The sequence below is a fragment of the Ruegeria sp. ANG10 genome (assembly GCF_040705255.1).
Lineage (GTDB): Bacteria > Pseudomonadota > Alphaproteobacteria > Rhodobacterales > Rhodobacteraceae > Ruegeria.
Genome location: NZ_JBFCVU010000002.1, coordinates 55,398 through 112,088, shown reverse-complemented (window position 1 = coordinate 112,088; position 56,691 = coordinate 55,398). Strand labels below are relative to the sequence as shown.

Sequence of the window (56,691 nt, the reverse complement as noted above, 5' to 3'; positions counted from 1 at the left end):
TGTCCACAAGGTCAGCAAACTGGTCAGGATGGCAAATCCCGCCACCCCCAGTGTCAGCACGTTCAGTGCGGAAGTCACCACAAAGGTCTTGTCAAAGATCGCCAGCGATTGGGCCTTCATGGCGGCCTGTTGCACGACGGCCCGCCGAGGCAGGTCAAACTGGTCTCGCAACGCCTGCGTTATTTCAGTGGCGCGCTCGGGTGCAAGGCGGATGCCGAACCTGCGCGTGTCAGCCCCAGGGGCGATCTGGTCAAGCTGCGGCATGGATACGATCGCCTGACCGGTCGGGTTGCCATAGTCCGAATAAACACCTGCCACGGTCAGCGCATGCCCTGCATTCAAGGTCAGCGTATCCCCCGGCCACAGCCCCACACGACGGGCGAGTTGTTCGTTGATCAAAACGGCCTCACCCATCAAGACGCGATCCCAGACATCATCTGACGAGGCGATCAGAGGCCAGTGATCGCGGTAAGTCTGGTGGTCCACAATTCCGTATAAGAACAACGGCCCGGTCTCGTGGGACAGCTCAATGCTGCGGATTGGCAGCACGGCGTCCACCTGTGGTTCCAGCCACTGGGCGATCTGCTGACCCTGTTGATTGTCAGTGGCGGTCACGTAAACCTCGGACGTCAGGCGTTGATCCAGCCAGCCAACAAAGGTGAGGCGAAAGCTGGAAACCATGGTTCCGACACCAATATTCGCGGCCAAAGCCAGCAGCAATGCCATCAAAGCCAAGGACAGGCCCGGCAGTTGCGCCTGCATATCGGCCCAGATCCATTGGGCGACCGGCCCCCGGGCGCGCCGTTGAAAGGCCGACAGGGCGAGGGACAGAAGATAGGGCAGAGTCAGCGCCGCTCCGGTGAGAATGCCGCCGACCATCACAAACCCGGCAACCAACCCGTCTACGGTGAACCCGATGGCGAATCCGCCCGCTATCAGGATCAGCCCGATCAAACCTGTATTACGTTGTCCCGTCGCAGCGCCGCGCCAGGCCTGCACCCCGGCGCCGGCCAGCAAGGGCATGCGCGCCAATCGATATAAGGCATGACCGCTGGCCAGCAATGTGCCCGCTAATGCCATCGCCAGCCCCGCCAGCGCCCATTGCGGTTGCAAGGACATTTGCCCGTCGACAGGTGCGCCGTAAAGCCCGCGCAAAGTGGCCGCGACGTCGGGCAGTAGCGCTCCGGCCAGAAGGAACCCAAGGATCAGGCCCAAGGTGCCGCCGATCAGGGCCAACGCGGTCAATTCAGCCATGATCACCCAGATCAAACGCCGCATTGAGACACCCAGAGCCCGTAGGGTGCGGATCATCGCCTTCCGCTGCGCAAAGGCCAGTCCGACAGTGCCGTGAACAATAAAAAGACCGACGGCAAAGGACAGTAGACCAAATGCGGTCAGGTTCAGGTGAAAACTATCCGTAAGACTGGCCGCATCCAATTGAGCCGAAGCTGAGATCCGTTCAAGTTCTGGCGCGATCTTGGATAGCGGAGGCACGCCAAGCGGCTGATCGGGCAGCACCATCAGGCGCGAAATCTGTCCGGGACTGTCCAGAAGTGTCTCAGCAACGCCGATATCGGTCAGGATCAGATCAGGCGGAACCGCGGTAGAGGTTAGAATCGGCGGTAGGCCGCTTTGTCCGCGCAGCACTTGCGCCAGATCAGGCGCGGCCAGCAAGCGGCCCGGTGCGGTCAGCATGTCAGCCGGGTCGGGGGGCGTTTCGCTTTGCTCGATCTGGGTCACGGCGGGCAGGGCCGGGTAGGCGACCATGTCAACGCCCATCACCTGCACCGTGCGTCCCGAAATACGTAGGGGACCTTCCAGAACCGCCGCAACTTGCCATCCAGCGCGGCGCAGCGCGACGTAGCGCTCAATCGGGATCGGGCCGGTCGGGTCGCGCAGCTCATCAAACAGACCCAGTGCTAGCTGATCATTGGCCCGTTGATAGCTGGCGCGCGCCTCGGCATTGATGGCCTGCACTGCGGACCACAGCCCGGTCGCCAACGCGATGCCAATCAACAGCGTTGCCAGTTGCAACCAGTGACGTCGCCAATGCGACAGCAAGGCCTGTATGACGGGCCCAGTCATGCGATGTGACCACCGGTCAGATGCGCCCGCCGATCCAGACGCGCCGCGATGTCTGGCGAGTGCGTAACTAACAGTAAGGCGGCACCTGTCTCGACAACTAGCGAGAGCATCAGATCCAGCACAGTTGCGCTGGCGGTTTCGTCCAGATTGCCGGTTGGCTCATCCGCCAGCAACAATTTTGGCCGGGGGGCCATAGCGCGACCGATGGCGACGCGCTGTTGTTGTCCGCCCGACAGGTTTTCAGGATAGCGCGTTAGCAAGTCGGACAGTCCAAGCCGTTCAGCCAGTTGCGCGGTCCAGTTGGTGTCTTCACGATTCGCCAACCGAGCGTGAAATGAGAGGTTCTGAGCAACGGTCAGCGATGGAATCAGATTGAATTGCTGAAACACCAGCGACACGCTCTGACGGCGCAAGGCGGCCCGACCACCGTCATCCAGCGAGGAAAGGGCGGTGCCGTCCAGCGTTATTTCACCGCCGTCAAAGCTGTCCAAAGCGGCAGCAAGGTTCAAAAGCGTGCTTTTGCCGCTGCCGCTTTCACCGGTCAGAGCTAGCGTCTGACCCTGATCAAGGGTCAGTGACACATCCCGCAACACCGGCCGTCCGCCGGGATAGGATTTCTGGACCTTGTCGATATTCAGCAGCATGCAAACCCCTCGGACAGTGCCTGTCACAATGTGCAACGCCACCCCACAGAGTCCAGCGTCCGGGCGCAATCTTTTGCGATTGTCACAGCCTTGTTCTTTTTTGGTTAAGTCGCCATTGTGTCAGAACTTCTCCGGGCCGGGATACGAGTTTATGACACTAGCGCAGCAGATAGTTTGGGGCAGTATCTATCTGGGGATTTGCTTCCTTATCGAAATCATCCTTTTGACGTGGTGTACGCAGGTCATCCGGCACGCGGCACCCCGGCTTGAGAACACGAAACGGTTTCTTGCCATCGCCGGGCCCATCTGTATCGCGCTTGCATTCATCGTTGCAATTCACACGTTTCAGGTCTGGTTGTGGGCGATTGTCTGGATTTTGGGGGATGTGCTGCCTGACTGGAACTCGGCCTTGTATTTCTCGTTGGTGACATTCACCACCTTGGGGTACGGCGACATTGTGTTGGGTGAACCACTGCGCATATTCGGCGCATTCGCCTCGGTCACCGGGTTACTAGCCTTTGGTCTGTCGACGGCCTTTATGGTCGCCCTGATGACTCAGGTCTTCAAAGAAGAGTTGATGTCCTAGAGGATCGGCGCAAACAACCGCGCCAGCGGCGAGCCGAACCGGATATAGCCGGGTTGTTCGGGCAGTTTGCGGGTCAATTCATAACTGTTTTCAAAATCGTCGCGCAGCATTTTGTCCACCGCTTCAGCCGCGCGTTGGTCGAAGAACAGCGCCATGGCTTCGAAATTCAGCCGGAATGACCGATTGTCCAGATTGGTCGTCCCCACGGCGGCCAATGTGTCATCGACTACGAATGCCTTTTGATGCATGAACCCTTCGGTATACCGAAACACCCGTGCACCGCAGTCACGGATCTCGTCGAAATACGCGAAGGCAGCCAGCCAGGGCAGGCGGTGGTCAATCACCTCGGGCACAAGGATTCGTACATCGACACCCCGAAGGGCAGCGTGCTGTAAGGCCGTCATGACGTCGATATCAGGCACAAAATAGGGCGAGGCGATCCAAATACGTTCCTTGGCCGCAGTGATGGCCGAGAAAAACATCATCGCACCAGTTTCCGTTTCGTCCCCCGGACCGGTGGCGACCAGCAGGGCATTCATGTCCTGTTCGGATTCTGATCCGGCCCAGTTGAGCTGATCAATCAGATCTTCTTCGTGGGCCCAGTGCCAATCCTCGACAAAGATCAACTGTAATTGACGGACGATATGGCCGGTCATTTTCAGATGTGTGTCGCGCCAATGGCCGAAATGTTTGCTCTGACCCAGATACTCGACCCCTACATTGTGACCGCCAATAAAGCCCGTTTCACCATCAATGATTACGGTCTTGCGGTGATTGCGGTAGTTGAGTTGAAAGCGATATTGCGGACCACGACGGTCGCGTGGGTTGGCAATCTCGATCCCGGCGGCGCGCAAGGTGTCAAGATAGGCGGTCGGCAGACCATAGCTGCCCACGGAATCGGTCATAAAGCGGACCGAGACCCCACGCTCGGCTGCGGCAATCAGTTTGGACTGCAACTGTTTGCCCAGGTCGTCGTCGCGGACAATGTAGAACTGGATCAGGATATAACTTTGTGCGGCGTCAATTGCCTCGAAAATGGCATCGAACGTGGCCTTGCCGTCGATCAGCAAATCGGCCCCGTTGCCGCGCGATACCGGCAGATGCGCCAGAACCTCAAATGGCCGTGCGTTGAACGGCATCGAGTCGGGCTCGGGCATTGAAAAATCCGCAAAGCTCTTGATGCCTTCTACGACGCGTTCGCTGTGCTTTCGCGCAATGCGATACCCGCGGAAACGGTGGTGGCCCAGAAAAAGATACATGGGTACGCCAATCATCGGGGCTGAGATCAAAAACACCACCCAGCCAACCGCGCCCTGCGGTGTTCGGGCGGTCTGTGCCGCCCGTATCGCAAAGACCACTGCTGTCACGTACAGGACGAGGACAGCAGCGGAAACAAGCAATGTCCACATGAGGTTATCGTTCTCTGAGTGTCTTATTCCGACCCAGTGTAGATGCGATTCCAATCTTGCGCCATATCCACGATGACCCAGCCCATATCGGGGCCTTTGTCCAACCCGTCGACCAGTTTTCCAATCAGGCTTTCACGGTCATAGGCCCATTCTCTTTCAGCGTCGGTATGATGGATCAGGACGCCCAAGCGTGGTCCGTGTCCAGCGGTTGTCCACTCGAGCATGGCAAAATCTCCGTCCGAATTTCCACCGGCCAGAATGGGGCGTCTGCCAAGGGTGCGTTCGATATTGATTGGCTTGCCTTCTTTGTCGTCTACAAAGGCGATGCCGGGGGCCTTGATGATCGTGGGTTTGCCATTGGCTGTTTCATAAGTGGTGGCGGTATAGGTGCCCAGTACCTGCTCTGGCGGCACGCCATAGGCGTCTTCGGCAAACACCCGCATGAAATGCAGCCCGCCGCCCGAGACGATATAGGTTCGAAACCCTTCATCCCTGAGATAGCGCAGCAGTTCCACCATCGGCTGATAAGTCATCTGGTTATAGGGCAGTCCGGTATCGGGGTGACGCGCGGTGTCCAGCCATTTAGTGACCGAGGCCTGAAACTCTTCAACGCTGACCCCGGAATGCGAGGCGTTCAGGACCTCGATCAGGGCCTCATGGCCACCTTCCGCGATGGCCTGCATATCCCCCTTGGCCGCAGATTCCAGTGTTGGGCTGGTCAGGATCGAAGGGTCAGCTGCAGCCATTTCGGCAAGGCGGTCCATGGCGAAGGTCAGCTGGAAATACACCGGCTGTTCCGCCCAAAGCGTCCCGTCATTGTCGAACACTGCGATCCGGTCTGCCGGAGTGACGTAATCGGGATTGTCCGGATCGGTGACGGCATCAACAAAGGCAACAATCTGATCTTTCGACGCAGAGGTTCCCCAACTGGGCATTGGGTCGGCAAGGACAATGGACGGGGCCATGAATACGGCAGCAATTAGATGGGCGGCCTTCATGAGAAATTCCTTTTTCTTCAAAGTGAAAAGGGCCGCCGTTGAACCGGCGACCCTAAGCTTGCGAGGGGGTTAGTTGTTGGTCGGCGTGGTCAATTTCTCCATCACCTGATCCAGATTAAAGCTGGCCGCTTTCTGGCGTGGCGGGAACTCCTGGAAGGTTTCCAAGAAAGACCCGACATATTGCTGCGCCGGCACCAGGAAATAAGCCCGGTCCAGCAACCAATCATAGTAGGTGTTGGAGGTCCGATACGCGCGCTCATACGGATCACGGCGCAGGTTCACGATCAGCGGAATACGCAGCTCGGTCCAGGGCTCCATCCAGGCGCGTAGGGTGGCCCATGCCTTCTGCTCAAGGAAGATCAGCTTCCAATCGTCAAAACGCAGCGCGGTCAGGTCACCGTCATCCGAGAAATAGAAAATTTCCCGACGGGGGCTTTCCGTGGCCTCACCAGTCAGCAAAGGCAGGATGTTGTAGCCGTCCAGATGCACCTTATAGTCGCGGCCCATGCCGGAGGAGCTATAGCCAGCTTTCAGCTTTTCCTTGATCTCTGGGTCACCAGCGACGGCCAGATAGGTCGGCAGCCAGTCCATGTGATGCACGATCTCATTGGTAACGGACCCTGCCTCGATCTGGCCAGGCCAGCGCACCATCGACGGAACGCGCCATCCGCCTTCCCAATTGGTGTTCTTTTCGCCCCAGAACGGTGTCATGGCAGCATCCGGCCATGTGTTCATGTGCGGTCCGTTGTCGGTGGAATAATGGACGATCGTGTTGTCTGCGATTCCAAGCTCATCCAGCAGATCCAGCAATTGCCCGACATGCATGTCATGTTCGATCATGCCCGCGGTGTATTCGTCTGCAACGCCACCAATGATATCGTTCGCTTGCGCGCGCATCTCATCCTTGACGTGGGTGCGGAAATGCATCCGAGTGCCGTTCCACCAGACATAGAAGGGCTGGCCTTGCTCATGTGCTCGCTTGATGAAGTCAATTGCAGCGGCAACGGTTTCTTCGTCTACCGTCTCCATGCGCTTACGGGTCAGGGGGCCGGTGTCTTCTATGGTGCCGTCCGCCTTGGATTTGATTACGCCGCGCGGGCCATACGCTTCGCGGAAGGTGCGCCCATCGGCCAGAACCGCGTCGCCGGGATAATCTTCATTTTCCGGTTCTTCCTCGGCATTTAGGTGATACAGGTTTCCGAAAAATTCATCGAATCCGTGGTTTGTCGGTAGATGCTCATCCTTGTCGCCCAGGTGGTTTTTGCCAAATTGACCAGTGGCATAGCCGTGATCCTTCAGCAGACCCGCAATGGTTGGATCTTCGACTTGCATACCCAAATCTGCGCCGGGCAAACCCACTTTGGACAGGCCGGTCCGGAACACGGATTGCCCCATGATATAGGACGACCGGCCCGCGGTGCAGGATTGCTCGCCATAATAGTCGGTGAAGATCATCCCTTCCTTGGCGACGCGATCGATATTGGGCGTCTGATACCCCATTAACCCCATCGTGTAGGCCGAAATATTGGACTGTCCAATATCGTCCCCCCAGATGACCAGGATGTTGGGTTTCTGTTCCTGCGCCCAGGCGGGAATTGCCAACGCAACGGCGAATGTAGCCACAGCAACCCGGCGCAAGCCACTGCGCCAACTGTATGCAATCGAACGTGGTGGTGACATGATGTACTCCTGATTTGAAAGGGTCGAAAAAACCCGGAGGTGAAAATTAGTTGGAGGCTGGCTGTTTCAGCCAATAAGCTGCCAAGAAATGGTCGATTTCTGAACGGCGTTACATCACCGGTAGGGGAATCGAGTGCGCTCAGGTTAGGCGATCAATGAGATTGAAAACTCATCATATGATGATATTGAAAAATTCTAATGTTTGACAAAGCGAATAATATGAAACTCTTGCAGGGCGCTGGCTGGTTCAGCAAACGTTCGGCCGCATTTCAGCGTGATTTGATGGAGTGCGGGGTTCCGAAAACCTATGAAGCCTGGGAAACGCTGTATCACCATGGCGATCCGTCCAACGGGGTCTTTGCTGTCCTCAGCGGTGGGGTGCAGATCACCGCTCCGGCGGATGACGGGCAGGAATTCGTTCTGCATCGCGAAGGCGCGGGGTTTTGGGTCGGGGATCTGGCGTTGTTTGCGGATGAACCGCGACTGGTTAGTGTCGTAACGACGCAAGAGACGCACGCGTTGTACTTCCCAAACGGCCGCGTGACCAAGTTGGTTCAGTCCAAGCCTGACTACGTGCGGGACTTTTACGCGCTGACCCACGAGAATATGCAGACCGCCCTTCGAATAATGGCAAACCTCGCAGTAACGGGCAGTGAAAAGAGGCTTGTTCTCAGGCTGTTGCATCTGGATGAAGGCACCTCGAAATGCGACGGATGGATCGTCGTGTCGCAAGAGGAACTGGCCGAGATGATCGCTGTGTCACAACCGACCTTGCATCGCAGTCTGCACCGCCTTGCAGATTTGGACTTGATTGAACTCGGTTATGGACGGGTGCGGTTGAAGAACAGACAGGCGCTGATCGCGAACTGCCAGACGTAAGCGTCAAGGGTTCAGCGGTGGAAGCGGTCGAGCTTGCGATTGTGGTGTTTCCGCAAGTTCCTTCAAGGCAGAAATTGCAGCGGACCAATCCGGTGTTTTCTGAGTTGTATCAGACGCATAGCGTGCAGACCCAATCTTTACCAACTGCGCCTCAAGTTCCCCATACCCTTGTGGATCACTGCTGCGGGTTTTCCAGATTTCCAGGGCTGAATAAGCTGCGGACAGATCATGGGCCTTTAGCGCGCGTTGCAATTCCTCCAGAGCAAATGCAGGCGATGCGCGAAATACATTCTGCCGCGCGTCTTTCCAAGAGCGATAGCGCGGTGCGCCCCAACGCAAAGACGCCCAAATAAATAACGCCGCCAACGCCACCCAAAGTGCATATTCAACCATCCTGTCCGTCGTCAGAGGGTTCGACTTGGGCGCAGTGAGCGTCAGATCCACACCCGGCACATCCACGGTTTCGACCGCGTCAGTTGACAGATTGTACCATTGAATAAACACGGGCGGCAGCTTCGCTTGGCCGCCGTCTTGGGCAAGGTACACAACTTCGTCCACCCGTTGACCGGACAGAATCCCTCGATCCTCAGTTTCAGTTAAGTGCGGCTCTTTGGGGTAAGATCTCAGCAGAGGTTCTTGATATTCTGGAATAAGTTTTGGAATAAGGATCGGGCTGGTGCCGGTGATGCGCGCCGTTAAGCGCCGTGTAATCGCATCTCCGGCCTGCATCTCAGTCACGCCCTCAACCTCCTGATCCAATTCAAAACCCGTCGCGATGATCAAAGGATTCAGGTTGGCAGCACCTTCAGGGACAACAGCGCTGATTGCGATCGGTGAGAGTGGGATCGAGACTTGTATTGGAGCATTCGTTTCCGGGTCGGCAAACGTCACCTTTATGTCGGTGACGCCAAGGCTGATTTGCCCGGCAAGCAGAGGATAAATGCGATAGCTGCGCTGAACCCCGGACCAAGTTTCACCGTTGACGGTCTCACTAACGGGACCTGATGCGCGTTCAGGAAGCCGGACCAGCAGGTTTTCCTGTTCCAGTGACGGGAAGACGGGAGGAGACGGCATGAACGTAGGAACCAGCACCTTGATACGCACGATCGCCGGTTGCCCCACGATCACGTCTTCGGTCGGCGTCTCCACCGTCACTTGAGGTTGGATTGCAATGGTTCCTTGCGATAGGGCGGCGCAGGGCAACAATAGTAGCAGGAGCAGGAGGCGCTTCATTGCGTTCGCTCCTGGTTTTCCAGCAAGAACCGGTTGCGCAGAAAGTCCTGCATGTCTGTGTCGATGGCGCTGATCCACTGATCTGCGGAAAGGGGCTGGCTGCCGTCGGTTTGGGCTTGAATGGTTGTGTTTTCGCCCCGACCTGCGTCGTTGTCGAATACGGTGTCATCCGCGCCAATGCCTGCTTCTTCGCCGGTATCGGACTGTTCACGTGTGGTTTCAACATAGTCCAATATGGCTGTGGCAACTTCAAGATTATGTTGCGCTTCCGGCCAGTTAGGATGACGCTCTAACGCAGTTTCAAAGGCCGTAATAGCTGGTCTATATTCCCGGTTTCGGATGCGAGCCATACCCTCGGCAAAGGCTGCTTCTGGTGTATTGAGTTCCGCAAAGATCGCCGCGGCCTCGGGGTATTGGCCTGCTTTCAGACGAGCGTAACCTTCGTGATATGGGTCTTGGAACAACTCTGCCGCATCAGCAAAGCGCTTTTGGTTCATGGCGATCTGGCCTTGTTGATCGGGCGTCAGGAACCAATCGCGCCATCCGTCGGCATTGGCCGGGCCAGACGGTTGCACAAGGAACAGCCCCAGCATGGCCCACCGGATGACCCAACCCCGCCTGAACCACAAAAGGGACAACAGTGCAGCTGGCCAGGCCAGAATCCACCCCATGTCCTGCCAATCAAGCCGGTCCTCGTCATCCAGAGCATCGACATAAGCCGTCTGTATTTGCCTTAGTAGTCGCGTGACATCCCGGTCATCAGTTGAAAACGGGACGACTTCGGCGTTTTTCAGGGTGTTGAGCTGAACGATTTCCTGGCTGTCAGGCAGCATGGTCAGAAAAAACATCTCCGATGACGCGGTTTCGAACTCTGGAATCTGCGAGGGGTCAAGATCATCCAGAACAAGCAGCACAGCGCCTGGTGTCTGACTTTCATCCAATATGCTTTGCGCCAGCGCCAAAGCTTCCCCTGCGGCGTCTCCTTGCTTTGGCATGACGGCGGGGGTCAGGCCCTCCAGCAATGGGCGCAAGATGTTCGCATCCTCGGTCAGGGGTGCAACCCGGTGCGATGAGCCTGCATAGGCAATCAATGCGGTCTGTGCGCCAGCCCGTGCGTTGATGATATCGGTGATCTTGAATTTCGCCCGTTGCAGGCGCGACGGGGTCAGATCGGTCTCCTCCATGCTGTCGGTAACTTTCAAGGCGATCACCAGGGGGGCCGTATCCGCGATCAGAGGGTTGGCCGCCCGCGTCCAGGTTGGTCCAGCAGCAGCAAGCGTGAGTAGAACGGCGGCGATCATGGCAACGTCGATCGGATAGAACTGGCGGTTTTCTTCCGCACCTAACAAAAGCGCTTTGGCTAAATGAGGAGCTATACCAGCAGGCAGGTCAGATAGCCCCTTGCGTTTCGGGCGGATTGCCCACCACAGCCCTGCAATTGGGATTAGAAATAAAAGGTAAATTATTCTGATAAAATGAAATTCTGTCACAGTGTCGATCATGTCGCCCTCCTGTGACGTTGTGCGAAATGAAAGCCAGTCGAACTGCAAAGAAAAACGATCAACGCCATCAGCAACGGGTAATGCGTCAGGCTTTCGCGTGGGCGGTAGCTTTGGGTTTCGACAATTCTGGGGTTTTGCTCATCAATACGCTGATAAGTATCGCTGAGCGCTGCCTGATCGTTGGCAAAGAAATACTGGCCACCAGTACGATCCGCGATGGCTTGCAGTGCGTCCAGATCCACGCGGTCTTCGCCAGTGGCGTCAGGATCACCAACGCCGATAGTATAAATGACCACACCTTTATCCGCAGCGATGGCTGCAGCGTTGGCGGGCGTCATGCGGCTGGACGTATCCGCGCCGTCGCTAAGAACGATCATCAGGCGCTGATCTACTTCGCTTGACTCAAAAATACGTATTCCAAGCCCGATCGCATCACCCAAAGCCGTGTTCGGACCCGCCATGCCGACTTGAGTTTGATCCAGGAACCCCTTCAAACTTTTAAGGTCTTCGGTAAAGGGTGCCTGTACGAAGGCGCGAGTACCAAAGATAATAAGCGCCATCCGGTCACCCTGACGCTCGGCAATAAATGCGCGCAGCACGTCCTTGACGGCAGCAAGGCGCTGCTTGGGCGTTCCATCTGTGGATTGGAAGTCGCGCTGATCCATCGACCCTGAGATGTCGAGAGCCAACACAACGTCCCGCGCAGATTTTTCGACGACAATGGGATCAGCCAGTTTTTCAGGACGAGCAAGCGCTGTAACAAGCAGCAGCCAGATCAAGGTGGCCACGATTGCTTGCAGCATTGACCGCTGTGAGATCACAGACCCCGACTGCGGATCAGCCCCTGCAGCCGCAGCGACATGGCGGAAAAACGGGATACGAATTGCGTTGGTCTGTTCGCGATGCGGTGGAACAAACCAATAGACCAACAGCGGCAAGGGCAACATCAGAAAAGCCCAGGGCGCGGCGAATGAAATCATCTGCGCCCTCCTTCAGATTTGTGGGTTTGTATCCAGACCCGTGCCATATGTGAAAGTTCCTGGCTCGACGGGCTTATTCTGTAGGGCCCTTCGAGCAGTAGGCGAGATGCCGAGGGAGAAATCGGCATTTTTTCAGCGGTTTGTTGTAGAAAGTTTATCCACTCTTGCCCCTGCAGACCGGCAACCTGTGCGCGTGGATATGCAACAAGTGCTGTACGGCGTAAAATCTCTGCGACTTTTGCGGGGTTATCGTTCGCCGCTTGTAGATCGGCAAGTGCGGCGCGTCGATATGCGTTGGATCTTTGGTGTCGGCGAAAGAGAAGAAGAAGAACCCCAACGGCTGCAACTAGAACAACTGCAAGAGCCACCCAACCCAAGGTCTGCGGTGTCATTGAAATAGGCTCGGGCACAGGTGCGGGCACCAGCATGTCGAGCAGTTCGACTAGGGATTTGCCCTCCACATCAATGCTCATGCCCGCCTCCGGGATGGCCGAACAGTTTCAGCAATTGATCGAGGGCCGGTTCCGACGTTGTCAGCGGGACAATCGGGAAGCCATAGCGCCGCGACCAGAGTTGCAATTGCGCCAAGCGATTATCCATTGCAGCCTTGATACGGCTGGACAGGTCAGGGTCAGAACTGTCGAGTTCGATTTGTTTCGTCCCGTCCGAAACCGTCATCTTCAAGCCTGCGGCCAGGTGATGCGCACTGGGGTCGAAAATATTGAACAGAATAAGGTCGTTGGACTGTGCCAAGCGTCTCAGCAGGCGTTCTGATGCCGCGTCCAGACCATCGAAATCCGAAAACATACAGATCAACGCGTTGGTATGTGCAATACCGACCGCCTGTCTCAGGACGTCATTCAGCGCGATTGTTGGTTCAGGACGTAAGGATGCGTTCAAACCGCCATTCAACGCCGCGACCGAGGATAAGAACCGCGTCAAGGAAGCGGCACGGCGTTGTGGGCGATGTTCGGCCAGATCCGTGTCGCCAAAGACAATGCCACCGACACGGTCACCTTGAGACAGGACGCGATGGGCCGCAATCGCGGCGGCCTCGGCGGCGATGACTGATTTCATATACACTTCGGTACCGAAAAACATCGAAACGCGTTGATCGACCAGCAGCAGGGCAGGGCGATCCCGTTCTTCGGTATAGACCCTAACATGAGGTTTTCCGGTGCGCGCCGTCACTTTCCAGTCGATAGTCCGTATGTCATCGCCGGGGAGATAGCCGCGCAGCTCCTCGAAATTCAGACCGCGCCCTCGCAGCCGCGACGCATGGCGGCCATTCAGGATCGAACGCGCGGGTTGTCTCGGCAAAAGGCTAAGCGCGCGCGATTTTGCGCCAAGCCGCAACAGGTGTTGGGCATCCACATGAATGCGTGGGTCATTAGGATATGTGGCGGTCTGGGCCACGAGCCTCTCTTTCCGATCAATCAGGGCAGCGCCACTAGGCGCAGGATTTCGGTTATCACGTCGTCTGGTGTTTTGGCGCTTCCTTGCGCTTCAAAGCTAAGCGTGATGCGGTGGCGGAACACGTCGTGGGCAACGGCGCGAATATCAGCGGGGTCCACATAATCGCGTTCATTCATCCAGGCATGCGCGCGCCCGCATTTGTCCAACGCAAGCGATGCACGCGGGCTGGCACCAATTTCAATCCAACTGGCCAGCTCATCGCTGAACTTCTCGGGTGTGCGGGTCGCTTGCACCAGATCAGCCATGTATCGATCCATTGCGTCGGAGACATGAATCCGCCCAATCTCAAGCCGTGCCTGAAATACGGCGTCTTGTGGGATCGGGGTTCGGGTCTTTCTGAAAACGCCGGTCCCGGCGGCGATCTCTTCGCCGCGCACCAGCCGGATGACCTCAACTTCGTCTTCGACCGGGGGGTAGGTGATCTGGACGTGCATCAGGAACCGATCCATCTGCGCTTCGGGCAGCGGATAAGTGCCCTCTTGCTCAATCGGGTTTTGTGTGGCCATCACGATGAACAAAGGCTCCATCTTATGTGTGGTGCCCGAGACGGTGACTTGCCGTTCCTCCATCGCTTCCAATAGCGCGGCTTGGACTTTGGCAGGCGCGCGGTTGATTTCATCGGCCAGCACGATGTTGGCAAAGATCGGGCCTGGATCGAACCGGAACGTGCCGCCGTCACTGGTTTGCTGGAATACTTCGGTGCCTGTTACGTCGGATGGCAGCAGATCTGGCGTGAACTGTATCCGGCTGAAATCTGCATCAAGATTGCGCGCCATAGCTTTGACCGCACGAGTTTTTGCCAGACCAGGCAGACCTTCGATCAGAAGATTACCGTTTGCCAGCAATCCAATGAGCAACCGGTCAATCACCTCAACCTGCCCGATAATTGATTTCCCCATACGAGCTTTGAGATCATTTATCTGATTAAGTGCATTCATTTATTTGGTCCCATCGTGGCCAGATGTCAGAAAAAGACGTATCAGGGCTGCGCCGAAGCGGAATAGTCAGGAATATTTAATAAGGATCGAAGGTTAGCAGCGTTGCCGCCACCGATCCACTACGAAATCCGGGCCGCTAGATGTTGCAGGTCGGCCCGCAGTTCGGGGCGGATATCGCCGTGGTTCGGCGTGTCGCGCAAGGTTTCAAACCAGTGTCGCGGAGGGCGTTTTCCAGCCGCGCGGCTCCAGGTCAGGTCACCCAGCACTGATCGTGCTGTGGCATTCAGTGTCTCGGGTATGTCGATCTTGTTCAGGGTTGCCCAAACACCGCTCCACAGCCGTGCAACTGACCAGGGGTTATATCCGCCACCGCCCAAGACCAGCAGTCGGGACGCCATATCGCGCAGGTTGGCAACGGCGCGCCAGTGGGCGTTGTTGGATAGCGTCAGACGCGACAGCGGGTCCTCAGCCACGGCATCCGCACCGCATTGCAAAACGATGGCCTGTGGTCGAAATGATGCGGTCGCAGGTAGAATAAGTTGATCAAGAATGGCATCGAATTCGCCATCGTTGAGGTTTCGCCCAACCGGAAGGTTGAACGCGGCCCCACCTGCGTCGTCGGTCAAAGTTCCGCTGAATGGCCAACGCCGCGCTTCATGAACCGAGATCATGCGAACGTTGGTGGAACCGCGAAAGGCGGCCTCGACCCCATCGCAATGATGCGCGTCGATATCAACATAGACGATCCGGTCGAGGCCGTTTTTCAGTAAGGTTAGGATCGCCAATACCGGGTCGTTCAGATAACAAAACCCGTTGGCGCGGTTCGGCAGGCCGTGATGCGTGCCACCGGCCGGGCTGTAGACGATGCCTCCATCACGGATCAGCTCTGCCCCTAACATTGACCCGCCAGCGGCGGTGGCGGGACGTCTATACATTTCGGTGAAAACTGGGTTCGACAATGTGCCCAGCGCGTATTTCGCCCGCGTTTCATCCGAAACGGCTTGATCCTTTTCGGCCTGTTGTAACGCTTCGATATAATCAGGTGTATGAAATGCGTGAAGTGCAGCAGGTTTTGCGCACGGGCTGACGCGATAGTTCGAAGTCGTCAACCACCCTTGCGCCCGGCACAGATCCATGACGGTAGACACGCGCGGAATGGCCAGCGGGTGTTTTGAACCATAAGTCGAGCTGCGATATATCTCGGATCCGATGAACAGTGGCGCATGCATTGTCTAGCTAGCGGTTCCTTGACGGACGTCTTCCCCCAGCCTTCCGTCCAGGGACATCAGGATCGCAATCGGACGCAGGGCCGGAATATGGCTAAAGACGATCAGGATGCAAACGGTGAGCGGCACGCTGAGGAACGCCCCGATCAGACCCCAGATCGTGGTCCAGAACATCAGCGCCAAAATGACCAGAAACGTGGACATGTTCAGCGAACGTCCCAGCAGCGCGGGGTCCAGAAAGTTGCCGATCAGGAATTGAAGCGTGCCGCAGCCCAAGATGATCATCAGGAATGGTCCGATGCTTTCAAACTGCACCAACGCGATCAGGGAGGGGAAGATTACCGCGATGATCGAACCGATGGACGGGATGAAGTTCAGCGCGAAGGTCAGGACGGCCCAGGTCTCGGCGAATTCCAATCCCAGTATCTTGAAGACTGAGTAGCTGATGCTTGCTGTGATCAGGCTGATCAGCGTTTTCACCCCGACATAGCGTTGCAGGCTGAACGAGATCGCATCCAGAATGGCAGCGAATTCGATACCCGTTTTGGGGTCGCCCGCGGCCAGTTGAATCTTTTTGCGAAAGGCCAACCGTTCGGCCATCAGGAAGGCGACGTAAAGGCTGATTAGGAAAAACTGGTTTAACAGGGATGTAGCGCTGCCCAACAGAACGCGCGCGATATAAGACATGTCGATGTTGATCAGGTTGTCGCGGATAAATGTGGTCACGTCATTGCCAACCCAACCGGTAACTCGGTTGACCGTCTCGTCGAACTGGTTTTCGTAAGTGCCGATTGTTCGGGCGAATTGGGTGGCCTGACTGCCCAGAATATACATGATCACGAACAAGCCGGCCAAAACGACGGTGACACCGGCCACATTGGCCAACCACACCGGCATGCGGGTCAGGGCGATGATCCGGTCGCTCAGTGCTATGATCAGGACATTGACCAACAAGGCCATGGTCAGCGGGATCAAAAACGCCGAACCGGCGTATAGCCCCAGCACCAGCAGCGTTGCCACAATCGACACGTCGCGCACAACGGAAAGCTTCAGCTTTGTCGGTGTTGCGGTTTCGTCATTGTCCAGTGTCATAGCTTGGCCTGTCTCGGGAACTGTCCTTGGCGCGTATAGCGATCCTGCACAGCAGAGCCGGATTATGCAATGCGTCCAGACCTTTGTCTGAGATTATTTGCGTAGTTCGCGGGATTGCCGGTTCTTTGGGTGCCACAGGCAGGTTAGGCTTTGGGAATGAACGCGCGTGTGATTCCTTATTTGAGCAGACCGGTTCGGGCACTTTGGGTGGCCATTGTCCGCTTTGACGCCAAGAACGGCTTTGTCATGAGCAGCCATGTCGCCATGTCTCTGATGTTGGCGCTTTTTCCGTTTGCCCTGTTTACCGTGGCTTTGGCAGGTTCACTGTCACAGGATTACGTCACCGACGAATTGATCGAGCTGATTTTTGGCGCCTGGCCAAAGGATGTGGCCGGGCCCATTGTGGCCGAGCTGCGCTCGGTCCTGACGGAATCCGGTTCAGGGGTCATTACTCTGGGCGGTTTGTTGGCGGTGTTTTTTGCCTCGAACGGAGTATTGGCCGTGCGCAAGGCGATGAATCAGGCCTATCACGACCACGACAGCTGGCCGTTTTGGAAAACGCGCTTGTTATGTCTTGGGTTGGTAATTGTTGGTGGCGTTACAATCATGATCATTGCAGCGGTTGAAGTGGTTCTGCCGGTCTACACGCAATTGGTGTCCGAGAAGACGGATGTGAACGTGTCTGATTGGTTGTCCGTGGACCGCTTGCGCTGGACGTTTACGGTGGCCGTTCCCGCAGGTGTTGTAGTCTTGGCGCATCTGGTCTTGCCAACAGGAAGGCACAAACTGCGCCAGATTCTGCCGGGTGTTGTGTTGACGCTTGCCCTTTGGGCTGCAGGCGGGTGGGGGTTTTCAGTTTATATCGCACAGTTCGCTTCGTACAGCGCCACCTATGCTGGTCTGGCGGGGGCGATGGCCGCGCTGATCTTTCTGTATCTGTGTGCCGCGATGCTGATCCTGGGCGCCGAATATAACGGGGCGTTATTGGATATGCAGGATGAGCTGGATGGGCAGGCGGCGTGAGAAAAGTAATACTCCTTTTCGGGCTGCTTGCACCGGTTTGCGCATTTGCTCAATCGCCCGAGTATGTCGGCTCGGACCAATGTATCGCGTGCCACAAGGCTGAGGTCGAGGCCTGGTCTGCATCCCATCACGCTTTGGCCTGGACCACCGTAGAAGACGGGCACATCGCGGCTGATTTTGACGGAACGCGTTTTGACCATGATGGAATGTCTGTCGAGTTCAGCCAGACAGGCGATATGGTGCAGGCCCATGTGACCGAAAAGGATGGTTCAACAACCCCTTACGATCTGCATTCAGTGATCGGTATTGATCCGTTGCAGCAATACTTGTTCGAAACCGAACCCGGCCGTTTGCAGAGTTTCGATGTGGTTTGGGATACAAGCGAACAGCGGTGGTATCACCTCTATCCCGATCAGGACCTTCCCCCGGATGATGGTCTGCACTGGACCGGGCCGTATAAGAACTGGAACGCTCGTTGCGCTGAATGCCACGCGACCGGGTTTGAAAAGAATTACGATGGGCAGACCCGCAATTACAGCTCAGTTCAAGCTGAGATTGGGGTCGGGTGCGAGGCCTGTCACGGCCCATCCTCGGCCCATATCGACTGGACGCAAGGTAGAAATATCAGCGCTGACCTGAGCGAGTTTGGGTTCACCATGAGTTGGGGAAAAGGCCGGACCGAGGAGGAGATTCAGCAATGCGCCGGCTGTCATTCCCGGCGTGAAGCGCACGGCGACGGTAACCCGGTGCCCGGAACGCCCTATCATGATGCCTATAACCTCTCGGTGCTGCGCCCCGGTCTCTATCACCCAGACGGGCAGATTTTGGACGAAGTCTACGTCTATGGCTCATTTCTGCAGTCCAAGATGTATGCGCAGGGCGTCGGGTGCACGGATTGCCATGACCCGCACAGCGCCGAGCTTAAGGCCGAGGGCAACGGCGTGTGTACCCAATGCCATTCACCGGCAGGGAATCCCGATTTTCCCACCCTGATAACCAAAGACTACGATACGGCAGCACATCACCATCACCCGGACGACAGCGCAGGCGCCCAATGCGTATCGTGCCATATGATCGAGCGCGTCTATATGGGTGTCGATTGGCGACGCGATCACAGCTTTCGCATCCCGCGCCCTGATCTGGGGTTGGGGCAGGACGCCTGTACCGATTGCCACCAATCCGAAGATCAAGCCTGGGCCGCGGGACAGATCCAAGGGTGGTTTCCTGACTCCACCCAACGTACTGAACATTTCGGGACGACGTTTCAGGCGGCTCTGACCGGGCAGGCTGACGGACCAGAGGCTTTGCTGGACATTGCGACTGACCCGAACATGGCTGGCATCGTGCGCGCGACGGCGGCGTATCTGCTGCAGCCCTTCGCATCGCCCGAGGTTGCGGCAAAAACGGCACCATTGTTGTCGGACACTAACCCCTTAGTGCGCGCCAACGCAGCACCGTTGCAACGTGAGGCAGCGCTGCCGGACCGGGTGGGGCGGTTGGAACCGTTGCTGTCTGACCCGATGCGAAACGTGCGTATTTCTGCCGCCAAAGAGTTCCTGAGCATCCCGGCTCAGGCGCTGACACCGGACCAGCAAACACAAGTGGCGCAAAGTATGGACGAATGGCAGGGATCAATCGCGAACCGGCTGGATTTCCCGGAAACCCACCTTGTTCTGGGTGGAATGGCCCTGACGTTCCGCAACGCGCCAGCGGCCGAGCAAGCCTTTCGCGAGGTCGTCACCTTGGACCCGCAGCGCGCCGAAGCCTGGCCGATGTTGGTGCAACTGGCCCAGATCAATCGCGGGATCGAGGCTGCGCGCAACGTGTTGCAAGAGGGGCTGAGCATACTGCCCAACGATCCGGGGCTGTTGCAACTCAAGGCGCAGCTGACCCCGTAATCCGGCATGGCGAGGCCCGGTTTTCGCCACGTTACCGGCAGATTTCGGGGTTAACCAAGGGGCAATGTAGAAACGCCGCCAGACCCCGAGGTGACCCATGTCTGACAAACCGGTTCACACATCGCAGCTGCAAAATCCTCTGTCCCTGGGTCAGAGGATCGCTGATCTGCAAGCCAGAAAGCCAGAATATATCAACCATGGCGAAGCCCTGCTGTTGCAAAGCACAGCCGCCGCGTCGCTGCGCGAGCAATTCCTGACCGGCGATCGAAGCTGGCTTGATGATTAAGTCAGCCGCGGAACCCCGTGGCGACGACAAATTTTTCGGAACTGTCAGACCGTGACGCGGGCGGCTTTACGTTTGCTACCTTTTCGAACTTCTGCTTCAACAGCTTTTGCAGATCGCCCTCGGCACCTCCGGCCAGAACCTTGGCGACAAACGTCCCGCCTTCTTCCAAAACGTCAAAGGCGAAATAAGCCGCAGTTTCGCACAAGGCCATGATCCGCAAGTGGTCGGTCTGCTTGTGCCCGGATGCCGAGGCCGCCATGTCCGACATCACCACTTCGGCCTTGCCGCCCAGCCAGTCTTTGACCTTCTGATCCGCGTCATCTTCCATGAAGTCCAGTACATGCGCCTCGGCACCAGCGACGGGTTCAACCTCTTGCAGATCGACGCCCAGAACGGTTCCAATCCGTTTGCCAGATCGCTCACCCAGCGCATTGACGCGTTTAACGGCTACCTGCAGCCAGCCACCGGGCGCACAACCCAGATCGACCACGCGCGCACCGGGAACGAGAAAGCGGAACTTGTCATCCAGTTCCAAAATCTTATAGGCCGCGCGTCCGCGATAGCCATCCGCTTGCGCGCGCTTCACATATGGGTCGTTCAACTGCCGCTCAAGCCAACGGGTCGAGCTGAGTTTGCGCCCACGCGCTGTCTTGACCTTAACCTTCAGGTCGCGCTGCCCGCGGCCTGAGTTGCTTTTGCCACTTGGTGTCTTCGCCATTAGAACGGTCCGTCTTCCAATACACCGTCCGCACTCATCTGCGCATAAAGCAGGCCTTCGCGCAGCCCACGATCCGCCACGGAAAGGCGGTCAGTAGGCCAGCAGCGGAGCAATGCCTGCAAAATGGCTGAGCCGGACATGATCAGGGCCTGCCGGTCATCGCCGATACGCGGATCTCGCCGCCGCCCCAGTGGGCCGAGTTCTAAGTATCCCCGTATGACTTTGTCAATCTGATCGCTGGTCATGCGCAAACCGTCCACTTTGGTCCGGTCATAACGCTTTAGCCCCAGATGCGAGGCGGCCACGGTCGTTACCGTGCCGCTGGTGCCGACAATCTGAAACCCTTCGCGGGCCTGTTCGTCCTTGTAAGGGGCAAAATCCGCTAGATTTTCTTCAAAGAACCAGCTCATCAGCGCGAACCGGGCCGAGTCGTCTTCGACATCATTGAACTGGTCACGCAGCGTGGCCACCCCCAGTGGAACGCTAATCCAATCCACCACTTTGGCTGCCGGAAAGGGGCTGTCGACCGTATGAAACCCGTGGTGCAGCCGCATGATCGCCGCCGGCCGATCCCGACGCGGCACGGTTGAGACGTCGATCCACACCAACTCGGTCGAGCCGCCACCGATATCCACGACCAACAACTGTTCGGTCTTGGTCGACACCAGCGGTGCGCACGAGATCACGGCCAGGCGGGCCTCTTCTTCAGGCTGGATGATTTCCAGGTTCAGGCCAGTCTCGCGCTTTACCTGCCGGATGAAGTCGCGTGAGTTTTTGGCGCGCCGACAGGCTTCGGTCGCGACAAGACGCATCCGTTTGACCTTGTTTCGCTTCAGTTTTTGCTGACAGATGCGCAGCGCCTGAATGGTGCGCGCCATCGATGACCGAGACAGCCGTCCGGTCCGTTCCAGCCCCGCACCCAGTTGCACGGATTTGGAAAAGCTGTCTACCACATGAAACCCGCTGCCCTTGGGCTGGGCTATCAACATGCGGCAGCTATTTGTTCCCAGATCCAGCGCCGCATATAACGCATCAGGATCGGGTCTTGCCGGCGCGGGGCTTTCGACCGCCTTGGGGAACGCGCCCGCACCTTTGGGACGCTTGGGCGCCATATTTAACGCCCTCCGATTTTCGAGTTACCCCGACCATAGGTCGGCCAAATGCTTCGTGCAAGACGCTCATTAAAGTGATGAGTATTTTGATGTGCGCATTTGCGCGAGAATTGGGTACAAGCGCCGTATCCTGTGGGGGTGCAAAAAGGTCGCTTGAAAGACTGCTTGTGTCGAAAATCGACCGACCTTGGCCCATATAGAAGTCTAGAACCGATCCATCTGGTTAGGAGGAATCAACGGCAATGCCTGACGTCACCATCGTATATTGGCGCGATATTCCCGCCCAAGTCATCGTCGGCAAAGGCCGTCGTGGCGCAAAGCGGCAGTTGGAGGAGCGGTTCGAACAAGCCATCGACCGGGCTGCGATGAAGGTGAACGCCAAGGACAGCGATGCCTATCTGGCCGAATGGCGCAAAGCCGAACCCTTTGCTGTCGAGGGCGACCCGTCCGAGATTGCAGAGGCAGAGGCCGTGCGTTTGGAAACGGAATACGATCAGGACCGCATCAAGGCTCTGATCGCCAATGACGGTTGGGCATGAGCCCAAAATCTATATGGGAGGCCGCAATGGCTTTGCTGAACTTCAAGAAACGTGATGCGGTCGAAAACGGCCCTGTGAATCCGACCGTCGAAGCCTTTTTGCAAGGCTATTCGATCGAGGTGATGCCACGCACCGCCGAAAAGGTCGAAGATTTCCGCGCGCTGCTGCCCGAAGGCACCCGCGTCTACATCGCCCATATCGAAGGCACGCCCATCGAGGATATGGTTAAAACCGCCAAGCGGATCGCCGAGGAAGGCTATCCAGTGATGCCGCACTTCCCGGCGCGGATCATCAAGGATGCGGCGACTTTAGAAAACTGGATCTCGATGTATCAGGGCGAGGCAGGCGTTGATCAGGCGCTGCTGCTAGCCGGTGGTGTCACGACTCCGCATGGTGATTTCGACAGCTCGATGCAGCTGCTGGAAACCGGTCTGTTCGACAAGGCGGGCTTTAAGCGTCTGCACGTCGCGGGCCATCCCGAGGGCAACAAAGACATTGACCCGGATGGCTCGACTAAAAATGTTGACGACGCGCTGCATTGGAAGCAGAAATTCAACGAAACTACCGATGCCGAAATGGCGCTGGCAACCCAGTTTGCTTTTGACGCCAAGCCGATCATCGCATGGGCCGACAGCTTGAAAGAAGCGGGTATCGACTTGCCGATCCACATCGGTATCGCAGGTCCGGCAAAGCTGCAGACCCTGATCAAATTCGCTATTGCATGCGGCGTTGGCCCATCGCTGAAAGTTCTGCAGAAGCGGGCCATGGATGTCTCCAAGCTGTTGCTGCCTTATGAGCCGACCGATGTTGTGACTGAGCTGGCCAACCACAAGGCGGCCAACCCGGATTTCAACATCACCAACGTACACTTCTTCCCGCTTGGCGGCATCAAGACCAACGCCAACTGGGCGATCAATAACGGCGGCGCTTCGGCAAAGCCTGTAAACGCTTAAGGAACGGACATGACCCGTACAGTCGTAGAATCAAAAACAAAAACAGCCGTCCTGGGATTTGACGAACCGTTCTGCGTGATCGGTGAGCGGATCAACCCGACCGGCCGCAAAAAACTGGCCGCGGAACTGGAGGCGGGCGATTTCTCGACCGTTGAGAAAGACGCCATCGCACAGGTCGCAGCAGGTGCCACCGTTCTGGATATCAACGCAGGCGTTGTCTACAACTCGAACCCCAACCCGAACGAAACCGAGCCGCCGCTGATGCGCAAGATCGTTGAGTTGGTTCAGGGGCTTGTCGACGTGCCGCTGTGCATCGACTCGTCGGTTCCCGGTGCGCTGGAGGCTGGACTTGCAGCGGCTGAGGGCCGTCCTCTGCTAAACTCGGTCACAGGTGAAGAGGAACGTCTGGAACTGGTTCTGCCGTTGGTCAAGAAGTACAACGTGCCGGTCGTGGCGATCTCGAACGATGACACTGGGATCTCGGAAGACCCCGATGTGCGTTTTGCCGTTGCCAAGACCATCGTAGAGCGCGCCGCTGATTACGGCATTCCAGCGCATGACATCGTGGTCGATCCCTTGGTCATGCCCATCGGTGCTATGGCGACTGCCGGTCAGCAAGTGTTTGCGCTGGTCCGCCGTCTGCGCGAGGAACTGGGCGTGAATACCACGTGCGGTGCGTCCAACATCTCTTTTGGTCTGCCGAACCGTCACGGCATCAACAACGCTTTCTTGCCGATGGCAATGGGCGCCGGCATGACCTCGGCGATTATGAACCCGGTGGCTTTGCCGACAAACCAAAAGAAGATTGCCGAGAAGAAAGAGGCCGTCATAGCCGCTGGCATCATCCTGCCCGAAGGCATGGATGACGAGGCTTTCGTTCAGATGTTCGGTTTGGGCTCGACCAAGCCGCGCGCCGGTAAAGAGATGGAGGCCATCCGTGCCGCCAACCTGCTGACCAACAACGACCCGCATGGCGGGGAGTGGATCAGGTTCAACAAAGCGCCGGACGAAGCGGGAGCCGCGGGCGCCGCTGGTGGCCGTCGCGGTGGTGGTCGTCGTCGCCGCGCCTCCTGATCTGGAAGCATAGAACATTGTTAAGGCCGGGCCTCGTGCCCGGCCTTTATCGGCCTTGATACCGATCAAGGCTAAGGCGTTGGCGGCGGGTCAGACTGTGTGGGACAGATGACCAGGGACCAGCGCAATCATGACCAGACATCATCCTCCTAAGCTCGCAGATACGGACCTGAACCTGAAACTCGGCAAACAGGCGTATTTCAAGAAACTGGCCGAGCTGCAGGCGCAGTTGGCTCTGATCCAACAGGCGTTTTTATTTCATGGGACCAAGGGAGTGCTGGTTTTTGAAGGCTGGGATGCGGCAGGTAAGGGCGGAACAATCCGGCGGATCAGTCAGGCGCTGGATCCGCGCAGTTTCAAAGTGTGGCCCATTGGGGCACCCCGGAACTATTATCTGAACCGTCACTACCTATTACGGTTTTGGGAGAGGTTGCCACCTCAAGGCGCGATCTCGGCTTTTGACCGCAGTTGGTATGGCCGGGTGCTGGTCGAACGGATCGAAAAGTTCACCCCGGAAGAGCGCTGGCGTGCAGCCTATCGTGAGATCAACGATTTCGAACGCATGCTGGTGGATGACGGCACCCGCATCGTAAAGCTGTTCTTTCACATTTCTCAGGAAGAACAGATGGAGCGGTTCACAGAACGTCTGCGCAACCCGATGAAGCGGTGGAAACTTACCTATGAAGATTTTCGAAACCGCGAACGATGGGCCGAAGCCGAAGTTGCCGTAGATGAAATGTTGGCCCGTACCTCAACAGATGTCGCGCCATGGCATGTGATACCTGCCAACAACAAGAAATATGCAAGAATCAATGCAATGCAGGCGGTTGTTGATGCATTTTCAAAGGATATCGACCTGAACCCACAGCATCTGGATCAGCGCACGCTGGATGCGGCTTGCGAGGCGCTCGATGTGGATCAATCCCTGATCGACGACCTGCGTGCCCGGACCGAGTAAAATGGGAGCTGAGATGGAAAGACGCTTGCGGTTAATCAACCGCAGGTGCTATTCAGCGCCACGCGGCGGGTATGATGTAATGGTAGCCTGTCAGCTTCCCAAGCTGAACGCGCGGGTTCGATTCCCGCTACCCGCTCCAGTTACTCAGATTTTCGCGCCTGAAACAGGTTGATCAATGCCGGGATTTCAACCGTGTTTTCGAGCGCATACTGTTGAAATGCTTTGGTAATTCCTTGTTGGATAACCAATACGTCCTCGGCATCCCCTTCAAAATAGGCGATCAGACGGGCCGCCGGACCGATACGTGTAGACAAGGTTGCGCAATCCTCGATCGTTCCGCGAATGCGCAGTGAGACGGGCACCTGTTCGACACGAATATCGGTCAGGCCAGCCCGGTCCAGCAGGCCAGAGACCCGTTCGCGGTCATGAAAGGCCAATGGGCCAGGGGCGTTTCGATCCATTACAGGTGGGCTGCCCAGTCGGGCGCAAGCGATGATATGCGGTGTCTTGAACCAGGGGTTCCTGTCTAATGGTCCCCAGGCGGCAAAGGTCATCTCTCCGCCCGGCTTCAACGCACGTGCCATGTTGGCAAAGGCAGCGACCGTGTCTTCAAAAAACATCACCCCAAAACGCGAGATCATTGCGTCGCGGTCTGCCTCGACAAACGGGTGGGTCTGGGCATCGGCATGCTGGAGGTCGATGTTTGACAACCCTTTTTCGGTGGCCCGTTGTCCCGCGCGGTCCAGAAATGGCTGCGAGAAGTCCGCCGCCAGTACGTGACCACTTTCACCTACGGACTCTGCCGCCCTGACGCTGCTTGCACCAGTGCCGCAGCCGATATCCAGCACCCGCATGCCGGGTTGCAGCCCGGCTCGGTCTAAGACCAGATCAAGAACCGGGGCCAACATCTCATCCATCTGTTCCTCAAAGGTGAGCCAATTGGCGCCAGAGGGAGAATTGCTCCAGAATTCGGCCTGTTCTTCGTTCGCTGCTTGCATGATCGCCTCCCTCAGGTGACGCGACTATGACCGGCGGCGGCGTCGGCGACCAGACTTTTCATCGGCCCCTCCGCCCGAGTTGAAGGTTGGTGAGGGCAGGGTGACCACCTGCGACAACTCCGGGAACGGATCGGTTTTGTGCGGGATGGCGTTTGCGGCGACGAAATGATCCTGGAACTTGGGTTCAATCGCGGTTTCAACCTTGGTGATCTCGCGCACGACGCGCTCGATTTCCGAACGCGCGGTGATGTTGCACAGCGCAATCCGCGCACCGGTTCCCGCCGCGTTGCCCGCGCTTGAGACCTTGTCCAGCGGCGCGTCGGGGATCATGCCCAGAACCATCGCGTGTTTGGTTGAAATATGCGCACCGAAAGCTCCGGCCAGAACCACGCGGTCCACCTTATCGACCTCCATGACATCCATCAGAAGGCGCGCACCGGCATAAAGCGCGGATTTGGCCAGTTGGATGGCGCGGATGTCACCTTGGGTCACGGTGATGCGCGGGCCGCCCTCGGCGCTGGCGTCATGGATCAGGTAGGCATGAGTGCGGCCTTCGGGCACGCAGCGATTGGTGCCAGTTTGCTCGGCCGACCCGATTAGACCACTTTCATCCAGCAACCCGGCGATGCGCATTTCAGCGACCGCCTCGATGATGCCCGAACCACAGATGCCGGTGATGCCGGTGGTGGCAACGTCCTGATCGAAGCCATCTTCGTCAGACCATTTCTCGGACCCGATAACGCGGAAGCGGGGCTCCTTGGTAACGGGGTCAATCTCGATCCGTTCAATAGCTCCGGGTGCCGCACGCTGGCCAGAGCTGATCTGAGCGCCCTCGAAGGCAGGACCAGTGGGCGAGGAACAGGCCAGAACGCGGCTGGTGTTGCCCAGCAGAATCTCGGCGTTGGTGCCGACATCGACGATCAGAACGAGGTCTTCGGATTTGCCCGGCTCTTCGGACAGGGCAACGGCGGCACAGTCGGCACCGACATGGCCCGCGATGCAGGGCAGAATATAAACCTGCGCGCGTGGGTTCATTTTCGTCAGGTCCATTTCTCGCGCGGGCAGGGACATGCTTTCCGACGTGGCCAGAGCAAACGGCGCCTGACCCAGTTCAACCGGGTCTAGCCCCAGTAGCAGATGGTGCATGACCGGGTTGCAGACGAAGACGGTCTCAACGATCAAGTCCGCGTCAATCCCGGCCTCTTCAGCAATCGAGGTTGTCAGGTCATTGATCGCCTCGCGCACGGCTTTTGTCATCTCCTGATCGCCGCCGGGGTTCATCATCGAATATGACACACGGCTCATCAGGTCTTCGCCAAAGCGGATCTGTGGGTTCATCAGGCCCGAAGATGCCTTCACTTCACCCGTTTCCAGATCGGTCAGGTGGGCCGCAATGGTGGTCGAGCCAAGGTCGATTGCCAGCCCATACAGCCCGCTTTCATGCAGGCCAGGCCAGATTTCTACGACCTTCGCGACCGAGTCCTTGTGCCCTTTGTGAACAGCCACGGTAACTTCCCATTTACCTTTGCGCAGCACGGGTTGCAGCTTGGACATCAGCGACAGATCGGCGGTGACCGCATCGATGTGCCACTGTTCGCGCAGGGCGCGCTCCAACCGTTCCAGATCGCCGGTGGGTGAGTGCATGTCGGGTTCTTCCACCACCACAAAATACAGCCGGGTTGCCGGGTCCATGGTGATGGTGCGCGCGGTGGCGGCTTTGCGGACGACCTGCCGGTGTACCTGGCTTTCAGGTGGTACGTCGATCACGATGTCGCCCTGAACCGTCGCCTGACAACCCAGACGGCGACCGGTTTTCAAGCCGCGCTTATCGTCGTAGCGCTGCTCGACCGCGTTCCATTCGCTCAGCGCGTCCTCGGATACGGTGACGCCATGTTTGGGAAACTCTCCATAGCTTGGTGTAATCTGGCATTTCGAACAGATCCCACGGCCACCACAGACCGAATCCAGGTCGACGCCCAACTGCCTGGCGGCGGTCAGAACCGGGGTGCCGACGGGGAAATGCCCGCGTTTGCCCGAGGGAGTAAAGACGACAAGGGGGTCGGTGGTCATATCTGGCCTGCCTTTTTGTATTCGCGCGTTTGCCGGCAAGATATGGGTTTGTGCGCAAAGGGAAAGGGCATTCCGCGGCACGTTTTGGATAAGGAGCGTCGTTTTTTACCGTGGTAACGGCCCGCAGGGTAAAACTAGTTTAGGTCAGGGGCTTTTCCTTGGGATGAATCCATGTAATAGGGTCACCGCCAAACGGGCTTTTGCATGAGGTTAGCAGATGCAGATTCGTGAGGCACTTACCTTTGACGACGTACTCTTGGTTCCGGGGGCATCGACGGTGCTGCCTGCGACGGCGGACACGACCACGCGCGTGACCCGAGAGATCACCATGAACATCCCGCTGCTCAGCTCGGCCATGGACACGGTGACCGAGGCGCGCATGGCCATTGCCATGGCGCAGGCCGGTGGGATTGGCGTAATTCACAAGAACCTGACAACCGAAGAACAGGCCCGCGAAGTACGGCGGGTCAAGCGGTTTGAATCCGGGATCGTTTATAACCCGGTAACATTGAAGGTGGATCAGACGCTGGCTGATGCTAATGCCCTGGTGCAACGCTACAACTTCACCGGTTTCCCGGTTGTGGACGAAGAGGGCCGCGTGGTGGGTATTCTGACCAACCGCGATATGCGTTTTGCAACCTCGGACGATACGCCGGTGCACGCAATGATGACCTCGGACAATCTGGCGATGCTGAAAGAGCCCGCCGATCTGGAAGAGGCCAAAAGCCTGATGCGCGCCCGCCGGATCGAAAAGCTGCTGGTGGTTGATGGCACTGGCAAATTGACTGGCCTTTTGACTCTGAAAGACACCGAACAAGCGGTGCTGAACCCGACGGCCTGTAAAGACCGTCTGGGCCGTCTGCGTGTGGCTGCGGCGACCTCGGTCGGGGATGCCGGGTTTGAGCGGTCGGAACAGTTGGTGGATTCGGGTGTCGACATCATTGTGGTGGATACGGCGCATGGTCATTCGCAAGGCGTTCTGGACGCTGTGAAACGGGTCAAGACGCTGTCGAATGAGGTTCAGATCATTGCCGGTAACGTCGCCACGGGTGATGCGACCAAGGCGCTGATCGACGCAGGCGCGGATGCGATCAAGGTTGGTATTGGGCCGGGGTCGATCTGTACCACGCGGATGGTTGCCGGGGTCGGGGTGCCTCAGCTGACAGCGATCATGGATTGCGCTTCGGCCGCAGGGGATGTTCCGGTGATTGCAGATGGTGGCATCAAATTCTCGGGCGATTTTGCCAAGGCGATTGCGGCGGGTGCATCCTGTGCGATGGTCGGTTCGATGATTGCGGGCACCGATGAAAGTCCGGGCGAGGTGATCCTGTATCAGGGCCGTTCATTCAAATCCTATCGCGGCATGGGCAGCCTGGGCGCGATGGCGCGCGGCTCAGCAGATCGGTATTTCCAGAAGGATGCGGCCAACGACAAACTGGTACCCGAAGGGATCGAAGGGCAGGTGCCTTACAAAGGGTCGGCCAGCGCGGTGGTCCACCAATTGGTTGGCGGTTTGCGCGCGGCGATGGGCTATACTGGCTGCGCCACAGTCGAAGAGATGCGCAAGAACTGCAATTTCGTCAAAATTACTGGTGCGGGCCTGAAAGAAAGCCATGTGCATGACGTGCAAATCACCCGTGAAAGCCCGAACTACCGGGTGATGTAATTGCATCCAATGCGTAATGCGGCGTCCGGATCAGGGCGCCGTTTCGCGTTTTCAGCGCATCTCTACGCGCCACGACAACAGCATCGGAATAGACCATGACCCCGGCCGCTCGTATTCAGGCATCGATTGAAATCCTTGACCAGATTCTCTCAGGTATGCCCGTCGAGAAATCTCTGACCAACTGGGCGCGACGCAGCCGGTTTGCCGGGTCCAAGGATCGTGCTGCGGTTCGTGATCATGTGTTTGATGCGTTGCGGTGTCAGCGGTCCTATGCGGCGCTAGGTGGTGCTGACACTGGCCGAGGTTTGATGATCGGCGCGCTTCGCGCCTCTGGCGAACGGCCGGAGGATTTGTTCACAGGCGCCCGTCACGCGCCCGCGGTTTTATTTGAGTGTGAGGTCGGGCGTGACTTTCTTTCGGATGCCGAGCGTTTGGACATTCCCGAATGGCTGTGGCCCAGATTTCAGTCCTCATTGGGGGATCAGGCGGTTGCGGTCGCGCGGGCACTGCAACACCGCGCGCCGGTGCATTTGCGGGTTAATCTGGTCAAAACGAATGTAGCTTCTGCAATCAAAGTGCTAGCGGCTGAAGATATAACAGCCGCCCCACATCCAACATGCGAAACAGCCTTGGAAGTGACCGAAGGTGCGCGCAAAATTGCGCAAAGCAGGGCATATGCCGAGGGGCTGGTCGAGCTTCAGGATGCCGCCAGTCAGGCTGTTGTAGCTGCCTTAACCCTCCATCCAGGAATGCGGGTTCTGGACTATTGCGCAGGTGGGGGTGGTAAGTCTTTGGCCCTGGCCGCGCATCAGGGGATTAAGGTGTTTGCCCATGATGTAAACGCAGGCCGTATGCGCGATCTGCCTGCACGCGCCGATCGGGCTGGGGTACAGGTTCAGGTCGTATCGACGGATCAACTCGAACAGCAAAAGCCGTTTGATGTCATTCTCGCGGATGCGCCATGTTCGGGCAGTGGATCGTGGCGACGAGCGCCTGCGGGAAAGTGGGTGCTGACCGAAAGTCGCTTGCAGGAGCTTACCGGAATTCAATCGACCATTCTGGATAAGTTATCGACAATGGTCGCGTCGGGCGGTGTCTTGGCCTATGCGACGTGTTCCATGTTGGACGATGAAAACGGCGCTGTCGTCGCCTCATTTCTGCGCGCCAATCCAGAGTGGATCGAGACATTTCGCAAAACGTGGCTTGTTTCGCACGGAACTGATGGTTTCTTCACTGCACACTTGACGCGATAGTGCGTCAAGGCATAGCAACTCTAGGGAGAGTATCCGGTTTCGCTTAATCGGACATTAACCTTATTTGGGCTGACTACGCCAAAGCCCATCGACTTGAGTTGTTTATGACTGACACTACGGAAGTTTTCGCCGATCCGTCTTACCACAAAACCCCATCCGGCCTGCGACTTGCCTCTTTGGTCGTCATCGGTGCGCTTCTAAGTCTGGCGCCGGTTGCAGGGCTGTTGCCCGACGTTTGGCACACTGGGTTCATGGTTGCAGGCGTATCCTTTTTGGCCGCTTCGTTTCTGGTGGTTCTACGAGGGAAGATCACGGATTATCTGGCGCAGCAGGCGGTAAAAACCATGGCCGTTTTCGCAGAGCAAGATCTGTTTCCTTGCGTGATTGCGAACGCCCAGGGCGATATTTTGGCCGCCAACCCCGAGGCGCGCGCGCAGTTTAAAGCCTTCCCTGGCAGTCGGTTGGAGCAATGCCTGAAATCCCTGTTCGCGAACCCTCCGGCTATTTTGCTAAGACTGCAGTCGTCGGCTGAAATTTATGGCAAAGCCCGCGAAGACATTGTGACCGTTGGGTCGACGATCCCGGTTTCAGTGTTCAACGTTGGTCAAGGTCGGTTTTGCTGGCGCTTTCATCTGGACACACCAGGGCAGTGGGACGAGGTCAAAATCCCGGTCCTGACCGAAGGGCGCAACGGCACTTTGCTCCGGGTGAATGACGCAGCGGCGCATATGTTGGGGCAAAGGCCGGATGCGCTGAACGAAGTGTTCACGAGCGATTCCCTTACGCTAGGTGAAATTGTACAGGTTCAGACAACAAGGGGTGCGGTTTCAGCCATTGTTTGCGAACTGGGTCGGTCCGGCACTGTGCGAAACCTTCTTGTCTTGCCTGTGGCGCAGGACCGGCAAGCCAGCAGTGGCACGTCCTTTGCCGATCTGCCGGTGCCGATCATGCGTCTTGCCCCCGATGGTCGTATTCTCGAGGCCAACCGGCTGGCGGTAAAGTTGATCGGTGACATCGAGCCCGATGAAACCAATGTCGATCAGATCATGCAAGGGTTGGGGCATCCAATCTTGGATTGGTTGGGGCGAACCGCTGCACAAGAACCCACGATGCGGTCCGAGTTTCTGCGTCTAACCCGCCAGGACAAGGAGATTTTTGTTCAGGTCACTTTGAACCGGGTGGTGAACAACGGGCAGGTCTGCCTGATTGCGGTGTTGAATGACGCTACCGAACTCAAAACGCTTGAGGCACAGTTCGTGCAGGGGCAGAAAATGCAGGCGGTGGGCCAGCTGGCCGGTGGCGTTGCCCATGATTTCAACAATTTGCTGACGGCCATTTCCGGGCATTGTGACTTGCTGCTTTTGCGGCACGACCAAAATGATCCGAACTACGGCGATCTGGTTCAGATCAACCAGAATGCCAACAGGGCTGCGGCTCTGGTCAGTCAGCTGCTGGCGTTTTCGCGCAAACAAACCTTGCAGCCCGAGGTGTTGGACCTGCGCGATACGATCTCGGATCTCATCCACCTGCTGAACCGGTTGGTGGGCGAAAAAGTGCGTCTGATCCTCAGCCATGATCCGGTTCTGAAACCCGTCCGGGCAGATAAGCGGCAGCTTGAGCAGGTGCTGATGAATCTGGTTGTGAACGCGCGCGACGCCATGCCGGATGGCGGCGAGATTCGGATTGAGACTGAGGTGGTCGTGCTGAGCCAACCCTTCACACGCGACCGTGCCACGGTTCAGCCGGGCGAATACGTGACCGTCAAGGTAATCGACAGCGGCACCGGTATCCCGGCAGACAAGCTGCAAAAGGTATTTGAGCCGTTCTATACGACCAAACGCACTGGTGAAGGCACGGGGTTGGGCTTGTCCACGGTCTATGGAATCGTCAAGCAAACGGGCGGGTTCATTTTTGTCGACAGCCTTCCGGGGCATGGAACAGAATTCATCGTCTACCTTCCGGTGTCCGCCGCGCCTCAGGAGGTTCAGCAAGAGGCGTTGCCCGCAGTCGAAACGCAAAGCGCTCGGCAAGGTGAGGGTGTCGTGCTGTTGGTTGAAGACGAAGCCCCTGTGCGTGCCTTTGCAACACGTGCATTACGCTTGAAGGGCTATACCGTGCTTGAGGCCGGTTCGGCAGAAGAGGCGCTGCGCTTGCTCGAGGATGGGGCGTTGAATGTCGATGTTTTTGTCACCGACGTGGTCATGCCCGGTATGGATGGGCCAACCTGGGTGCGTCAGGCGATGAAAACGCGCCCGGATGTACGGGTGATCTTCATGTCCGGCTATACCGAAGGGGCTTTTGGTGATTCCGGGCCGGAAATCGCACACTCGGCCTTCTTGCCGAAACCATTCTCACTAAATGAGCTGACCGAAGCGGTGTTTCAACAGATTAACTGACCACATCAAAGTGCGGCGTCGTGGCAGACGAACTCAGCGTCGTGGTGTTTTCGAAATTTTCGCTCGGTTTCCAGTGACAGGACAAGCTCACATTGGGGTGAGACGTTTTCCTGCTTCAGGTTAATCTCCATGTTCAGACGATCCTGAAGGAAGTTCAAAATCTTATCCTGATTTTCGTATTTGAAGACATGGCTTGCACCAAAACCGTTGCTTCGGGTTCGAAAAAACTGACTTTGGCTGCCCACATCCGCGAAATCGGGGCGCGGAGATTTCATATAGGCTTGTACGAACTCGTCAAAGGACATGTCGCGGGTTGAATGTGGATGCCCGATCCGGTCATCGCGGCTGCGGAAACGGTACCAACTGCCCAACCAGTCGATCGGTTCACGTACGACGGCCATGATCTCCATTTCGGTGCCATACATTTTCCGAAAAATGTTCTGAAAAAAGCGGTCATAGCGCCGCACAGGAGCGTGTTTCAGATCTGGTGGACCGGTTACGACAAAATCGGCGCGCTCGCGCAGGGCTGAGTGATAGGCGGTGCTGCCAGTCTTTGGAACAGCCAGAAACGCCAAGCGTTCCTTATAGAAAACAAGCATTTAATTGCCTTTTGCCGATCTTTGTTACAGGTGCAGATTGGCGTAAACGACTCTTTAACACAATTGCCCAACAGTAAGTATTGTAAGTTTTAGTTGAAATGTTCTCTTTTTGGTCCCATAAGGAACAAGAGGCGAACAAAGCAGCGATTGCCGCCCGTTCAAGGGTGTGACAAAAGGGAAGGCGACAGGACAATGGCGGATCTTCTGACGATGAGCGACAAGAAAAACGCAGATAAGCAAAAGGCGCTCGACAGCGCGTTGGCCCAGATCGAACGCCAGTTCGGCAAGGGCTCGATCATGAAGCTGGGCGAGGATTCCAAGCAGGACATTGAGGCCAGTTCGACCGGTTCTCTGGGTCTGGACATTGCTTTGGGGATTGGTGGCCTGCCGATGGGGCGGATTGTCGAGATTTACGGGCCGGAAAGCTCGGGTAAGACGACGCTGACGTTGCACTGCATTGCCGAACAGCAAAAGCGTGGCGGTGTTTGCGCCTTTGTTGACGCGGAACATGCGCTGGACCCGCAGTATGCGCGTAAATTGGGCGTTGATCTGGATGAGCTGCTGATCTCGCAGCCCGACACCGGCGAACAGGCGCTTGAGATTACCGATACACTGGTACGCTCGGGGGCGGTGAACATGGTTGTCGTCGACTCGGTTGCGGCGCTGACGCCGAAATCCGAGTTGGAAGGCGACATGGGCGACAGCAATGTCGGCGTTCAGGCCCGTCTGATGAGCCAGGCGATGCGCAAACTGACTGGCTCGATCAGCCGTTCGAACTGCATGGTGATCTTTATCAACCAGATTCGGATGAAAATCGGTGTGATGTTCGGCAGCCCGGAAACCACGACCGGTGGTAACGCGTTGAAATTCTACAGCTCGGTCCGGCTGGATATCCGCCGCATCGGTGCAATCAAGGATCGCGATGAGGTTGTGGGCAACCAGACCCGCGTCAAGGTCGTCAAGAACAAGGTGGCGCCGCCCTTCAAGCAGGTGGAATTCGACATCATGTATGGCGAAGGCATCAGCAAGATGGGCGAATTGCTGGATCTGGGTGTCAAGGCCGGCGTGGTCGAGAAGTCAGGCTCGTGGTTCAGCTATGGCGACGAACGGATCGGGCAGGGGCGTGAGAATGCGAAGCAATACCTGCGCGACAACAACCGTGCCGCGCTTGAGATTGAAGACAAGATTCGCGCAGCACATGGTCTGGATTTTGACATGCCGCCCGGCGCGACTGAGGATGATGATATCCTCGAGGCGTAAACGATCGCTGACGGGAACGGAAAAATTCCGCGTCACACTGCCAGTGCTTAGAAAATCCGAAACAAGGCGGTCCATTGGGGCCGCCTTGTTTCGTTCTGCGAGTCCAACGCTGTGGACTATCCGCAGGGACAGGGATAAACCCGTTTTGACACAATATGATTGCGCGCCGAGAGAGCCTTATGCCCACGCTGAATGATATCCGATCAACCTTTCTGAACTACTTTGACAAACAGGGGCACGAAGTGGTGCCGTCCAGCCCTCTGGTCCCGCGCAACGACCCGACGCTGATGTTCGTGAACTCGGGGATGGTGCAGTTCAAAAACCTGTTTACCGGTGTGGAAACCCGCGATTATCAGCGTGCGACCACCGCTCAGAAATGTGTGCGCGCGGGCGGCAAGCACAACGATCTGGACAATGTGGGCTATACCGCACGGCACCACACGTTCTTTGAGATGCTGGGGAATTTCTCGTTCGGTGATTATTTCAAGAACGACGCGATCCCGTTTGCCTGGGAGTTGATTACTAAGGAATTCGGCGTCGACAAAAACCGTCTGCTGACCACTGTCTATCACACCGATGATGAGGCGTTTGAAATCTGGAAGAAGGTCGGTGTTCCCGAAGACCGGATCATCCGTATCGCCACCAATGACAACTTCTGGCAGATGGGCCCCACCGGCCCGTGCGGTCCGTGTACCGAGATTTTCTATGATCACGGCGATCACATCTGGGGTGGTCCTCCGGGATCGGCCGAGGAAGACGGCGATCGGTTCATTGAAATCTGGAACATCGTTTTCATGCAGAACGAGCAGTTCGAAGACGGCTCGATGGTTGAACTGGACATGCAGTCGATCGACACGGGCATGGGGTTGGAGCGGATTGGGGCGCTGCTGCAGGGAAGCCATGACAACTATGACACCGATCTGTTCAAAACCCTGATCGAGGCGTCGGCGGATGCCACGGGCGTTGATCCTTATGGTGATCAGAATGTCCATCACCGGGTGATAGCAGACCATCTGCGTTCGACGTCGTTCCTGATCGCAGATGGTGTGATGCCGTCGAATGACGGGCGAGGCTACGTCCTGCGGCGGATCATGCGCCGTGCCATGCGTCACGCGCATTTGCTGGGGGCGAAAGATCCAGTCATGCACCGCCTCGTGCCGGCGCTGGTGCAACTGATGGGCGCGCAATATACCGAGTTGGGTCAAGCGCAGGCCCTGATCGAAGAGACGCTGCTGCTGGAAGAAACACGCTTTAAACAGACGTTGGATCGCGGTTTGAAGTTGTTGGATGATGAGGTCTCTGGCCTGCCTGAAGGCAGTGCATTGTCGGGTGAATCAGCGTTCAAGCTTTATGACACTTACGGTTTTCCTTTGGATTTGACGCAAGATGCATTGCGGGAAAAAGGCCGGACAGTGGATACGGACGGGTTCGATGCGGCCATGGCCGAGCAGAAAGCCAAGGCACGTGCCGCTTGGGCGGGATCGGGCGAGTCCGCAGATCAGGCGGTTTGGTTTGACGTTCTGGACGCAGCGGGCGCCACCGATTTTCTGGGTTACGACACCGAAAAAGCCGAAGGGCAGGTGGCTGCTCTGGTGGTTGATGGCGCTTTGGTCGACAAGATTGAAAAGGGTGGCTCGGGTTGGGTTGTCGTGAACCAGACGCCATTCTATGGCGAAGCTGGTGGTCAGGTTGGTGACACCGGGGAAATTCGGCGTCTTGAGAACCTGCAAGACGTGGCGCAGGTCGAAGACACGCGCAAGTTTGCAGAAGGTAAGGTTTATGCGCATCGGGTCACGGTAAGCCAAGGTACTTTGTCGAAGGGCGATGCTGTTGAGCTTGAGGTTGATCATGCCCGTCGAACAGGGATCCGGGCCAACCATTCGGCCACGCACTTGCTGCACGAGGCGCTTCGCGAAACGCTGGGTGATCACGTGGCACAGCGCGGTTCGCTGAATGCCTCAGACCGGCTGCGTTTCGATTTCAGCCATTCCAAGGCGCTCAGCCCTGATGAGATTCAAAAGGTTGAACGTGAGGTGAATGAATTCATCCGCCAAAACTCGACTGTTGAAACACGGATCATGACGCCCGACGATGCGCGCGAACTGGGTGCGCAGGCGCTGTTTGGTGAGAAATACGGTGACGAAGTCCGGGTTGTGTCGATGGGCAAAGCTCAGACAGGCAAGGGTCATGACGGCGATACTTGGTCCATCGAACTGTGTGGGGGCACGCATGTGCGTCAGACCGGTGATATCGGCACGTTTGTTGTACTGGGTGACAGTGCCAGCAGTGCCGGTGTGCGCCGGATCGAGGCGCTGACCGGGGATGAGGCGTTCCGGCATCTGTCCGCGCAAGATCAGCGGCTGGGTCAGATTGCTTCGGAATTGAAAGCGCAGCCGGATGATGTGGTCACCCGGGTCAAGTCTCTGCTGGATGAACGCAAAGCTTTGCAAAACGAGGTTGCTCAGTTGCGCCGTGATCTGGCGATGGCCGGTGGTGCAGGGCAGGGCGGCGGAGCCGAAGCACGTGACGTGAACGGTGTGCCTTTCCTGGCGCAGGCATTAAGCGGGGTTTCAGGTAAGGATCTACCTGCACTGATCGACGAACACAAAAGCCGTCTGGGCTCGGGCGCGGTGCTGTTGATTGCGGATGCCGGTGGCAAGGCTGCCGTGGCTGCTGGTGTAACATCGGACCTGACCGACAAGGTTTCAGCCGTTGATTTGGTACGGGCTGCAGTGGTCGAACTGGGTGGCAAGGGTGGCGGCGGACGCCCGGACATGGCGCAGGGCGGTGGCCGGGATGCGTCAAATTCAGAAGCGGCAATCAAAGCCGCAGAACAAGTTTTGGGAGGATAAAATGCCGGCACTTTGGATTGCCCACGTGACCGTGACAGACAACGAGGCCTACGGCAAATATGCTGAACTGGCAGGACCGGCGCTTGCCAAGCACGGGGGCTCGTTCATCGCACGTGCTGGACGGTATGTGCAGCTTGAAGGGAAAGAGCGCCCACGCAATGTTGTTGCCCGTTTCCCCTCGGTCGAGGCCGCAGTGGAATGCTACAATTCACCCGAATATCAACAGGCGCTGGACCATGCACGCGGGGCTAGTGAACGTGAATTGCTGATTGTCGAGACCACTGAATAGAATTCGACTGTCAAAGTTAGGCCAACTTCTGGTTGTGTAGGCGGAATTTAGCCAATGGAAAAGCCAGGTAGCTTTATGAGCAGCCTGGCTTTTTTGATATTACAATATTGCTATATATTACAGCTATTTGCTTTAAGTAAGTTGTGTTGAGTTAACCTTACGTAACTTTTGGATTGTGGCCGAGTCCTCACAATTCTTGCCTGAAATGGTCAAAATGCGGAACGAATTTCCGCCTCTTTTTCCTTGCAACTTCACCTCAGATTGCGCAAACGGCCCCGTCTACTGATAGTTAAGCTAAACGATCTACGGTCCTGTTTGTCCGCAATTACGAGGATGAATAATGGTCGAGGAACAGGCATGAAGCTGTTGAGCAATGAACTCAGAGATGTATCTGCACGGTTGACCTCATCAATTGGTCGACTGGTTGCTGTATCCGCATTGGCGTTAGGAACTTTGGGTGTTGGCACCGATGCACAAGCAACCGAGGGACGCTTTATCCAGATTGCAGCCGTGTCGCCGCCGCCGTCAGGCGCTCGGCAACTGTGCCGTCAATACAGATGGGCGTGTTCGACCAAAGCAACTGTATCCATGTCCAGCCAGAAAGAGATGCAGATCATTCAGCACGTAAATCGTCAGGTGAATGCGACGACACGCGCGGTAACGGATCGGTCGCAATATCGGACTGCGGAAAGGTGGGCGTTGCCGACCTCTCGTGGCGGAGATTGCGAAGATTTTGCGCTGCTTAAGAAGCGTGACTTAATTCGGGCCGGGGTTGATCCCAGTAAATTGCTGATCGCGACTGTATTAGATGCAAAGCGCAATTCACATGCCGTGCTTGTTTATCGCTCGGCAGCCGGGGACTTGGTTTTGGATAACCTAACCAATCAGATCAAACCGTGGGCCGCCACGCAATATCTGTTCCTTCGCATGCAAAACCCCAGGAAACCCAGCGGTTGGGTCGGCGTTTACGGTCGTAGCTGAGACTTTTTCCATTTCCCCTCAGGCTTGAGGGTAAAAAGGGCGGCCCGGAGGTCGCCCTTTGTGCATTCCATAGGTTTTAGCCTGGTCTGACCATTCATTCAGCATCTTAGGACGCAAGTCAGATGCAGCTGTTCGGTTAAAACGTTCCACCACTGCCGGGACCGCCAGCGTTTCCACCAGATGCGCCGCCTGTGCTGCCGCCATTACCGTTGCCGCCGCCGCCGCCACCTTGGCCGTTATTGCTGCCGCCATTACCGGTGCCCGGTCCTGAGCCACCGTTGTTGCCGCCGCCATTACCGCTGTTTCCGGCGTTCCCGTTCCCATTGCCTGGCCCACCGTTATTGCCGCCGTTGCCATTACCGGAATTGCCACCGTCGCCGTTATTGCCGCCGTTGCCATTACCGGAATTGCCACCGTCGCCGTTATTGCCGCCGTTGCCATTACCGGAATTACCACCGCCGCCATTGTTGCCGCCGTTGCCGTTGCCGGAGTTGCCACCGCCGCCATTATTGCCGCCGTTGCCGTTGCCGGAATTGCCACCGTCGCCATTGTTGCCGCCGTTGCCGTTGCCGGAATTGCCACCGCCGCCATTATTGCCGCCGTTGCCGTTGCCGGAATTGCCACCGCCGCCGTTGTTGCCGCCGTTGCCGTTGCCGGAATTGCCACCGCCGCCGTTGTTGCCGCCGTTGCCATTACCGTTGTTGCCACCGCCGCCGTTGTTGCCACCGCCGCCGCCGCCGTTGTTGCCACCGCCACCGCCGCCGTTATTGCCACCGCCGCCGTTGTTGCCGCCACCGCCGCCGCCGCCGCTAGTGGGCGAAGGGCTTGCGCCGCCGTCGTCGCTGCTACCGCCGCCGCTATCACCGCTGCCTGAATCGCCAAAGGTATCGCTATCACTATCGCGATCGGATGCAGCCGTGGACGCCGTTGGCAAATCAGTCAGGACAGCTGCGAATGCCGGACAACTTTCAAGCGTACCGGCCAGAATGTCCTCGAAATCAGCTCTGCGCTGGATGTAGCGCAACATGCGCGTATCGACGACTGTGCAATCGCACAGTGTTTCGGGCGATACCGATTGTCGGGCTGTTTTGATGTCGCATCTTTCCGCCTGAGCCGCGCTGGCGGTGATGAACGGTAAAGTTGCTGAGACAAATACAAAAGATAATAAATGGGATTTCACGCGCATGGCGCCGCTCCTTCAGAACTCGTTACTAACACTATTGCACTACAGTTTGTGCTTTACGTTTTGGTACATCAATTGTGCCATACTTCAACCACAATTACACCCATTTTGGGTCACATTTACAAGGGGTGTTTAATTTGAATTAATTTTAGGAACAAATTTTACGCAAAAAAAATACACTTAAAACAAAGAGAAAGCCCGCCAAAACGGCGGGCTTTTCGTATATTTTCGCAGTTCATGCGCGCACAAATTTGTCAGATGTGTGGCATTGTTGCCATTGCGACAACTATACTTAAGGGAGACTCAGGCGGACTTCGCCATACGCTTGCGTTCATGCGGGTCCAGAAAGCGTTTGCGTAGACGAACAGCGTTTGGGGTGACCTCAACCAATTCATCATCGTCGATATAAGCAATCGCCTCTTCCAGCGAGAACTGAACGTGGGGCGTAAGCCGTACGGCATCGTCAGAACCGCTTGCGCGGACGTTGGTCAGCTTTTTACCCTTGAGAGGGTTCACTTCCAGATCATTGTCGCGCGAATGCTCACCGATAACCATGCCCTGATAAACGTCAGTTTGCGGGGCAACGAACATGCGGCCGCGCTCCTCCAAGTTCCACAGGGCATAAGCCACGGCCTGACCCTTCTCCATCGAGATCAGAACGCCTGCGCGACGACCCGGGATCGGGCCCTTGTGCGCGGCCCAGCCGTGGAACACGCGGTTCAGAACGCCGGTGCCACGTGTGTCTGTCAGGAACTCGCCATGATACCCGATCAACCCGCGTGAAGGGACGTGTGCGATGATCCGGGTTTTGCCTGCACCGGCGGGGCGCATTTCGGCCAATTCACCTTTGCGTGCACCGGTGATCTTTTCGATCACCGAGCCCGAGAATTCATCATCCACGTCGATGGTGACTTCTTCGATGGGTTCCAGACGCTGGCCTTCTTCCTCACGGAACAAAACCTGCGGGCGCGAAATGCTGAGTTCGAAGCCTTCACGGCGCATATTCTCGATAAGAACGCCCATTTGCAATTCGCCACGACCCGCGACCTCAAACGCCTCGCCCCCGGGGGTATCGGTGATGCGGATGGCGACGTTGGATTCGGCCTCTTTCATCAGGCGGTCACGAATAACGCGGGATTGGACCTTTTTGCCGTCACGACCTGCCAGAGGGGAATCGTTGATGCCAAAGGTCACAGTGATGGTCGGTGGATCGATGGGCTGGGCGGGCAGGGCTTCTTCGACCTGCGGGGATACCAACGAATCCGCAACAGTGGCTTTGCTCATCCCTGCGATGGTAACGATGTCCCCAGCTTCGGCCACGTCGATGGGTTGTTGCGCGAGGCCACGAAACGCCAGGATTTTCGACGCGCGGAAGTTCTCGATCAGGGTGCCATCGCGGGACAGCGCCTTGAGGCTGTCACCCGCCTTCAGCGTACCGCTTTCAACGCGACCGGTGAGGATGCGGCCAATGAACGGATCGCTGCCCAGCGTCGTGGCCAGCATGCGGAACGGTTCGTCCTTGCGTTCGGCCTGTTGCGGGGCAGGGACGTGATCGACGATCAGGTCGAACAGCGCGGTCAGGTCCTTGCGCGGTCCGTCCAGTTCCATATCCGCCCAACCAGAACGACCTGAGGCGTACATGGCCGGGAAGTCCAGTTGGTCATCATCAGCGCCAAGGTTGGCGAACAGGTCGAAACATTCGTCCAGCGCGCGGTCGGGTTCGGCGTCGGGCTTGTCGACCTTGTTCAAAACGACGATCGGGCGCAGTCCCAGCGCAAGCGCCTTGGAGGTCACAAACTTGGTCTGTGGCATCGGGCCTTCGGCGGCATCGACCAGCAATACAACGCCGTCGACCATGCTGAGAATCCGCTCAACCTCGCCACCGAAATCGGCGTGGCCGGGGGTGTCGACGATATTGATGCGTGTGCCTTTCCATTCGACACTGGTGGCTTTGGCCAGAATGGTTATGCCACGCTCACGTTCAAGATCGTTGCTGTCCATGGCGCGTTCAGCCACAGCTTGATTTTCCCGGAACGCACCGGATTGTTTAAGCAGCTCATCCACCAGGGTCGTTTTGCCGTGGTCCACGTGAGCGATGATTGCGATATTGCGCAGGTCCATGAGAGGTCAGCCTTTGAACGGGAAGTTGCCGCGCGCATAGCGCGGTTTGACCAAATAGACCAGCCCTAACCGGCGATCAGTGACCGGCTGTCTTGGAAAACAGGTGAATGATCAGGATTCCCGCCAAAATCATTATCAATCCAACGACGGCGGGCCAGTCCAGCCTTTGTCCGAAAACAATAAAGCCGATGATCGCGATCAGAAAGATGCCAAGCCCGGACCAGATCGCATAGACAATTCCGACCGGCATGAATTTTAGCGTCAGGCCCAGCAGGTAAAAAGCAATGCCATAGCTGACAACCACCAGAACGGAGGGCCAGAAACGACTGAACTGTTGGCTGGCTTGCAAAGAGGTCGTGCCAATGGTCTCTGCGATGACCGCCAGCAACAAGATCAGATAGGCTTTAGGCACGGTAGGTATCTCGACAAATGTTTTGCGAGGTTGAGCATGAAAACAGCAAAGCGAGCAAGCAAAATCTGGGATTCCCGGCTTGCGTGATGACGTAACGGCAGAAACGCCGACCATTTGGGAAGTATGGATAACCTGACTATTTTTTGACCATAGGTCATGTTAAAAACGCGTTGTTTTTTAACGTTTTTTGTTTTTTGGGTTAAGACGCATGACGAAATTTGCAGGGATAATAGTATTTGTTTCGGCTTTGATCGTGGCGCTTGGGTGGCTTGCTGGCGGGGGGTCCGTCGACAAAAACGCGGCCAAGTTTGTTGAACGGTTAGATAGTTTTCAGGTTTGAGCGCCTGCCGAAACAGGGGAAAAAGAGGCCATTGTGCCTCTTTTCCTTTTTCTAAGTCGTGGCCGTGGCGGCGAAATAGGCGTCTAGCTGGGGTTGCAGCCACGCCCACAAGTCGGGTGCGCCGCGTTTGACCGGAGTGCCGACACGGGTTTCGATCTGCGCATAAGTGACGTCATAATCCACCCATGACCCGCCGCCTGTTGCAAGGTTTCCGACCGGCGCCTGAAAACGGTCAACCGCCTTGGCAAACTGGGCATCGGGGCTGTCGGCTGCCTCAAACTCACGCCACAGAGACAGAAAGGCCGCCTTTTGATCATTGGGCAGCATTCCAAACAGGCGCTGTGCTGCGGCTTGCTCTTCGGCTTCTTGGGCCGCGTGGTCGACCTGACCATGAATGGGGTTATCCCCGGCGTCGATCTCAACAACATCATGCAGCAATAGCATTTGTAAGATGCGGTCAATGGAAACGTCGGGGGCCGCGTATTCGGACAAAATCCACGCGTACAGCATGATGTGCCATGAATGCTCGGCTGAATTCTCGAACCGCTCACCGCTGAGCAGGCGCGAGGCCCGGTAGACGGATTTCAGTTGGTCGCTTTCGGCAAGAAATCCAAGGCGAGCTGAAAATGGGGTCTCTCTTGGGGTATCTCCGTTCAGCAGGCTTTGCGCTGCGGTATAGGCGTCTGGAAATTCGGTCTTTAGATAGGCGGCGCGCCCTCCGTTTAGGTTGTCCTGAACAATAGCTTTGTGATCCGCCCGCGGGGCCGCGGCGCAGAGGACCTGAAACATCGGCTGGCAGCGATCAAGGGATTTCGCGAATCTGGCGTCTTGGGTCTGATCGGCTTCAAACTCCTGCCACAGTGCCAAACAGGCATCGGCTTGATCTGCAGGCAAAAGACCGAACAAGTCAGACGCAGCGGCTTGCTCGGCCCGTTCGACGGCTTGCCAATCGGTTTGCAGGTGGATCGGGTGATCGCCAACGATGATCTCGACCAGATCGTGCAGCAACAGCATGCGGATGACCCGATCAATGCTGACGCCTTCATCAGCCAAGGGTTGCATAACCAGCGCCCAAAGCGCGAGTTGCCAGCTATGTTCAGCTGCATTTTCAGCGCGGGACTGATCCAGAAGAAAATTGGCGCGATCAACCGATTTCAGGCTGTCCACGCGTTTGAGAAAATCGATTTGCGCGGACAGTCTGCTATTCATTGTTTTTCGATCGCTTTCAGTTTGGAGCGGTGTTCCGAGAGCCTCTGGATTACGAACTTGCGGGCTTTACGCTCTGCCAGCCGCACGCGAATTTCCGTCAGAAAGGCTTCCTCCAAAGTTTGCGAGGACGCCCCCAGTTCTTCGCCCACCTCAACAAAGAAGCGGTCGTCGCCGGTTTCATCCATCACTTTCATCGTGTCCTCGGCCAGCTTGGCGGCAAGGGTGGTGATGGTGTCGGACATCAGCGTGTGTTCTCAGTTAGGCGGCGTTTCACATAGTCGCTGACATCGGTCATCAGCGTATCCATGTGACGATCCTGGAAGAAGTGATCGGCGCCATCAACCTCGTTATGAGTGATGGTTATTCCCTTTTGTTCGTGCAGTTTGTTCACCAGCGAGGTGGTGTCTGCTGGCGGTGCTACGCGGTCGGCTGATCCGTTGATGATCAGGCCCGAAGACGGGCAGGGCGCCAGGAACGAAAAGTCGTACATGTTTGCCGGTGGCGATACACTGATAAAGCCTGTGATTTCCGGGCGGCGCATCAACAGCTGCATCCCGATCCATGCACCAAATGAGAAACCCGCAACCCAGCAGTGTTTCGAGTTGTTGTTCATCGACTGCAGGTAATCCAGCGCCGAGGCTGCATCGCTCAACTCTCCAACGCCCTGGTCGTATTCGCCCTGGCTGCGACCCACGCCACGGAAATTGAACCGCAAAACGGTAAAGCCCATGTTGTAGAACGCATAGTGCAGGTTGTAGACCACCTTGTTGTTCATGGTCCCGCCAAATTGAGGATGCGGATGAAGCACGATGGCGATCGGTGCGTCTTTTTCCTTTTGCGGGTGGTAGCGGCCTTCCAGGCGGCCTTCGGGTCCGGGAAAAATCACCTCGGGCATGTGTGCTTTGGTCCTGTCTTTTTCTTCTTGGTGCCGGGATATACTTGACGGTTATCGTCGGGCACCTTAGAACGGTTCTAATAATTTTGCATTGCGCAAGGCGCTGCCCGTCGGAGATACGCACTGGCAGCGGCGGCGTCAATGTTTTCGCGCGGTATCGACCAAAAGGGGACGAGAATGAAGCTTTCGACCAAGGGTCGCTACGCGATGGTTGCGATGGCCGATATCGCCCTGCAACCGACAGATATGCTTGTAACGCTGAGTGAGATTTCGGAGCGGCAGGACATCTCACTGCCGTATCTTGAGCAATTGTTCGTGAAATTACGTCGGGCCGATCTGGTCTCATCGGTGCGCGGACCGGGGGGCGGGTATCGGTTGTCGCGGTCGCCTTCGGAAATTCGCGTGGTCGAGATTCTGTCGGCGGTGGACGAAACGGTGGATGCGCTGCAAAAAGGCGCAGGGGCGTCGGGCGCGTCATCAGGAAGCCGGGCGCAATCGCTAAGCAACCGTTTGTGGGAAGGGCTAAGCGCCCATGTTTATGTTTTTCTGCATCAAACCCGACTGTCGGACGTGATCAGGAATGATCTGGCCCCGTGCCCTGCGGTGCCGAGCCTGTTCGCTGTGGTGGACGAGTAAGGTTATGCACTTGGTCTATGAAAACGCGATACCACTTCGCATTCGTGAAAAGGTGACTCCATGAGTCGTGTTTACCTGGATCATAATGCCACGACACCTTTGCGCCCCGAGGCTCGAGAGGCGATGATCGCGGCGATGGAGGTTTGCGGCAACCCGTCTTCGGTGCATGCCGAAGGACGTGCCGCCAAAGCCCTGATCGAGAAGGCGCGGGCGCAAATCGCGGCGGCCTTTGGTGCGGATGGGGCGGATATCGTGTTCACGTCAGGTTCCACCGAGGGGGCGGCGCTGACGTTACGCGGGCGTGGCCTGCATGGATCTGCTGTTGAGCATGACGCGGTAAGGTCCTGGATTACAGAAGATTTGGTGACGGACGCCTCTGGCCGCGTTCAGGTCTCTGATCCTGCTCAATCGACTTTGCAGTTGGCGAATTCGGAAACTGGTATCGTGCAGGCTCTGCCTGCGGGGCTTGCCGTAACCGATGCGACGCAGGCTTTTGGAAAGCTGCCCGTGGCGTTCAACTGGCTGGGTGCCCAGATGGCGCTGATCTCGGCGCATAAACTGGGTGGGCCCAAGGGTGTTGGCGCTGTTGTGATGAAACGCGGCACGGATTTGCCTGCCCAAATCCAAGGCGGCGGTCAGGAAATGGGGCGCCGGTCAGGAACCGAAAATGTCATTGGAATCGCGGGCTTCGGGGCTGCAGCAGAAGCCGCTGCACAGGATCTTGCCAATGGGGTTTGGGACCGGGTCAAAGAAATTAGAAATATTCTAGAAAATGCCCTTGAGGCCAGTTCTAAATTGACTATTTTTGTCGGGAAGGATCAGGATCGCCTGCCTAACACGCTGTGTTTTGCCACCCCAAGATGGAAAGGCGAAACGCAGGTCATGCAAATGGACCTGGCGGGGTTTGCCATTAGCGCGGGTTCTGCCTGTTCCAGTGGCAAGGTGCGCGCCAGCGCGGTCCTCACGGCAATGGGGTATGATGAGGTCACGGCAGCCAGCGCAATACGCGTTTCGCTGGGACCTTTTACGACGAAAGAAGATGTGCTGCGTTTCGCCGAAATGTGGCTTGAAAAAGAGAAAAAGCATCGCGCGCGTGCCGCGTGATCTGACGGAGTGAAGGAAATGGCCGCTTTGGACCAGACCCAGGTAAAAGAAGGTGTCGATCAGGAAACCGTGGACGCGGTGCGTGAGGCTGGCACTTATAAATACGGCTGGGATACCGATATCGAGATGGAGTACGCGCCCAAAGGTGTGAACCCGGATATCGTCCGTCTGATTTCAGAGAAAAACGAAGAGCCCGAATGGATGACCGAATGGCGTCTGTCGGCCTTTGAACGCTGGACCAAGATGGAAGAGCCGACTTGGGCGATGGTACATTACCCGCCGATCGACTTTCAGGACCAGTATTACTATGCCCGTCCCAAGTCGATGGAAGAAAAGCCAAAATCGCTGGACGAGGTCGACCCCAAACTGCTGGCCACCTATGAAAAGCTGGGCATTCCGCTTAAAGAACAGATGATTTTGGCCGGCGTCGAGGGCGCTGAGAATGCGCCTGCCGAGGGCCGTAAGGTCGCTGTGGACGCGGTATTTGACTCGGTCTCTGTAGGTACGACCTTCAAGGATGAACTTGCCAAGGTCGGTGTGATCTTCTGTTCGATCTCTGAAGCGATCAAGGATCACCCTGAACTGGTCAAGAAATACTTGGGCACCGTGGTTCCGGTGTCGGACAACTTCTATGCCACGCTGAACTCGGCCGTGTTCTCGGACGGTTCGTTCGTCTATATCCCGCCGGGTGTTCGCTGCCCGATGGAGCTGAGCACCTATTTCCGCATTAACGCCGAAAACACTGGTCAGTTCGAACGCACGCTGATCATCGCCGATAAGGGATCATATGTGTCCTATCTGGAAGGCTGCACCGCGCCCCAGCGTGATACCGCGCAGTTGCATGCCGCTGTGGTTGAGATCATCGTCGAAGAAGATGCTGAAGTTAAATACTCGACCGTTCAGAATTGGTTCCCCGGTGATGAAAACGGCAAGGGCGGTATCTATAACTTTGTGACCAAGCGGGCGGATTGCCGGGGCGACCGGTCCAAGGTGATGTGGACTCAGGTCGAAACCGGCTCGGCCGTAACCTGGAAATACCCGTCCTGCATCCTGCGTGGCAATGAAAGCCAGGGTGAGTTCTATTCGATCGCAATTGCCAACAATTATCAGCAGGCCGACACCGGCACCAAGATGATTCACCTGGGCAAGAACACAAAGTCGCGCATCGTGTCCAAGGGCATCAGCGCGGGCAAGGCGCAGAACACCTATCGCGGGCTGGTTTCGATGCACCCCAAGGCGAAGGACAGCCGGAACTATACGCAGTGTGACAGCCTGCTAATCGGTGACAAATGCGGCGCTCATACGGTTCCGTACATCGAGGTCAAGAACAACTCGAGCCGTGTGGAACACGAGGCGACCACGTCCAAGGTGGACGACGATCAGCTGTTTTACTGCCGCCAGCGCGGTATGGACGAGGAAGAAGCCGTGGCCTTGGTCGTCAACGGGTTCTGCAAGGACGTGCTGCAGGCGTTGCCGATGGAGTTCGCCATGGAAGCGCAGCAGCTTGTTGCGATCTCATTGGAGGGCTCGGTCGGTTGACCGGTCGAGCTTGACTATCGGCAACTCTAAAAGGTCATTCCTTGTGGAAACAGCTGCAGATTTCAAAAGATGGGTTAGAAGCTCCAGACGCTCTGGCGTTTTTAGAGCTACAGCGGGGCAGGTGGTTCGGGCTCGGGTTCATGACCGAACAGTCTTTTTTTCCGTGATCAATCCAAAAGATACGATACAAAAATGTCACTTTGGGGGTGCGTTCTACGAAGTCGAAGAGCTTGGGATGATTTCAGAACACTTCCCTGTTGGCGGCAGTTTTTTGGATATCGGCGCAAATGTGGGGAACCACAGCCTGTACTTGGCGCTGTTCCTTCACGCGTCTCTAGTAGTTCCTGTTGAACCCAATCCTGTGGCTGCCGAGATTTTGGTTAGCAACCTCCACTTGAATGGGATGGAAAGTAAGGTTGATTTCAACTGGGTTGGGTACGGTGTTTCGAACGAGGCACGCTCGGACCTTGGTGTGTCGTGGAACGCCAGGAATTTGGGTGGGGGTAAACTGATTGAGCAACAAGGGTCTATTCCCGTTGTCCCGGCTGCAGAATTGGTTAAAGACCGCTCATTCGACTTTATAAAGATTGACGTCGAGGGTATGGAAATCGCCGTTCTGGAAAGTCTTTTACCCAGTTTGGGACAAAATCGCCCTGTGATTTTTGTCGAAGTGGATGACAAGAATGCCACCGAATTCCACGAACTGATCGCGACCAATGGTTATGAGGTGGTCGACCAGTTCAGGCGCTACCGCGTTAACGAAAACTTCCTGATCAAACCCAGCGAGGGACCGGCAGAGGTCGCTAAGTCTGCATAGCCATCAGGTAGAAACCAAAATTCAAACAAGGCGGCAGGCAATCAAACTGGCGCGAAAAGAGGAAAAATCATGCTGGAAATCAAGAACCTGCACGTACAGCTTGAAGACGAAGACAAGCAAATCCTCAAGGGTGTGGACCTGACGGTCGAGCCTGGCAAGGTACACGCGATCATGGGGCCGAACGGTTCGGGAAAATCGACGCTCAGCTATGTGCTGTCAGGACGTGACGGCTATGAAGTCACCGAAGGTACGGCGACGTTGGAAGGCGAAGACCTGCTGGACATGGAGCCAGAAGAGCGTGCTGCCGCTGGTGTTTTTCTGGCGTTTCAGTATCCGGTCGAAATTCCGGGCGTTGGCAATATGACCTTCCTGCGTACTGCTGTGAATGCACAACGCAAAGCGCGCGGAGAAGAGGAGTTGTCAGCGGCAGATTTCCTTAAAGAAGTGCGCGCCAAGGCCAAGACGCTGAAAATCGATGCCGATATGCTCAAGCGTCCGGTCAATGTTGGTTTCTCAGGCGGTGAGAAAAAGCGTAACGAAATCCTGCAGATGGCCATGCTGGAACCCAAGATGTGCATCATGGACGAAACCGACTCGGGTCTCGACGTGGATGCGATGAAGCTGGTGTCCCAAGGGGTGAACGCGCTGCGCGACGAAGGTCGGAGCTTTCTGGTCATCACCCACTATCAGCGGTTGCTGGATCACATCAAACCGGATGTCGTACACATCATGGCCGACGGTCGTATCGTGAAGACCGGCGGACCCGAGCTGGCGTTGGAAGTTGAACATAACGGCTATGCCGACATTCTGGCCGAGGTGAACTGATGGCTTTGCCGCAAGAGAAACTAACCGCAACCGAGGAGCGGCTGGCATCCCTGGCCATGCCCGAGATGTGTGGTTGTACCCGTGCCGCACGCGAGGATGCACTTGCGCGTGTGCGCGAAATGGGTCTGCCTGGTCGTCGCGATGAGTACTGGAAGTACACACGCCCCGACACGCTGATCTCGGCTCAAGCACCGCGGGCCGAGGTTTTCGACGCGGGTGAGCCCATGATTTTTGAAGACATGGACAACTTGAAAATTGTCTTCGTCGACGGAGTATTCAGCCCCGAGGAATCCGATGATCTGACACTTGAAGGTGTGACGATCGACCGGATCGAGGATATCTGCGGCAAGGACATTCACTGGGCCAAAGAGCTGTATGGCGCGTTAGAGAGCCGTGGCCAGACCCCGGTGCCGCGTCCGCTGGCTGCGTTGAACACAGCCTTTGCCAAAGATGGCGTTGCCATCCATGTGACAGGCAAACCGTCCAAGCCGATCTGCCTGATGTATCGCCATGCCTCGGAAACATCGGACGCGATGCTGCATCACGTGATCCGTGTCGAACCCGATGCCGAAGTAACTGTGCTTGAGGTTGGTCCGGCCGCGTCGCGCTTTAACAAGGTGATGGAGATCGACATCGCCGACAATGGGACGCTGCATCATGTGCGCGCGCAAGGTCGCGATCATGAACGTCGGGCAATGACTCATATGTTCGCCCGTCTGGGAACGGAATCGACCTATAAGTCATTTACCTTGACCGCAAACGGCGTTCTGACCCGCAATGAGCAGGTCGTGGAACTGACCGGAGATGATGCGGTTGCCCATGTGGCAGGTGCGTGTGTCGGAGACGGTGATTTTCACCATGACGACACAGTGTTTATCACCCATGACGCGGTGAACTGCGAAAGCCGTCAGGTGTTCAAGAAGGTTCTGCGCAACGGTGCGACCGGCGTCTTCCAGGGCAAGATCCTTGTGAAAGAAGGTGCGCAGAAAACCGATGGCTATCAGATCAGTCAGTCCCTTCTGCTAGACGATGACAGCCAGTTCCTCGCCAAGCCCGAGCTTGAGATCTATGCCGATGATGTGGCCTGTTCACACGGCTCGACCTCGGGCGCGATTGATGAGACGGCTCTGTTCTACCTGCGCTCGCGCGGTGTTCCGGTCAAGGATGCCACCAACATGCTGACACTGGCTTTTCTGGCCGAAGCGGTGGACGAGATCGAAGACAGCGAAGTCGCTGAAAAGATCGTGAACCGTTTGGAAGATTGGCTGGCGCGCCGCAGCTGATGCCAGTCACATCGGATATCGTAGCCACTTACCGGGGGCCGGGGCGCGTCGTGCGTCGGCTTCTGGATTTGGGGCAGAGGGAAGACAGGGCCTTGGTCTTTGTCATGGGGTTTTGCGTGGTGGCTTTCATCGCACAGCTTCCCGGCCTCGCGCGGCGGGCGCATTTGGAAGGGCTTGAGCTGAACGCGCTGATGGCCGCGGCTTTGCTAGGGACTGTTTTCATACTGCCGTTGCTGTTTTACCTTCTTGCGTTCGTATCATACGGGGCCGCTCGTTTGGTTGGCGGTCGCGGTACGGCTTATGGTGCCCGTCTGGCTTTGTTTTGGGCCTTACTGTCGTCGACACCATTGGTGTTGTTGAACGGTCTGGTGGCCGGTCTCATCGGGCCAGGACCTGCGTTAACCCTGGTAGGGGCAGCCTGGTTTGGCGTGTTTATCTGGTTCTGGCTGGCGGGCTTGAGACAAACACAAAGGCAGGCGGAATGAATTTCTCGACCCTAGGTAACATTGCGGTCTTGACGCTGGTCAACCCGGCTGAAGCGGCCCGGCATCTGTTGTCCTTTCGCGCCGGGCGCGAAGTTTTGTGGCTGGCGTTTTGTTTGGCCGTTGTTCTGAATGGGCTGGTGCAGTTCGGGATCGAACATCTGGTTCCTTCGCCGGAAGGCCTGAATGTTCCTACACCCGAACCGATTTTCATGAGCCTTATCCGCTCGGCCGCCCTAATGATGTTCAGCATTGCAGCGTTCCTGTTCGTCGGGCGTTTGCTGGGCGGGCGTGCGTCATTCGACGAGATCATGACGCTGACGGTCTGGTTACAGTTCCTGCAAAGCGCGGCGATGTTCGTAACGCTTGTGCTGGCCATCTTCGTTCCGGTTTTGATGGTGCTGTTTTTGTTCGCCACAGCGTTGGTGAGCCTTTACGTCACGCTGCATTTCCTCAATGAAGCGCATAAGTTCGGAACGCTTTGGAAATCCTTTGGGGTCATAGTGCTGTCTGCGTTGATCGCAGCCCCCTTTGTCCTCGCCTTAACACCCAGCGGCCCGGTATAGGGATATGAAGACCATGTATGACGTAGAAAAAATCCGTGCGGACTTTCCGATTCTGTCGCGTGAGGTAAACGGCAAACCGCTGACTTATTTGGACAATGGTGCCTCTGCGCAGAAACCTCAGGTCGTGATCGACGCGGTGACCCGCGCCTATGCCGAAGAATACGCGAATGTGCATCGTGGCCTGCATTACCTGTCCAACCTCGCGACCGAAAAATACGAATCCGTCCGCGGCACCATCGCTCGGTTCCTAGGGGCAGCGGATGAAAATGAAATCGTCCTGAACTCGGGCACGACCGAAGGGATCAACCTTGTGGCCTATGGCTGGGCGATGCCGCGCCTTCAGGCCGGGGACGAGATTGTCCTTAGCGTTATGGAGCATCACGCCAACATCGTTCCCTGGCATTTCCTGCGCGAACGGCAGGGAGTTGTTCTGAAGTGGGTCGATATCGATGCGGATGGCGGGCTGGACCCGCAGGCCGTGATCGATGCAATCGGTCCCAAGACCAAGCTGGTCGCGGTCACGCAATGCTCGAACGTGCTGGGAACGGTGGTGGATGTTAAAGCCATTACCGAAGGTGCGCATGCCAAAGGCGTTCCGGTGCTGGTCGACGGCAGCCAGGGTGCCGTGCATATGCCGGTCAATGTGTCGGATATCGGCTGCGACTTTTATGCGATCACCGGGCACAAGCTGTATGGCCCGTCCGGTTCGGGCGCGATCTATATCAAATCCGAACGCATGGCCGAGATGCGCCCCTTTATCGGTGGCGGCGACATGATCAAAGAGGTCAGCAAAGATCAGGTGATCTATAATGACCCGCCAATGAAGTTCGAAGCCGGTACTCCCGGTATCGTTCAGACGATCGGTTTGGGCGTGGCGCTGGATTATATGATGGATCTGGGGATGGAGAACATTGCCGCCCACGAAGGCGCGCTTCGCGACTATGCGATGCAGCGGTTGACTGGGTTGAACTGGCTACAGGTACAAGGCACACGTCCCGACAAGGCCGCTATTTTCAGCTTTACGCTGGACGGGGCAGGGCATGCACATGACGTGTCGACGATCCTCGACAAAAAAGGCGTAGCCGTGCGGGCCGGTCATCATTGCGCTGGTCCACTGATGGATTTCTTCGGTGTGACCGCCACCTGCCGCGCCAGCTTTGGTCTGTACAACACCAAGGATGAGGTCGACACGCTGGTCGATGCCCTTGAACTGGCGCATGATTTGTTTGCCTAAAAGCTGGCCGATCCGGGTGGATTTTCAGTTGCACCCGGATCGGAACAAGGATAGCTAACGGCCAAGGCACCTGTAGCTCAGCTGGATAGAGCGCTGCCCTCCGAAGGCAGAGGCCAGAGGTTCGAATCCTCTCAGGTGCGCCATACCATCTCGCATTAGCAGTTATTCTGAGTGTCTTATATTGGAGAGTGCGTCCTTTATTTGACGCTATGATGACTGGTTCTGATACGGTCCGGTAAGCGAAAATATCTGGTCGATGGAACGCAGTCCATCGAGGTTGAGCTGTCCTATTCACAAGGAATAATTCTAGGCTACTTAAAAACAAAGAGCGCCCAGAGGCGCTCGTTGTTTTTTAAGATTTTGGAAGTCTTAGCCGCCCCAGCTGCGGACCTCACCGCAGTCCATATGGACGAAATTCGAGCGAGAGTACTTACCCACTCCTCCAGCGCGGCAGGACATTGCAGCCTTGGCCATTTGCGACACTGAACGCGACGACAGGCGCAGGTCAGCCGCTTGGCCTTTCATGTGCAACGAGTTCTTGGCAACCCGACGGGAGCGGGACCGAAGCATTGCGTTGGTTTGCGGAGAACGATAGCCGGACAGCAGCATATAGGGCTCATTTACGTCCAGAAGGTTATGCGATGCAGCCATGATGTCGATCGTGCGCAGATCCATGTCTTTGCTCTGATCGGTCCGCCAGTCACGCATGAAGTGGTTCACTTCTTTGACAGCGTCCTTGATGTATTTTCCGTCGACCCAATATATCATATCAATCCGTTCGCCGGTGCGACCGGAATACATACGAATACGGCGGATATCGCCGCCGCCTCGAAGGAAACCTGCTGCATTGGAATAGGTCGGTGCTGCCACAACTGCCGTAGCTGCAAATGCGCCCAGAAGGGCACGCCGGGTCAAGCCCGATGTACTGCTCATCGTCATTTCAGTTTCGTCCCGTACTGTTCCTGCCTGCACACGATGTTACGCGCGCGATATTAATTTTTTCCCATCCCAGATGCGGGATTTATGACACAGTCGGTTTTGTCCGCCAAGAAGTCTTTCGGATTCATCAATTCAAGGGGGAATTTTCGGCAGTTTTTTGCGCAGGTGATGCGAATATGTATAATATTGAGACATTTGGCGGCGCATTTCCGCTGGGCGATGCAAAGACGCATCACGCACCGAAAGATGCGCCAGGTTGATACGTTTGTGAATAGACAACGCGCCCAAGGCGTAACCATATTTGATCCGCGCGCATTTCTGCTGCGTAAATTAATGAATAATCAAGGCCATCCAATGTTCTCAGGTATTCGGACCCGTTCTGGTATTTTTTTCACCGCATGTTTTCTGGCTTCGGCTTCCGTAGTGAATGCAGACACCCGGCCAGCGACGGCGTTTCAGATGGCTGTCGCCGAATTTGCGCCCTCGGGGTCAGGAATCGCCGAGTTTTATCGTGAGAATGGCTTTGCCCCGGTCTGGGTTGGCGAAACGCCGCTACACTCGGCGCGCCGCGCACGTTTGATCCAGGCTTTGTCTTCGACCGATATGCATGGATTGCCGCAGGGTTCGGACAGCGTCCAATCCCTTGTGGAACAGATGCAGCAGGCGCGTACGACGCGCGATCTGGGTGCTGTTGAGATCAGTCTGAGCCGTGCCTTCGCTGAATATGCGCGCAATCTTCAGTCGGGTGCGCTGCGCCCATCCCAGATTGATGATGGGTTGGTGCGCAAGGTTCAAAGGACATCGACAAAGGAACACTTGCAGGGGCTGATCGCAGGGGAAAATGGCTCGTATTTCGACCAATTGGCCCCGCAAACAACCCAGTACCGGGCGTTGATGAAGCAGAAACTGGTGTTGCAGGACCTCATCCATCAAGGTGGTTGGGGCGCGACAGTTCCTGTCGCCAAGTTGGAATATGGCGACGCCGGGCCCAATGTAATAAAACTGCGGAACCGTTTGGTTTCCATGGGATATCTGCGTCCGACGGCCAGCCCGGATTTCGATGGGGCTTTGTTGGGTGCCGTGCAGGCATTCCAGACAGATCATGGTCTTGCGCCGGATGGTGTAGCCGGTCAAGGTACGATTTCTGAGCTGAACCGCAGTGCCTCAGACCGTCTAAAGGCTGTCTATGTCGCGTTGGAGCGTGAGCGCTGGTTGCCGCGCGAACGGGGTGAGCGGCACATTTTGGTGAATCAGGCTGATTTCTCGGCCAAGATCGTGGATGACGGTTTGGTCACGTTCGAAACGCGCGCGGTGATCGGCAAGAATACACATGACCGCCGCAGCCCCGAGTTCTCGGACGAGATGGAGCATATGGTCATCAACCCCAGCTGGTATGTGCCGCGCTCGATCATCACCAAGGAATACCTACCCCAACTGCAATCAAACCCCAACG

The 56,691-nt window shown here is 56.8% G+C and carries 51 protein-coding genes and 2 tRNA genes (2 of these 53 running past the window's edge); 28 read left to right on the top strand and 25 right to left on the bottom strand.

Annotated elements, in window-relative coordinates; genetic code table 11:
* Positions 1 to 2,085: the 5' portion of an ABC transporter permease gene (locus AB1A64_RS04580; protein ID WP_366550344.1), read on the bottom strand. 330 nt of this gene lie to the left of the window's left edge; only the first 2,085 of its 2,415 coding nucleotides appear in the window; its start codon is at positions 2,083 to 2,085; the stop codon falls past the left edge of the window.
* Complete coding sequence (locus AB1A64_RS04575; RefSeq protein ID WP_366550343.1) at positions 2,082 to 2,729, bottom strand: ABC transporter ATP-binding protein; 648 nt, start codon at positions 2,727 to 2,729, stop codon at positions 2,082 to 2,084. The genes AB1A64_RS04580 and AB1A64_RS04575 overlap by 4 nt, the downstream gene beginning before the upstream one ends.
* Before the next feature lie 151 nt (positions 2,730 to 2,880).
* Between AB1A64_RS04575 and AB1A64_RS04570 the strand changes: the two genes are divergently transcribed.
* On the top strand, positions 2,881 to 3,315 hold the full coding sequence (locus tag AB1A64_RS04570) for an ion channel (protein WP_366550342.1): 435 nt from the start codon (positions 2,881 to 2,883) through the stop codon (positions 3,313 to 3,315).
* Here AB1A64_RS04570 and cls read toward each other — a convergent pair.
* The 3 genes from cls to AB1A64_RS04555 all read right to left on the bottom strand — a co-directional run bounded on the left by cls (position 3,312) and on the right by AB1A64_RS04555 (position 7,402).
* Positions 3,312 to 4,724: a cardiolipin synthase gene (gene cls, locus AB1A64_RS04565; protein ID WP_366550341.1), complete on the bottom strand. Its 1,413-nt coding sequence runs from the start codon at positions 4,722 to 4,724 to the stop codon at positions 3,312 to 3,314. The two genes, AB1A64_RS04570 and cls, sit on opposite strands and share 4 nt — an antisense overlap.
* A gap of 23 nt (positions 4,725 to 4,747) precedes the next feature.
* A complete protein-coding gene (locus AB1A64_RS04560) occupies positions 4,748 to 5,722 on the bottom strand; it encodes an HAD family hydrolase (protein ID WP_366550340.1) in 975 nt (324 codons plus the stop codon).
* Between the two features lie 69 nt (positions 5,723 to 5,791).
* Positions 5,792 to 7,402 (bottom strand): arylsulfatase, encoded by a 1,611-nt coding sequence (locus AB1A64_RS04555; RefSeq protein WP_366550339.1) that lies wholly within the window; start codon positions 7,400 to 7,402, stop codon positions 5,792 to 5,794.
* A 219-nt stretch (positions 7,403 to 7,621) separates the two neighbouring features.
* Between AB1A64_RS04555 and AB1A64_RS04550 the strand changes: the two genes are divergently transcribed.
* A complete protein-coding gene (locus AB1A64_RS04550) occupies positions 7,622 to 8,281 on the top strand; it encodes a Crp/Fnr family transcriptional regulator (RefSeq protein ID WP_366550338.1) in 660 nt (219 codons plus the stop codon).
* 3 nt (positions 8,282 to 8,284) lie between these two features.
* Here the strand turns inward: AB1A64_RS04550 and AB1A64_RS04545 are convergent, their stop codons facing one another.
* The 8 genes from AB1A64_RS04545 to AB1A64_RS04510 form a co-directional block, all read right to left on the bottom strand.
* Positions 8,285 to 9,514, bottom strand: coding sequence for a hypothetical protein (locus AB1A64_RS04545; protein WP_366550337.1), 1,230 nt, complete (start codon positions 9,512 to 9,514; stop codon positions 8,285 to 8,287).
* Positions 9,511 to 11,016 (bottom strand): VWA domain-containing protein, encoded by a 1,506-nt coding sequence (locus AB1A64_RS04540; protein WP_366550336.1) that lies wholly within the window; start codon positions 11,014 to 11,016, stop codon positions 9,511 to 9,513. The genes AB1A64_RS04545 and AB1A64_RS04540 overlap by 4 nt, the downstream gene beginning before the upstream one ends.
* A complete protein-coding gene (locus tag AB1A64_RS04535; RefSeq protein WP_366550335.1) occupies positions 11,013 to 11,996 on the bottom strand; it encodes a VWA domain-containing protein in 984 nt (327 codons plus the stop codon). Before AB1A64_RS04535 ends, AB1A64_RS04540 begins: the two co-directional genes overlap by 4 nt.
* Entirely contained in the window at positions 11,993 to 12,469 is a 477-nt protein-coding gene (locus AB1A64_RS04530; RefSeq protein WP_366550334.1) for a DUF4381 domain-containing protein, read from the bottom strand. Before AB1A64_RS04530 ends, AB1A64_RS04535 begins: the two co-directional genes overlap by 4 nt.
* Complete coding sequence (locus AB1A64_RS04525) at positions 12,459 to 13,412, bottom strand: DUF58 domain-containing protein (protein WP_366550333.1); 954 nt, start codon at positions 13,410 to 13,412, stop codon at positions 12,459 to 12,461. The genes AB1A64_RS04530 and AB1A64_RS04525 overlap by 11 nt, the downstream gene beginning before the upstream one ends.
* 20 nt (positions 13,413 to 13,432) lie before the next feature.
* Positions 13,433 to 14,410 (bottom strand): MoxR family ATPase, encoded by a 978-nt coding sequence (locus tag AB1A64_RS04520; protein WP_366550332.1) that lies wholly within the window; start codon positions 14,408 to 14,410, stop codon positions 13,433 to 13,435.
* Between the two features lie 119 nt (positions 14,411 to 14,529).
* On the bottom strand, positions 14,530 to 15,639 hold the full coding sequence (locus tag AB1A64_RS04515) for an acetoin utilization protein AcuC (RefSeq protein ID WP_366550331.1): 1,110 nt from the start codon (positions 15,637 to 15,639) through the stop codon (positions 14,530 to 14,532).
* Positions 15,640 to 15,642: 3 nt separating this feature from the next.
* Positions 15,643 to 16,728, bottom strand: a complete 1,086-nt coding sequence (locus AB1A64_RS04510; protein ID WP_366550330.1) for an AI-2E family transporter — start codon at positions 16,726 to 16,728, stop codon at positions 15,643 to 15,645.
* 156 nt (positions 16,729 to 16,884) lie between these two features.
* Between AB1A64_RS04510 and AB1A64_RS04505 the strand changes: the two genes are divergently transcribed.
* The 3 genes from AB1A64_RS04505 (at position 16,885) to AB1A64_RS04495 (ending at position 19,935) form a co-directional block, all read left to right on the top strand.
* A complete protein-coding gene (locus AB1A64_RS04505) occupies positions 16,885 to 17,751 on the top strand; it encodes a YihY/virulence factor BrkB family protein (protein ID WP_366550329.1) in 867 nt (288 codons plus the stop codon).
* Positions 17,748 to 19,649 carry a multiheme c-type cytochrome gene (locus AB1A64_RS04500; protein WP_366550328.1) on the top strand — a complete coding sequence of 634 codons (1,902 nt, stop codon included), beginning with the start codon at positions 17,748 to 17,750 and terminating at the stop codon, positions 19,647 to 19,649. Before AB1A64_RS04505 ends, AB1A64_RS04500 begins: the two co-directional genes overlap by 4 nt.
* A gap of 97 nt (positions 19,650 to 19,746) precedes the next feature.
* A complete protein-coding gene (locus tag AB1A64_RS04495) occupies positions 19,747 to 19,935 on the top strand; it encodes a hypothetical protein (RefSeq protein WP_170505803.1) in 189 nt (62 codons plus the stop codon).
* A 1-nt stretch (position 19,936) separates the two neighbouring features.
* On the opposite strand, the gene AB1A64_RS04490 is transcribed toward AB1A64_RS04495, so the two are convergent.
* Together AB1A64_RS04490 and AB1A64_RS04485 are read right to left on the bottom strand one after the other, a co-directional pair.
* A complete protein-coding gene (locus AB1A64_RS04490) occupies positions 19,937 to 20,653 on the bottom strand; it encodes an RlmE family RNA methyltransferase (RefSeq protein ID WP_366550327.1) in 717 nt (238 codons plus the stop codon).
* Positions 20,653 to 21,765: a Ppx/GppA phosphatase family protein gene (locus AB1A64_RS04485; protein WP_366550326.1), complete on the bottom strand. Its 1,113-nt coding sequence runs from the start codon at positions 21,763 to 21,765 to the stop codon at positions 20,653 to 20,655. Before AB1A64_RS04485 ends, AB1A64_RS04490 begins: the two co-directional genes overlap by 1 nt.
* Before the next feature lie 242 nt (positions 21,766 to 22,007).
* On the opposite strand from AB1A64_RS04485, the gene AB1A64_RS04480 reads away from it, so the two are divergent.
* From AB1A64_RS04480 to AB1A64_RS04460, 5 genes are all read left to right on the top strand, one after another.
* Positions 22,008 to 22,304 (top strand): virulence factor, encoded by a 297-nt coding sequence (locus tag AB1A64_RS04480; protein ID WP_170324990.1) that lies wholly within the window; start codon positions 22,008 to 22,010, stop codon positions 22,302 to 22,304.
* Between the two features lie 26 nt (positions 22,305 to 22,330).
* Entirely contained in the window at positions 22,331 to 23,257 is a 927-nt protein-coding gene (locus tag AB1A64_RS04475) for a methylenetetrahydrofolate reductase (protein ID WP_366550325.1), read from the top strand.
* Positions 23,258 to 23,266: 9 nt separating this feature from the next.
* Entirely contained in the window at positions 23,267 to 24,331 is a 1,065-nt protein-coding gene (locus AB1A64_RS04470; RefSeq protein WP_366550324.1) for a methyltetrahydrofolate cobalamin methyltransferase, read from the top strand.
* A gap of 130 nt (positions 24,332 to 24,461) precedes the next feature.
* Entirely contained in the window at positions 24,462 to 25,289 is an 828-nt protein-coding gene (locus tag AB1A64_RS04465) for a polyphosphate kinase 2 family protein (RefSeq protein ID WP_366550323.1), read from the top strand.
* Positions 25,290 to 25,354: 65 nt separating this feature from the next.
* A tRNA-Gly gene (locus AB1A64_RS04460) sits at positions 25,355 to 25,428 on the top strand.
* 1 nt (position 25,429) lies between these two features.
* Here AB1A64_RS04460 and AB1A64_RS04455 read toward each other — a convergent pair.
* Together AB1A64_RS04455 and AB1A64_RS04450 are read right to left on the bottom strand one after the other, a co-directional pair.
* A complete protein-coding gene (locus AB1A64_RS04455; RefSeq protein ID WP_366550322.1) occupies positions 25,430 to 26,287 on the bottom strand; it encodes a class I SAM-dependent methyltransferase in 858 nt (285 codons plus the stop codon).
* A gap of 24 nt (positions 26,288 to 26,311) precedes the next feature.
* Complete coding sequence (locus AB1A64_RS04450) at positions 26,312 to 28,357, bottom strand: ASKHA domain-containing protein (RefSeq protein WP_366550321.1); 2,046 nt, start codon at positions 28,355 to 28,357, stop codon at positions 26,312 to 26,314.
* A 217-nt stretch (positions 28,358 to 28,574) separates the two neighbouring features.
* On the opposite strand from AB1A64_RS04450, the gene guaB reads away from it, so the two are divergent.
* The 3 genes from guaB to AB1A64_RS04435 all read left to right on the top strand — a co-directional run bounded on the left by guaB (position 28,575) and on the right by AB1A64_RS04435 (position 33,672).
* Entirely contained in the window at positions 28,575 to 30,023 is a 1,449-nt protein-coding gene (gene guaB / locus AB1A64_RS04445; RefSeq protein WP_366550320.1) for an IMP dehydrogenase, read from the top strand.
* 95 nt (positions 30,024 to 30,118) lie between these two features.
* Positions 30,119 to 31,276, top strand: a complete 1,158-nt coding sequence (locus AB1A64_RS04440) for an RsmB/NOP family class I SAM-dependent RNA methyltransferase (protein ID WP_366550319.1) — start codon at positions 30,119 to 30,121, stop codon at positions 31,274 to 31,276.
* Between the two features lie 104 nt (positions 31,277 to 31,380).
* On the top strand, positions 31,381 to 33,672 hold the full coding sequence (locus tag AB1A64_RS04435) for an ATP-binding protein (protein ID WP_366550318.1): 2,292 nt from the start codon (positions 31,381 to 31,383) through the stop codon (positions 33,670 to 33,672).
* Between the two features lie 5 nt (positions 33,673 to 33,677).
* On the opposite strand, the gene AB1A64_RS04430 is transcribed toward AB1A64_RS04435, so the two are convergent.
* Positions 33,678 to 34,271, bottom strand: a complete 594-nt coding sequence (locus AB1A64_RS04430) for a sulfotransferase family 2 domain-containing protein (protein ID WP_366550317.1) — start codon at positions 34,269 to 34,271, stop codon at positions 33,678 to 33,680.
* Positions 34,272 to 34,463: 192 nt separating this feature from the next.
* Between AB1A64_RS04430 and recA the strand changes: the two genes are divergently transcribed.
* From recA to AB1A64_RS04410, 4 genes are all read left to right on the top strand, one after another.
* A complete protein-coding gene (recA, locus tag AB1A64_RS04425) occupies positions 34,464 to 35,531 on the top strand; it encodes a recombinase RecA (protein ID WP_366550316.1) in 1,068 nt (355 codons plus the stop codon).
* Between the two features lie 179 nt (positions 35,532 to 35,710).
* Complete coding sequence (gene alaS / locus AB1A64_RS04420; protein WP_366550315.1) at positions 35,711 to 38,383, top strand: alanine--tRNA ligase; 2,673 nt, start codon at positions 35,711 to 35,713, stop codon at positions 38,381 to 38,383.
* A gap of 1 nt (position 38,384) precedes the next feature.
* Positions 38,385 to 38,672 carry a DUF1330 domain-containing protein gene (locus tag AB1A64_RS04415; protein ID WP_170348761.1) on the top strand — a complete coding sequence of 96 codons (288 nt, stop codon included), beginning with the start codon at positions 38,385 to 38,387 and terminating at the stop codon, positions 38,670 to 38,672.
* Between the two features lie 357 nt (positions 38,673 to 39,029).
* Positions 39,030 to 39,653: a transglutaminase-like cysteine peptidase gene (locus tag AB1A64_RS04410; RefSeq protein WP_366550314.1), complete on the top strand. Its 624-nt coding sequence runs from the start codon at positions 39,030 to 39,032 to the stop codon at positions 39,651 to 39,653.
* Between the two features lie 136 nt (positions 39,654 to 39,789).
* On the opposite strand, the gene AB1A64_RS04405 is transcribed toward AB1A64_RS04410, so the two are convergent.
* The 6 genes from AB1A64_RS04405 to AB1A64_RS04380 all read right to left on the bottom strand — a co-directional run bounded on the left by AB1A64_RS04405 (position 39,790) and on the right by AB1A64_RS04380 (position 45,813).
* Positions 39,790 to 40,839, bottom strand: a complete 1,050-nt coding sequence (locus AB1A64_RS04405) for a hypothetical protein (protein ID WP_366550313.1) — start codon at positions 40,837 to 40,839, stop codon at positions 39,790 to 39,792.
* Between the two features lie 300 nt (positions 40,840 to 41,139).
* On the bottom strand, positions 41,140 to 42,957 hold the full coding sequence (gene typA / locus AB1A64_RS04400; protein WP_170348758.1) for a translational GTPase TypA: 1,818 nt from the start codon (positions 42,955 to 42,957) through the stop codon (positions 41,140 to 41,142).
* Positions 42,958 to 43,033: 76 nt separating this feature from the next.
* Positions 43,034 to 43,369 carry an SMR family transporter gene (locus AB1A64_RS04395; RefSeq protein WP_366550312.1) on the bottom strand — a complete coding sequence of 112 codons (336 nt, stop codon included), beginning with the start codon at positions 43,367 to 43,369 and terminating at the stop codon, positions 43,034 to 43,036.
* A gap of 391 nt (positions 43,370 to 43,760) precedes the next feature.
* Entirely contained in the window at positions 43,761 to 44,918 is a 1,158-nt protein-coding gene (locus AB1A64_RS04390; protein ID WP_366550311.1) for an HD domain-containing protein, read from the bottom strand.
* The gene (locus tag AB1A64_RS04385) at positions 44,915 to 45,160 is read right to left on the bottom strand and encodes a hypothetical protein (protein ID WP_058281238.1); all 246 of its coding nucleotides are present in this window, start codon (positions 45,158 to 45,160) and stop codon (positions 44,915 to 44,917) included. Before AB1A64_RS04385 ends, AB1A64_RS04390 begins: the two co-directional genes overlap by 4 nt.
* Positions 45,160 to 45,813 (bottom strand): alpha/beta hydrolase, encoded by a 654-nt coding sequence (locus AB1A64_RS04380; RefSeq protein WP_170348754.1) that lies wholly within the window; start codon positions 45,811 to 45,813, stop codon positions 45,160 to 45,162. Before AB1A64_RS04380 ends, AB1A64_RS04385 begins: the two co-directional genes overlap by 1 nt.
* A 177-nt stretch (positions 45,814 to 45,990) precedes the next feature.
* Here AB1A64_RS04380 and AB1A64_RS04375 point away from each other — a divergent pair, with 177 nt between their 5' ends.
* The 10 genes from AB1A64_RS04375 (at position 45,991) to AB1A64_RS04330 (ending at position 54,442) form a co-directional block, all read left to right on the top strand.
* On the top strand, positions 45,991 to 46,449 hold the full coding sequence (locus AB1A64_RS04375) for an Rrf2 family transcriptional regulator (protein ID WP_366550310.1): 459 nt from the start codon (positions 45,991 to 45,993) through the stop codon (positions 46,447 to 46,449).
* 60 nt (positions 46,450 to 46,509) lie between these two features.
* Entirely contained in the window at positions 46,510 to 47,553 is a 1,044-nt protein-coding gene (locus AB1A64_RS04370; protein ID WP_366550309.1) for a cysteine desulfurase family protein, read from the top strand.
* 18 nt (positions 47,554 to 47,571) lie between these two features.
* Positions 47,572 to 49,092: a Fe-S cluster assembly protein SufB gene (sufB, locus tag AB1A64_RS04365; protein ID WP_366550308.1), complete on the top strand. Its 1,521-nt coding sequence runs from the start codon at positions 47,572 to 47,574 to the stop codon at positions 49,090 to 49,092.
* 43 nt (positions 49,093 to 49,135) lie between these two features.
* On the top strand, positions 49,136 to 49,909 hold the full coding sequence (locus AB1A64_RS04360; protein WP_366550307.1) for an FkbM family methyltransferase: 774 nt from the start codon (positions 49,136 to 49,138) through the stop codon (positions 49,907 to 49,909).
* 69 nt (positions 49,910 to 49,978) lie between these two features.
* On the top strand, positions 49,979 to 50,734 hold the full coding sequence (gene sufC / locus AB1A64_RS04355; RefSeq protein ID WP_366550306.1) for a Fe-S cluster assembly ATPase SufC: 756 nt from the start codon (positions 49,979 to 49,981) through the stop codon (positions 50,732 to 50,734).
* Positions 50,734 to 52,017: a Fe-S cluster assembly protein SufD gene (gene sufD / locus AB1A64_RS04350; protein WP_366550305.1), complete on the top strand. Its 1,284-nt coding sequence runs from the start codon at positions 50,734 to 50,736 to the stop codon at positions 52,015 to 52,017. Before sufC ends, sufD begins: the two co-directional genes overlap by 1 nt.
* Entirely contained in the window at positions 52,017 to 52,502 is a 486-nt protein-coding gene (locus tag AB1A64_RS04345; RefSeq protein ID WP_170348747.1) for a YIP1 family protein, read from the top strand. Before sufD ends, AB1A64_RS04345 begins: the two co-directional genes overlap by 1 nt.
* Positions 52,499 to 53,065 carry a YIP1 family protein gene (locus tag AB1A64_RS04340; protein WP_366550304.1) on the top strand — a complete coding sequence of 189 codons (567 nt, stop codon included), beginning with the start codon at positions 52,499 to 52,501 and terminating at the stop codon, positions 53,063 to 53,065. Before AB1A64_RS04345 ends, AB1A64_RS04340 begins: the two co-directional genes overlap by 4 nt.
* Positions 53,066 to 53,078: 13 nt before the next feature.
* Entirely contained in the window at positions 53,079 to 54,299 is a 1,221-nt protein-coding gene (locus AB1A64_RS04335; protein ID WP_170358520.1) for a cysteine desulfurase, read from the top strand.
* 66 nt (positions 54,300 to 54,365) lie between these two features.
* Positions 54,366 to 54,442: transfer RNA gene (locus tag AB1A64_RS04330), tRNA-Arg, on the top strand.
* 226 nt (positions 54,443 to 54,668) lie between these two features.
* Here the strand turns inward: AB1A64_RS04330 and AB1A64_RS04325 are convergent.
* The gene (locus AB1A64_RS04325) at positions 54,669 to 55,238 is read right to left on the bottom strand and encodes a DUF882 domain-containing protein (RefSeq protein ID WP_170348744.1); all 570 of its coding nucleotides are present in this window, start codon (positions 55,236 to 55,238) and stop codon (positions 54,669 to 54,671) included.
* A 354-nt stretch (positions 55,239 to 55,592) separates the two neighbouring features.
* On the opposite strand from AB1A64_RS04325, the gene AB1A64_RS04320 reads away from it, so the two are divergent.
* On the top strand, positions 55,593 to 56,691 hold the 5' portion of the coding sequence (locus tag AB1A64_RS04320) for a L,D-transpeptidase family protein (protein ID WP_366550303.1). 506 nt of this gene lie beyond the right edge of the window; only the first 1,099 of its 1,605 coding nucleotides appear in the window; the start codon lies at positions 55,593 to 55,595; its stop codon lies off the right edge, out of view.

Excerpts from the sequence above, each read along its gene's own strand:
- AB1A64_RS04335 (WP_170358520.1), top strand. The coding sequence starts at position 53,079 with ATGTATGACGTAGAAAAAATCCGTGCGGACTTTCCGATTCTGTCGCGT.
- AB1A64_RS04515 (WP_366550331.1), bottom strand. The coding sequence starts at position 15,639 with ATGCATGCGCCACTGTTCATCGGATCCGAGATATATCGCAGCTCGACT.
- AB1A64_RS04540 (WP_366550336.1), bottom strand. The coding sequence starts at position 11,016 with ATGATCGACACTGTGACAGAATTTCATTTTATCAGAATAATTTACCTT.
- AB1A64_RS04435 (WP_366550318.1), top strand. The coding sequence starts at position 31,381 with ATGACTGACACTACGGAAGTTTTCGCCGATCCGTCTTACCACAAAACC.
- AB1A64_RS04505 (WP_366550329.1), top strand. The coding sequence starts at position 16,885 with ATGAACGCGCGTGTGATTCCTTATTTGAGCAGACCGGTTCGGGCACTT.
- AB1A64_RS04325 (WP_170348744.1), bottom strand. The coding sequence starts at position 55,238 with ATGACGATGAGCAGTACATCGGGCTTGACCCGGCGTGCCCTTCTGGGC.
- AB1A64_RS04475 (WP_366550325.1), top strand. The coding sequence starts at position 22,331 with ATGGCTTTGCTGAACTTCAAGAAACGTGATGCGGTCGAAAACGGCCCT.
- AB1A64_RS04545 (WP_366550337.1), bottom strand. The coding sequence starts at position 9,514 with ATGAAGCGCCTCCTGCTCCTGCTACTATTGTTGCCCTGCGCCGCCCTA.
- AB1A64_RS04410 (WP_366550314.1), top strand. The coding sequence starts at position 39,030 with ATGAAGCTGTTGAGCAATGAACTCAGAGATGTATCTGCACGGTTGACC.
- AB1A64_RS04450 (WP_366550321.1), bottom strand. The coding sequence starts at position 28,357 with ATGACCACCGACCCCCTTGTCGTCTTTACTCCCTCGGGCAAACGCGGG.
- sufC (WP_366550306.1), top strand. The coding sequence starts at position 49,979 with ATGCTGGAAATCAAGAACCTGCACGTACAGCTTGAAGACGAAGACAAG.
- AB1A64_RS04390 (WP_366550311.1), bottom strand. The coding sequence starts at position 44,918 with ATGAATAGCAGACTGTCCGCGCAAATCGATTTTCTCAAACGCGTGGAC.
- AB1A64_RS04370 (WP_366550309.1), top strand. The coding sequence starts at position 46,510 with ATGAGTCGTGTTTACCTGGATCATAATGCCACGACACCTTTGCGCCCC.
- AB1A64_RS04560 (WP_366550340.1), bottom strand. The coding sequence starts at position 5,722 with ATGAAGGCCGCCCATCTAATTGCTGCCGTATTCATGGCCCCGTCCATT.
- AB1A64_RS04380 (WP_170348754.1), bottom strand. The coding sequence starts at position 45,813 with ATGCCCGAGGTGATTTTTCCCGGACCCGAAGGCCGCCTGGAAGGCCGC.
- AB1A64_RS04490 (WP_366550327.1), bottom strand. The coding sequence starts at position 20,653 with ATGGCGAAGACACCAAGTGGCAAAAGCAACTCAGGCCGCGGGCAGCGC.
- AB1A64_RS04495 (WP_170505803.1), top strand. The coding sequence starts at position 19,747 with ATGTCTGACAAACCGGTTCACACATCGCAGCTGCAAAATCCTCTGTCC.
- AB1A64_RS04530 (WP_366550334.1), bottom strand. The coding sequence starts at position 12,469 with ATGAGCATTGATGTGGAGGGCAAATCCCTAGTCGAACTGCTCGACATG.
- AB1A64_RS04440 (WP_366550319.1), top strand. The coding sequence starts at position 30,119 with ATGACCCCGGCCGCTCGTATTCAGGCATCGATTGAAATCCTTGACCAG.
- AB1A64_RS04465 (WP_366550323.1), top strand. The coding sequence starts at position 24,462 with ATGACCAGACATCATCCTCCTAAGCTCGCAGATACGGACCTGAACCTG.
- AB1A64_RS04570 (WP_366550342.1), top strand. The coding sequence starts at position 2,881 with ATGACACTAGCGCAGCAGATAGTTTGGGGCAGTATCTATCTGGGGATT.
- AB1A64_RS04375 (WP_366550310.1), top strand. The coding sequence starts at position 45,991 with ATGAAGCTTTCGACCAAGGGTCGCTACGCGATGGTTGCGATGGCCGAT.
- AB1A64_RS04385 (WP_058281238.1), bottom strand. The coding sequence starts at position 45,160 with ATGTCCGACACCATCACCACCCTTGCCGCCAAGCTGGCCGAGGACACG.
- AB1A64_RS04555 (WP_366550339.1), bottom strand. The coding sequence starts at position 7,402 with ATGTCACCACCACGTTCGATTGCATACAGTTGGCGCAGTGGCTTGCGC.
- AB1A64_RS04405 (WP_366550313.1), bottom strand. The coding sequence starts at position 40,839 with ATGCGCGTGAAATCCCATTTATTATCTTTTGTATTTGTCTCAGCAACT.
- sufD (WP_366550305.1), top strand. The coding sequence starts at position 50,734 with ATGGCTTTGCCGCAAGAGAAACTAACCGCAACCGAGGAGCGGCTGGCA.
- AB1A64_RS04345 (WP_170348747.1), top strand. The coding sequence starts at position 52,017 with ATGCCAGTCACATCGGATATCGTAGCCACTTACCGGGGGCCGGGGCGC.
- alaS (WP_366550315.1), top strand. The coding sequence starts at position 35,711 with ATGCCCACGCTGAATGATATCCGATCAACCTTTCTGAACTACTTTGAC.
- guaB (WP_366550320.1), top strand. The coding sequence starts at position 28,575 with ATGCAGATTCGTGAGGCACTTACCTTTGACGACGTACTCTTGGTTCCG.
- AB1A64_RS04430 (WP_366550317.1), bottom strand. The coding sequence starts at position 34,271 with ATGCTTGTTTTCTATAAGGAACGCTTGGCGTTTCTGGCTGTTCCAAAG.
- recA (WP_366550316.1), top strand. The coding sequence starts at position 34,464 with ATGGCGGATCTTCTGACGATGAGCGACAAGAAAAACGCAGATAAGCAA.
- sufB (WP_366550308.1), top strand. The coding sequence starts at position 47,572 with ATGGCCGCTTTGGACCAGACCCAGGTAAAAGAAGGTGTCGATCAGGAA.
- AB1A64_RS04415 (WP_170348761.1), top strand. The coding sequence starts at position 38,385 with ATGCCGGCACTTTGGATTGCCCACGTGACCGTGACAGACAACGAGGCC.
- AB1A64_RS04550 (WP_366550338.1), top strand. The coding sequence starts at position 7,622 with ATGAAACTCTTGCAGGGCGCTGGCTGGTTCAGCAAACGTTCGGCCGCA.
- AB1A64_RS04470 (WP_366550324.1), top strand. The coding sequence starts at position 23,267 with ATGACCCGTACAGTCGTAGAATCAAAAACAAAAACAGCCGTCCTGGGA.
- AB1A64_RS04455 (WP_366550322.1), bottom strand. The coding sequence starts at position 26,287 with ATGCAAGCAGCGAACGAAGAACAGGCCGAATTCTGGAGCAATTCTCCC.
- AB1A64_RS04485 (WP_366550326.1), bottom strand. The coding sequence starts at position 21,765 with ATGGCGCCCAAGCGTCCCAAAGGTGCGGGCGCGTTCCCCAAGGCGGTC.
- AB1A64_RS04520 (WP_366550332.1), bottom strand. The coding sequence starts at position 14,410 with ATGAATGCACTTAATCAGATAAATGATCTCAAAGCTCGTATGGGGAAA.
- typA (WP_170348758.1), bottom strand. The coding sequence starts at position 42,957 with ATGGACCTGCGCAATATCGCAATCATCGCTCACGTGGACCACGGCAAA.
- AB1A64_RS04340 (WP_366550304.1), top strand. The coding sequence starts at position 52,499 with ATGAATTTCTCGACCCTAGGTAACATTGCGGTCTTGACGCTGGTCAAC.
- AB1A64_RS04510 (WP_366550330.1), bottom strand. The coding sequence starts at position 16,728 with ATGACACTGGACAATGACGAAACCGCAACACCGACAAAGCTGAAGCTT.
- AB1A64_RS04535 (WP_366550335.1), bottom strand. The coding sequence starts at position 11,996 with ATGATTTCATTCGCCGCGCCCTGGGCTTTTCTGATGTTGCCCTTGCCG.
- AB1A64_RS04480 (WP_170324990.1), top strand. The coding sequence starts at position 22,008 with ATGCCTGACGTCACCATCGTATATTGGCGCGATATTCCCGCCCAAGTC.
- AB1A64_RS04575 (WP_366550343.1), bottom strand. The coding sequence starts at position 2,729 with ATGCTGCTGAATATCGACAAGGTCCAGAAATCCTATCCCGGCGGACGG.
- cls (WP_366550341.1), bottom strand. The coding sequence starts at position 4,724 with ATGTGGACATTGCTTGTTTCCGCTGCTGTCCTCGTCCTGTACGTGACA.